Source organism: Nitrosopumilaceae archaeon (assembly GCA_035631875.1).
GTDB lineage: Archaea > Thermoproteota > Nitrososphaeria > Nitrososphaerales > Nitrosopumilaceae > TA-20.
Genome location: DASQHX010000001.1, coordinates 1 through 42,164, shown reverse-complemented (window position 1 = coordinate 42,164; position 42,164 = coordinate 1). Strand labels below are relative to the sequence as shown.

Annotated in this window: 41 protein-coding genes, 1 tRNA gene, 1 other RNA gene and 1 riboswitch; of the genes, 23 read left to right on the top strand and 20 right to left on the bottom strand. The window is 35.1% G+C overall.

The annotated features are described in order from the left end of the window. The coding region (locus tag VEU72_00215) for an immunoglobulin-like domain-containing protein (protein HYL65557.1) at nucleotides 1-1,890 on the top strand (1,890 nt) is incomplete at its 5' end. Nucleotides 1,891-1,941: 51 nt separating this feature from the next. Here the strand turns inward: VEU72_00215 and VEU72_00210 are convergent. The 5 genes from VEU72_00210 to VEU72_00190 form a co-directional block, all read right to left on the bottom strand. After that, complete coding sequence (locus tag VEU72_00210; GenBank protein HYL65556.1) at nucleotides 1,942-2,709, bottom strand: hypothetical protein; 768 nt, start codon at nucleotides 2,707-2,709, stop codon at nucleotides 1,942-1,944. Nucleotides 2,710-2,751: 42 nt separating this feature from the next. Next, a complete protein-coding gene (locus tag VEU72_00205) occupies nucleotides 2,752-3,000 on the bottom strand; it encodes a hypothetical protein (GenBank protein HYL65555.1) in 249 nt (82 codons plus the stop codon). Nucleotides 3,001-3,102: 102 nt separating this feature from the next. Beyond that, entirely contained in the window at nucleotides 3,103-3,963 is an 861-nt protein-coding gene (locus VEU72_00200; protein HYL65554.1) for a helix-turn-helix domain-containing protein, read from the bottom strand. A gap of 200 nt (nucleotides 3,964-4,163) precedes the next feature. Next, nucleotides 4,164-5,669: a glycosyltransferase family 39 protein gene (locus VEU72_00195; protein HYL65553.1), complete on the bottom strand. Its 1,506-nt coding sequence runs from the start codon at nucleotides 5,667-5,669 to the stop codon at nucleotides 4,164-4,166. Nucleotides 5,670-5,693: 24 nt separating this feature from the next. Continuing rightward, nucleotides 5,694-6,872, bottom strand: a complete 1,179-nt coding sequence (locus VEU72_00190; GenBank protein HYL65552.1) for a glycosyltransferase family 2 protein — start codon at nucleotides 6,870-6,872, stop codon at nucleotides 5,694-5,696. Between the two features lie 160 nt (nucleotides 6,873-7,032). On the opposite strand from VEU72_00190, the gene VEU72_00185 reads away from it, so the two are divergent. Next, nucleotides 7,033-7,359, top strand: a complete 327-nt coding sequence (locus VEU72_00185; GenBank protein ID HYL65551.1) for a tRNA-binding protein — start codon at nucleotides 7,033-7,035, stop codon at nucleotides 7,357-7,359. 8 nt (nucleotides 7,360-7,367) lie between these two features. On the opposite strand, the gene VEU72_00180 is transcribed toward VEU72_00185, so the two are convergent. Then, the gene (locus VEU72_00180) at nucleotides 7,368-8,813 is read right to left on the bottom strand and encodes an FAD-binding oxidoreductase (GenBank protein ID HYL65550.1); all 1,446 of its coding nucleotides are present in this window, start codon (nucleotides 8,811-8,813) and stop codon (nucleotides 7,368-7,370) included. 82 nt (nucleotides 8,814-8,895) lie between these two features. Between VEU72_00180 and VEU72_00175 the strand changes: the two genes are divergently transcribed. Beyond that, a complete protein-coding gene (locus VEU72_00175; GenBank protein ID HYL65549.1) occupies nucleotides 8,896-10,017 on the top strand; it encodes a DUF1512 domain-containing protein in 1,122 nt (373 codons plus the stop codon). Next, nucleotides 10,014-10,199, top strand: coding sequence for a hypothetical protein (locus VEU72_00170; GenBank protein HYL65548.1), 186 nt, complete (start codon nucleotides 10,014-10,016; stop codon nucleotides 10,197-10,199). The genes VEU72_00175 and VEU72_00170 overlap by 4 nt, the downstream gene beginning before the upstream one ends. On the opposite strand, the gene map is transcribed toward VEU72_00170, so the two are convergent. Beyond that, nucleotides 10,196-11,086 carry a type II methionyl aminopeptidase gene (gene map / locus VEU72_00165; protein ID HYL65547.1) on the bottom strand — a complete coding sequence of 297 codons (891 nt, stop codon included), beginning with the start codon at nucleotides 11,084-11,086 and terminating at the stop codon, nucleotides 10,196-10,198. The genes VEU72_00170 and map overlap by 4 nt on opposite strands. A gap of 81 nt (nucleotides 11,087-11,167) precedes the next feature. Between map and VEU72_00160 the strand changes: the two genes are divergently transcribed. From VEU72_00160 to VEU72_00150, 3 genes are all read left to right on the top strand, one after another. Further along, nucleotides 11,168-11,241 (top strand) — tRNA-Pro (locus VEU72_00160). A gap of 99 nt (nucleotides 11,242-11,340) precedes the next feature. Further along, a riboswitch (Fluoride riboswitch) is annotated at nucleotides 11,341-11,415 on the top strand. Nucleotides 11,416-11,488: 73 nt separating this feature from the next. Further along, on the top strand, nucleotides 11,489-11,875 hold the full coding sequence (gene crcB / locus VEU72_00155) for a fluoride efflux transporter CrcB (GenBank protein HYL65546.1): 387 nt from the start codon (nucleotides 11,489-11,491) through the stop codon (nucleotides 11,873-11,875). 1 nt (nucleotide 11,876) lies between these two features. Then, on the top strand, nucleotides 11,877-12,191 hold the full coding sequence (locus tag VEU72_00150) for a DUF190 domain-containing protein (protein HYL65545.1): 315 nt from the start codon (nucleotides 11,877-11,879) through the stop codon (nucleotides 12,189-12,191). Nucleotides 12,192-12,247: 56 nt separating this feature from the next. Here VEU72_00150 and VEU72_00145 read toward each other — a convergent pair whose 3' ends face one another. Beyond that, entirely contained in the window at nucleotides 12,248-12,547 is a 300-nt protein-coding gene (locus tag VEU72_00145; GenBank protein HYL65544.1) for a hypothetical protein, read from the bottom strand. A 277-nt stretch (nucleotides 12,548-12,824) separates the two neighbouring features. Between VEU72_00145 and VEU72_00140 the strand changes: the two genes are divergently transcribed. The 5 genes from VEU72_00140 to rnpB all read left to right on the top strand — a co-directional run bounded on the left by VEU72_00140 (nucleotide 12,825) and on the right by rnpB (nucleotide 20,084). Then, nucleotides 12,825-13,073 (top strand): hypothetical protein, encoded by a 249-nt coding sequence (locus tag VEU72_00140; protein HYL65543.1) that lies wholly within the window; start codon nucleotides 12,825-12,827, stop codon nucleotides 13,071-13,073. 204 nt (nucleotides 13,074-13,277) lie between these two features. Then, nucleotides 13,278-16,742, top strand: a complete 3,465-nt coding sequence (locus VEU72_00135; GenBank protein ID HYL65542.1) for a lamin tail domain-containing protein — start codon at nucleotides 13,278-13,280, stop codon at nucleotides 16,740-16,742. Between the two features lie 66 nt (nucleotides 16,743-16,808). Continuing rightward, a complete protein-coding gene (locus tag VEU72_00130; GenBank protein HYL65541.1) occupies nucleotides 16,809-17,321 on the top strand; it encodes a DUF367 family protein in 513 nt (170 codons plus the stop codon). Nucleotides 17,322-17,390: 69 nt separating this feature from the next. Further along, nucleotides 17,391-19,739, top strand: coding sequence for an amino acid permease (locus tag VEU72_00125; protein HYL65540.1), 2,349 nt, complete (start codon nucleotides 17,391-17,393; stop codon nucleotides 19,737-19,739). Nucleotides 19,740-19,807: 68 nt separating this feature from the next. Next, nucleotides 19,808-20,084, top strand: an RNA gene (rnpB, locus tag VEU72_00120) — RNase P RNA component. 42 nt (nucleotides 20,085-20,126) lie between these two features. Here rnpB and VEU72_00115 read toward each other — a convergent pair. Further along, nucleotides 20,127-21,275 (bottom strand): hypothetical protein, encoded by a 1,149-nt coding sequence (locus VEU72_00115; GenBank protein ID HYL65539.1) that lies wholly within the window; start codon nucleotides 21,273-21,275, stop codon nucleotides 20,127-20,129. A gap of 130 nt (nucleotides 21,276-21,405) precedes the next feature. On the opposite strand from VEU72_00115, the gene cofD reads away from it, so the two are divergent. Together cofD and cofC are read left to right on the top strand one after the other, a co-directional pair. Then, on the top strand, nucleotides 21,406-22,326 hold the full coding sequence (gene cofD / locus VEU72_00110) for a 2-phospho-L-lactate transferase (GenBank protein HYL65538.1): 921 nt from the start codon (nucleotides 21,406-21,408) through the stop codon (nucleotides 22,324-22,326). Next, nucleotides 22,319-22,957, top strand: a complete 639-nt coding sequence (gene cofC, locus VEU72_00105; GenBank protein ID HYL65537.1) for a 2-phospho-L-lactate guanylyltransferase — start codon at nucleotides 22,319-22,321, stop codon at nucleotides 22,955-22,957. Before cofD ends, cofC begins: the two co-directional genes overlap by 8 nt. A 50-nt stretch (nucleotides 22,958-23,007) precedes the next feature. Here the strand turns inward: cofC and VEU72_00100 are convergent, their stop codons facing one another. Together VEU72_00100 and yciH are read right to left on the bottom strand one after the other, a co-directional pair. Continuing rightward, a complete protein-coding gene (locus VEU72_00100; protein ID HYL65536.1) occupies nucleotides 23,008-24,003 on the bottom strand; it encodes a CPBP family intramembrane glutamic endopeptidase in 996 nt (331 codons plus the stop codon). Nucleotides 24,004-24,010: 7 nt separating this feature from the next. Next, the gene (gene yciH, locus VEU72_00095) at nucleotides 24,011-24,319 is read right to left on the bottom strand and encodes a stress response translation initiation inhibitor YciH (GenBank protein HYL65535.1); all 309 of its coding nucleotides are present in this window, start codon (nucleotides 24,317-24,319) and stop codon (nucleotides 24,011-24,013) included. 77 nt (nucleotides 24,320-24,396) lie between these two features. Between yciH and VEU72_00090 the strand changes: the two genes are divergently transcribed. Genes VEU72_00090 through VEU72_00080 form a run of 3 tightly spaced genes read left to right on the top strand, consistent with a single transcriptional unit; the run spans nucleotide 24,397 to nucleotide 26,665 of the window. After that, nucleotides 24,397-24,726, top strand: a complete 330-nt coding sequence (locus tag VEU72_00090; GenBank protein HYL65534.1) for an autoantigen p27 domain-containing protein — start codon at nucleotides 24,397-24,399, stop codon at nucleotides 24,724-24,726. A gap of 41 nt (nucleotides 24,727-24,767) precedes the next feature. Further along, nucleotides 24,768-24,932 (top strand): preprotein translocase subunit Sec61beta, encoded by a 165-nt coding sequence (locus tag VEU72_00085; protein HYL65533.1) that lies wholly within the window; start codon nucleotides 24,768-24,770, stop codon nucleotides 24,930-24,932. A gap of 17 nt (nucleotides 24,933-24,949) precedes the next feature. Then, nucleotides 24,950-26,665, top strand: coding sequence for a DUF2070 family protein (locus tag VEU72_00080; protein ID HYL65532.1), 1,716 nt, complete (start codon nucleotides 24,950-24,952; stop codon nucleotides 26,663-26,665). Here VEU72_00080 and VEU72_00075 read toward each other — a convergent pair. Further along, on the bottom strand, nucleotides 26,648-27,280 hold the full coding sequence (locus VEU72_00075) for a restriction endonuclease (protein ID HYL65531.1): 633 nt from the start codon (nucleotides 27,278-27,280) through the stop codon (nucleotides 26,648-26,650). The two genes, VEU72_00080 and VEU72_00075, sit on opposite strands and share 18 nt — an antisense overlap. 167 nt (nucleotides 27,281-27,447) lie before the next feature. Here VEU72_00075 and VEU72_00070 point away from each other — a divergent pair, with 167 nt between their 5' ends. From VEU72_00070 to VEU72_00060, 3 genes are read left to right on the top strand one after another with little or no spacing between them, the layout of a single operon-like run. Then, entirely contained in the window at nucleotides 27,448-29,910 is a 2,463-nt protein-coding gene (locus VEU72_00070) for an ABC transporter substrate-binding protein (GenBank protein HYL65530.1), read from the top strand. 28 nt (nucleotides 29,911-29,938) lie between these two features. After that, nucleotides 29,939-30,997 (top strand): ABC transporter permease, encoded by a 1,059-nt coding sequence (locus VEU72_00065; GenBank protein HYL65529.1) that lies wholly within the window; start codon nucleotides 29,939-29,941, stop codon nucleotides 30,995-30,997. After that, complete coding sequence (locus VEU72_00060; protein HYL65528.1) at nucleotides 30,994-32,358, top strand: ABC transporter permease; 1,365 nt, start codon at nucleotides 30,994-30,996, stop codon at nucleotides 32,356-32,358. Before VEU72_00065 ends, VEU72_00060 begins: the two co-directional genes overlap by 4 nt. On the opposite strand, the gene VEU72_00055 is transcribed toward VEU72_00060, so the two are convergent. From VEU72_00055 to VEU72_00040, 4 genes are all read right to left on the bottom strand, one after another. Continuing rightward, entirely contained in the window at nucleotides 32,342-32,671 is a 330-nt protein-coding gene (locus tag VEU72_00055) for a hypothetical protein (GenBank protein ID HYL65527.1), read from the bottom strand. The genes VEU72_00060 and VEU72_00055 overlap by 17 nt on opposite strands. Before the next feature lie 12 nt (nucleotides 32,672-32,683). Beyond that, nucleotides 32,684-32,944 carry a hypothetical protein gene (locus VEU72_00050; GenBank protein HYL65526.1) on the bottom strand — a complete coding sequence of 87 codons (261 nt, stop codon included), beginning with the start codon at nucleotides 32,942-32,944 and terminating at the stop codon, nucleotides 32,684-32,686. Between the two features lie 84 nt (nucleotides 32,945-33,028). Continuing rightward, the gene (locus VEU72_00045; GenBank protein ID HYL65525.1) at nucleotides 33,029-33,439 is read right to left on the bottom strand and encodes a Mov34/MPN/PAD-1 family protein; all 411 of its coding nucleotides are present in this window, start codon (nucleotides 33,437-33,439) and stop codon (nucleotides 33,029-33,031) included. 57 nt (nucleotides 33,440-33,496) lie between these two features. Then, on the bottom strand, nucleotides 33,497-34,777 hold the full coding sequence (locus VEU72_00040; protein ID HYL65524.1) for a hypothetical protein: 1,281 nt from the start codon (nucleotides 34,775-34,777) through the stop codon (nucleotides 33,497-33,499). A 63-nt stretch (nucleotides 34,778-34,840) separates the two neighbouring features. On the opposite strand from VEU72_00040, the gene VEU72_00035 reads away from it, so the two are divergent. Then, nucleotides 34,841-35,149: a hypothetical protein gene (locus VEU72_00035; protein HYL65523.1), complete on the top strand. Its 309-nt coding sequence runs from the start codon at nucleotides 34,841-34,843 to the stop codon at nucleotides 35,147-35,149. Nucleotides 35,150-35,159: 10 nt separating this feature from the next. Here the strand turns inward: VEU72_00035 and VEU72_00030 are convergent, their stop codons facing one another. Next, the gene (locus tag VEU72_00030) at nucleotides 35,160-37,196 is read right to left on the bottom strand and encodes a polysaccharide deacetylase family protein (GenBank protein ID HYL65522.1); all 2,037 of its coding nucleotides are present in this window, start codon (nucleotides 37,194-37,196) and stop codon (nucleotides 35,160-35,162) included. Between the two features lie 4 nt (nucleotides 37,197-37,200). Beyond that, the gene (locus VEU72_00025; protein ID HYL65521.1) at nucleotides 37,201-38,664 is read right to left on the bottom strand and encodes a glycosyltransferase family 2 protein; all 1,464 of its coding nucleotides are present in this window, start codon (nucleotides 38,662-38,664) and stop codon (nucleotides 37,201-37,203) included. A gap of 92 nt (nucleotides 38,665-38,756) precedes the next feature. Between VEU72_00025 and VEU72_00020 the strand changes: the two genes are divergently transcribed. Together VEU72_00020 and VEU72_00015 are read left to right on the top strand one after the other, a co-directional pair. After that, a complete protein-coding gene (locus tag VEU72_00020) occupies nucleotides 38,757-40,286 on the top strand; it encodes a polysaccharide deacetylase family protein (protein ID HYL65520.1) in 1,530 nt (509 codons plus the stop codon). Nucleotides 40,287-40,432: 146 nt separating this feature from the next. Further along, on the top strand, nucleotides 40,433-40,708 hold the full coding sequence (locus tag VEU72_00015) for a hypothetical protein (GenBank protein HYL65519.1): 276 nt from the start codon (nucleotides 40,433-40,435) through the stop codon (nucleotides 40,706-40,708). A 14-nt stretch (nucleotides 40,709-40,722) separates the two neighbouring features. Here the strand turns inward: VEU72_00015 and VEU72_00010 are convergent, their stop codons facing one another. Together VEU72_00010 and VEU72_00005 are read right to left on the bottom strand one after the other, a co-directional pair. Continuing rightward, on the bottom strand, nucleotides 40,723-40,980 hold the full coding sequence (locus VEU72_00010) for a hypothetical protein (GenBank protein ID HYL65518.1): 258 nt from the start codon (nucleotides 40,978-40,980) through the stop codon (nucleotides 40,723-40,725). A gap of 122 nt (nucleotides 40,981-41,102) precedes the next feature. After that, nucleotides 41,103-42,164: hypothetical protein (locus tag VEU72_00005; GenBank protein HYL65517.1), on the bottom strand; the 1,062-nt coding region annotated here is incomplete at its 5' end.

The following is a 42,164-nucleotide window of genomic DNA, read 5'->3' as shown; positions in this document are numbered from 1 at the left end:
GGTTCAAAATATGTAGAGCTTGGTGCAACAGTATCTGATCCAAACGATCCAAAACTGAAAGTATCAATTGACTCATCTGCTGTCAAGACAAATGTAACAGGTTCCTATTCTGTAGAGTATAATGCAGTAGACCCAGCAGGAAACCACGCAGTCCAAGTTATCAGAACAGTTGATGTAGTTGATACATCAATTAGTAACGCAAAAATCACAATAACTATCAAAACATTATCTGTTTCGCCGGTTTCTGGTGCAACTTATACCATATCGCCAAATCCAAAAACTGGTTTCGGAAGCCTTACTATTACTGATGGAGGTGCTGATGATGAAGATGGCTTGGCAAATGGCGCAATAGAAATCTCGCATGTTCATAAAGGTAAATATGTAATAACTCAGATGAATATTCCACCAGGATTTCGTTCTTTATTAAAATCCACAATCACAAACGTTCACTCATCTAGTTTGAACAAGATCGTGAACTTTCACGTATTACCAACAAGTACTGATCTCACCCAGCTTCCATCACAGTCCATCCAATCTCCATCACTAAACAATAAGACATTTAATAGTTGGACATCATCGTCATTTTCTGCTAAACTCATAGATAACGATAATTCTAGCGTTATTATAAACAATGTAGAACAGACACCGCAGCTAATTATAGCAGGTTCAGGTAATTCCTCTGCAATTAATTCGTCATTAATTTCGGAACAATCAGTATTATTGAATGCCTCTTTTGCTCCTTTGACAAGTGGTTCTAAAATAGTAAATACAATTGGTCTCGAAAATTATTCCTTGCCTAACTCAACTAATGTCGTAGCCATAATTCCAACCATTGTAACACATGTGAATACAACATCAGGTTACATCGCAGCTACTCCTCCTATATCTGGAGTAATTCCTGGTCAAGAAATGATCATTCCAGTGGCAGATCCATTGATTCCAAGTTTTGGTGGTCTAAAGGAGATTACAGTACAATCCTCTACTGTTCAACAACCAGTAGAAGTAAATAATACAAATTGGTTTGTTGCTGAAGTAGAAAATGCAATTCCTTTTGCCTTAACCTCGAATGGAATTAATAGTGCACCAGTACTTTTTATCAATATACAACATCCTTTTGAAGAAAATCAAACAGCATTTAATTGGTCAAATGCATCTAACCTTGCTGTACCACCTACTCTTACAATAATAGTAAGTAAGACTAACTCAAGCTCTGTTTTAAATGACGCTCAAGATTGTCCTATAATCATTCCTTATACACTGGTTTCGAATTCATGGACTACTTTTGGTGTTAATGAGACATCATCTAAATCAATTAGTGTATCACAGTGTGAAATAACAATAGAGTCACAGCACTTGTCCAAATTTGCATTTTCCCTCCAACATTTGAGTTCATTAACTTCAAGTGTAGGTCTGTCTGGAACAGGTGCAGCTTCATCTGGAAGTGATAATCATCCTAGTACTAGTAATTTTGCATCCGCTATTAGCTCACCCAATAACACTACTCCATCTATACCAACAGGGGTAACAACTACTGCAATATCATCAAATCAGATTAGAGTATCATGGACTGCCTCACCTGGTGCAACAACATACAACATTTACCGCGCGACATCACAAACTGGTCCATTTACCATGATTGGGTCAACAGCTGCAACATCATATACTAATGGAGGTCTATCTGCAGGTACAACATACTATTACAAGATCAGCACAGCAAACAATACCGATACACCTACACAAAGCTCACTAGCATCTGCAACTAGTACATATACTGTCAAACCTGTTACTCCAAGCACTAGCACATCTGTCACCAAACCTGTTACTCCAAGCACTAGCACATCTGTCACCAAATCTACTAGCAAATCCAGCACAAATACGCTAAGAAAATAATAGACTAGTTTCTATTTCTTACATAACATAATACAAAAATGAAATGAAGAATCATTTGAGTTCATCTAACTTATCATAAGATTTCATCTTTGGTTTTTTGAACAGTTTTATGTGACTGTAAAGACCAAACGAGAACAACACATAAGACCACAAGTAAAGAATGTCTATTGGATTTCCAGAGTAATATGATTTGTTCACATCCAAAAAGAGAAAACCCGAATCAGCAACAACATTAAGTAAGATGGCAAAAAACATGAGGGACCATAACAAACTCACATCTCCTTTGAAGAAAAGTATCATTCCTATAACTGTAGGAAATAATACGATTGCATCTGCAATAGGATAAATTCCTGCCCACACCATATCCTCCCAACTGGCATTTGGATTGTAAGAATATGTAGTGTAAAATGTTGGAACTAGAAATATGGCTGTTGATAAAAATGCACAAGCCAACATTTTTTTTGAGATTGCTGCTTCTACTGGCTTTAGATAATAGATTGAAAATAATAATAAAAAAGGATATCCGAGAAGATAAAGAAAGTCGTTTACGTACGGGAAGGGATTTAATTTATTAAAAATCTCAGAAATAAACCAGAACAATTCTGCAATAAACCAAGCAGCAGCAAAACCGGCAAAAAAGAGATAAGATCTTCCAAGGTCACCCTTTCCACCAAATCTGACAGAGATGATGATTGATAGGATTAAGAGAGTGCCTGATACAGGTAAATAAAGAAAGTCAGACGTTGCTGTCGCAATATTCTTACCAAGAAAATTTGCTATCAGAATAGTAAAACCGATGCAAATTAGAGAAAAAATCAAGAATCTATGGATTCTTATTCTCAGCAGATTGGCTTCCAATTTTTACCTAGACAATACCTTGATGAATTCTTCTACAGGTTTTTCTGATGCAAATTCGCCCATATTTTTCTTGATTTTCTGTACTATGGCAATGTGTGCAAGACCAAATGTTTGTTTCAAGACATTAGCGAGGTAATCTGGGTGTTCTACACAGTCTAACAACGAACAATGGTATTCTTGAAAGAGCCTCTTATTTATTATCTCAAGCGTAGGCTCACCCATTCCATTTAACACATCTTCTACGGCCATCATCAGAAGTTCCCTATTTGATAGAATGTCTTTATTTTCAACCAAATTACATTCCCCTCATCTTGTTATCAGACATAGAATCATTTTTGGATTTATTATAGCGCATCAATGACATATCTCTGCATTCTCCCAAGAATACCCAAATAACATATGCATAGAATCCACAAATGATCTAGAATCCGCCCAAACTGCAAAAGGATTGTGCGAGGGATGAACCGCATTTCTTAGAAATATTATAACCTCGCTATGATCTTTGATCACAAAACATTGATTTTCAGAATTAATACTTGGCATTAGTTTAATTGCTTTTTTATTTATTCCATCCAGAAAAGAAGGAATTCTTTGCGCTGGAGAAACAATGATCCTAAAATCGATAAGTGAGTCTGATAACATATCTGTGATATCAGCATGATAAAATCTAGAAAGATCTTTCTCACTACAAAACATTAGAATTTCTTCTCTCGCACTTTTAATCATGTTTTTTATTTTTATTTGTATAAGTTCACTTCCTTGCACCATTTGTAATTTTTCACTTTTTGTTTCGTCCGTCTCAATAATATATGACGGAACTTGATCCCAAAGTTGAACCAGATCGCTTTTTTGTTGCGTTAACGTATCTAATTTCTCTTTTTCTGTATTTACTAACGTTGATAACGTTTGCTCTAATGGAAGCGCAGAATATTTTGTGGGTGATGAACATTCTGCATTTACAATTCCTCTGCCTTGTAATGCGTTAAGAATGAAATAAGTTTCAGTTCTTGGTAGCTGTAATGCTTTGAACACTTGTGGTGCCGTTTTTGGACCGTATTTTCCCAAATAGATGTATATTTTTGTTTGATTTGGACTAAGCCCAAATTTTAAAAGTTGTTCTGTAATCTTCTGTAGATTTAACTTGTGTTCGTATGACGCCGTTCCAGGTTCTGCATCAAACAGATTTAACTGAAGATTAGTGTCATTATCTTTCAAGGACTATAATTAAAAGTAAGATCCATATAACGTTTCTCGGTTTCATATCTTGAACAAATTTCAGACCAGTTAAAATAATTACATTTACTGAACCTTAACTATCTCATTACCAAAAGTGGTAACTGATTTATTTGTTGATTACACATAATTTTACTTTTACAAATATTTTCTTTTTTGCTTACATAATATATTGATCATGATTATTTGTTTTCCCGTATTTCTATCTCGCTTCCTTCATAATTTGGAACCATGTTGGTAAACGGATATTCCCCTATATCGTATTTTAGAACTCCACCGTAAAACTTCTTGATTGGGAAGGTACGGTTGTATACATCCTGAAGTTGTTTTCCAGCATTGATGTTTCCTTTGAAGTGAGTGTCTGATATTAGAAGAATCTTTTGAGTATAGAGGGGATGAAACAATATGTATCTGTAATCAGGGTCTACATCAGGAATTTTGTAAACATATGTAAACAACCACGAGTACACTGGGCTTGAAATAATTGTTGTATTATTACTATCCTTAGGAATATTACTGTTGTGAACATTTTGAATAACGTATGCTGCAGCTTCAAATTGGCCTGAAATATTTGTAGTAATTAATAACGTTGACATAGTAAATCCAAAAATGCATATGCTAGCTATTATGGAAAATGTAACAATTTGTTGATTGTTTTTCTTTACGGTCTCTAATTTGTCTATTATGAATTTGGATGACGCAATACAAAATGCAGGTAATATGAGAATCCAATAAAAATATTGGACATAGCCTATTGAAACAAGGAATATCACAAATGGAATTATCCACAACAAAATCATGGAATCTCTTTTTATGGCAGCATAAACAGTTCCAGTTATACCTAATATTAGCAAGACTGGATCATAACCAGCAAAATTTCCTACAATATTTACAAAGTTGTTATTTTGCCTGTGGACTTGAAACAAGACATCAGCAACGAATTTGTGGAATTGATTATCGGCGATGCTCTGAGCGGGCCATAATAATGGTATCAAAATTACTGGTATGAACCACAACACAAGAGTTTTTCTACTCTTTGTGTTCTGATACAGCAGAATTGCCACTACTGGAATCATGACAAATGCGGTTTCTTTTGTAAAAATAGCAATTCCAAGTAAAATCCCAGAAATCACGGTAAACAATTTACTATGTTGAGAATTTTTTGTATAAACTGCAAAAAGTATGGATGTCAACAGAAATGGGAGTAATATGGAATCTAACAATATTCTTCTCACAAGCCAAGTTATTGGCATGACAGCAAACAAGATTGAAGCTAAAAAAGCAACTTTTGTTGAATAACAACGCTCTGAGATCTTGAATATCAGAAAAGTATCCAATACTGCTAGTAAACCCATCAATATTCGTGGAACTAGATAGAGCATTTCTATAGAATGCGCATCAGGTTTGGGATGAAGCGAATCTGGATAACCTGTTAAAGATAATGCACCTGCCAAGAAAAACTGTCCAAAAAACGGATGATCATGGAAGGTATTAGTTTGCGGTCCTAGACCTGCTAAAACATTCATCGCTCTGTACATGTATACTCCTTCGTCATAGAAAATATCTGGGAAGCCTACTGGATTCCACAAATGTGTAAATGCAGATAGCGTTAACGGAATTAGAAGAAAAATAATTGAGACGCGACTAATTCTTCTAAAAAGTAGACTTGATATTTTTAATGTAGGCATATTTGGTTGTTTACCATTGCAGGATTAACTCCAAACTTTTTCTTCGAAAGTCCATCTTTTGTTTAAGATGAAATTTCCAACAGATGCAATAACTACTGCTACAAACAATGCAATAGAATAATTCAAGTGTCTTGATTCTACTAGAACGTAAATCATGAAAATCTGAAATATTGCACCTATTCCACTAAAGCCCAAAAATAATCCGTATTGCTTTAGAGTTTTTTTAAGATCAAAGTCTCTATCCTCAAAAGTCCACACTTTATTTAGAATAAAGTTTGATGTCATAGAAAATACAATTCCTATCATGGTTGCATAGATGTACCATAAGTTAGATAGAACTACTCCAAAAAGAAATGAAACTAAATAGTTTACCAGTAAACCTGAGGCACCTACTGTATAGAATCTTCCAGCTTTTGAGAGAAAACGTACAGAAATTCTTTTTTCTTTTTCACGGATGGTTTTACCATAACGGTATAGACTCCATAATGATTTGACATAATCAATAGTTACAGCTGTATCTAGTTTGCTTGAACCTTCTTTACGATTAATGAATTCATATGGGATCTCTTTTACTTTTACTCCTCGTGTTTTTACAAGTATTTCTAAAAGTATTTTGTATCCCATGGCATCAAACTTGATATTATTAATAATACTGCGTTTGAATGCAAAAAAACCCGACATTGGATCTTTGATTTTTATTCCTAATCCATGTTGAGCAATTTTGGTCGCTCCTTTGCTTATTATTTTTCTTTTAAACGGCCATCCTTTTACAGAACCACCATCGACATATCTCGATGCTACTACTATATCGCATTCGGATTTGTGAAGCTCCTCTATCATTTTTGGAATTGTTTGTGGAGGATGTGAGAAATCGCTATCCATTACAACAACTGATTCACCTTTGGCACAGCTGATGCCAGCAAGAATTGCAGAACTCAATCCACGTTCAGTTTTTCTATGTATGACTTGAACAGATTGGGTATTTTCCCTTTTAGAATTTTTTGCATATTCTTCAACTATATTTCCAGTACCATCTGGTGAATTGTCATCAACTACTATGATCTCAGTATCTGTATCAATAGGTAGATGTTTACATAAAGAATCTAGTATGCCCACAATATTTTTAGATTCATTATAAGTGGGTACAACAACTGAAAGAGATTTTGAATGTCTAGTTACAATCTCTTTTTGTACACTACTCATATTACGTCCTACCTATTTTTGATTTTGATAGTTATTAAATTAACTTATTATTCTCACGTTTAACTGGAACTTTTAACGGGTCAATCCTTAATTTTGAGGTTATTAGAAAATTGTTTCATAATTTCGAAATCAATTTTAATGTGATAAAATTATCCTTGGTGTGCCAAATATTACATATGATGATTTTGCTAAACTCGATATTCGTATAGCCAAAATACTTGGCACCGAAAAAATACTTGGAAAATCGAAGATTATTAAAGGAATCATAGATTTAGGAGAAGAAAAGCGTGAAGTAATAATTGGCGGTGCAGAATATTATCAACCAGAAGATCTAGTTGGTAAGACGGTGGTTGTTATTGCAAATCTAGAACCACGAAAGATTGCGGGATTTGAATCAAATGCAATGCTTTTGGCCGCAGATGTAAACGATAAACCGTTCTGGCTAACAGTAAATGAAGAAGTACCACTTGGAACAAAAATAAAATAATACACTAATCAAATTTTTATCATACTGCTTTTTGTGGTGATTATCTTATCTGGATTTAAAATATTTTTTGGATCAAACTCTTGTTTTATTTTCTTAAAAACAGAATAGATATAATTTCCATATTGTAATTTTACAAATTCTGATCTAGCAAGACCATCTCCATGTTCGCCTGTTATGCTCCCGCCTGTCGCTATTACTTTGGAAAAAAATTCAGCAGCTATTTTTTTCATCAATTTTTTGTTTTTGTTTCTAATCACAGGTCTAATATGCAGGTTGCCGTTTCCAGCATGACCGTATGTGATTATGTCTAACTTGTATTTTTCTGAAATCTTTTTGATTATATCAACAAGCACAACAAGTTTCTCAACAGAAACTGTAGCATCCTCAATTAACGTTGGTAAACTTTGATCTGGAGTAATCCCTCTCAGACTTAATCCTAGTGCTGAATTTCTAAGACTCCACCACTTTTTTACTTCGTCTTTTTTTGTCAAAATTTTGATGATTCTTTCAGATTTGATTATCTCTCCAAGATTAGCCTTGCTTTTCTCAATGTTACTGTCAAACTCTACAAATAACAGACATCCTGTATCTATAGGAAAATCAAATTTAATGTGTTTAATTATTTTCTTATCTATTAACTCCAGTGCAGAAGGTGCAAGTTTTACTATTTTTGCAGAATCAATTACAGCTTGTTCTAAATTTCTATATGATAATATGATTAGAATTTTCTTTTTTGGTAGTGGTAAAATCTTTATCTTTGCAGAAATGATAATGCACAAAGTACCTTCAGAACCTGCAACGATTTTTTGCAAGTCTGTTTTTTTTGTGATTTTGTCTAGTCTATAACCACAAGAATTTTTTGATACACGAGGAAATTTTTTTTGAATATTGTGATTTATAATTTTTAGTATCTTGTTACCAAACCGTGATTTTGATGGAAAATTAATTGCTTTGCCATTTGAAGTTATTATCCTTACTCCAATCAAGTTGTCTATAACACTACCATACTTGAGTGAATGAATACCACTTGCGTTTGTGGCAATCATCCCACCAATTGTACAGTATGGACCAACTGACGGATCCGGCCCAAAAAACTTGTTATTTTTTTCTAAATTTTTATCAAGAGTTCCCTTAAGGAGACCTGAACCCACATGCACATAATTTGGATATGTTTTGATTTTATCAAAATATTTCAAATCAAGAATTATTCCCTTGCCTAGTGCACTTCCGACAAGACCTGTTCCAGCACCACGAGGTGTGACTGGAATGTTCTTTTTTGAGGCAAATCCTAGAATCTTAATAATATCATTTTCATTTCTTGGGAAAACAATGACCAGTGGTTTTACAATATATGAGCTGGCGTCAACAGAATAAAAATCACGACTATGTTTATCCCAAAGTACCCTGCATTGTACAATTCGCTGAATTTCAGCACCTATATTTTCCGCTTTCATTATAATTCATTGTTTTTATAAGTTAAAAATGATCATGGTTTTTAACAAAGATTTAATTTGGTAAAAACAAGCTTTTCTATCATTGGATTTTCTAGGAATTAACGTAGACAAACTCCTCAACTTTAATGATAATTCTAATCCTCTGATGTTGCTTGTGTGGATTGTACCGATAGTAATCTTCATGTTTTATGGTCAAAGGATTCAGTTACAAATAACATCATCTGAAATCAACAAATCGCTTGAAAAACTAAAGACGTTCAAAGAAGATACAAGAAAAGAATTACTAGATTACATAAAAACTACAATAAAACCAACAACAGATCCATCTGCAAAAATCGACAGGTATCTTGAATATTTTACAATAATGCCAGTTGATATGGATCCCAATGGAATTATTCAGAAAATCAGACACATCATGCGTTCACGTGAGGATTATACTAGATTGCAAGTAAAAACAATTTCATCAGAAATGAACTCGATGGACGCAAGTAAAATAGAAAACATTCTGGAAGCGGTTACTACTTTGCACTTGTTTTACAAAATGGTAAGACACCTTTATCTTACAGCAAAAAAACAAAATAATTTTCCGCTCATTTTGCCATTACAAATGATGATGCCATTTATCATGGAAGAAGCAGAGGCGCTAAAGGGTGCTGTTTCTGCCTTTAAACAAGGTCAACCAATAGGTGATGGGATAGGACCAATGATTGTTGGAAAGATGATGATTGGAACAGAAAAGAAAACTGCTGCATTTGAAACAGTGTGGAGCGAAAAAGAATTCGAGGGAAGAAAACTCTATCTGATGAAGGCCGAAGGACCATCTGCAACAGTTGGAAGACCAGGTGATGCATTAGAGAGAATTATATCTGAAAGTAAACCTGATGTAATAGTAATGGTTGATGCAGCATTAAAACTAGAAGGAGAAGATTCTGGTACTGTAACACAAGGATTTGGTGCGGCAATTGGGGGAATTGGTACTGATAGATATCAAATTGAAGAGGTTGCAACAAAATACAAAATTCCTATTTATGCTATTGTAATAAAACAATCAATCAAAGAAGCCATCACGCTTATGAAAAAAGAAATTGCGGACTCTGCAGAAAAGGTAACGTCACAAATACATGAAATGATTAAAGATAATGCAAAACCAGGTCAATCTGTCCTAGTAATTGGAGTGGGAAACACTCTTGGAGTTTCGCAATGAAATTTAAAAGAAAAAAAGAAGAGATCATTGCACCATATACTATAGAGCAATGCAATTCATGTAACACAATTTTAAAACGAAAATTCAGAGATGGTGATTACGTATTTAAAAAAACTGATACATGTTCATCATGTAAAGGTCAGATGTCAATTACCAAAATTTTTGGCGAAGTTAGTGCCTAGAGTGTAGTAACTGTTATTCCATTTTCTTGAGGTATGAATGTGTGCTCTGCCTGTGCTACTCTTTCACCATTTGCCTCAGTTAATACAGGATATGATCTTACTACCTTGTTTTTAACAAGTTTCTCTAACAAAATTCTAGCATTTTTCTCTTCCCAAGTTGGAATAAGCCATCTTAATGCAAATGGCAACATGTTAAATTTTTCCCATATGTGATCAGCAAGCTTATCAGCTTCTGCATCCTTTGTTCTTTTTCTAGTGATAAGTGAAAAGATGTTTCTTGTTTTACCCTCGCGTACAAATCCTAACCCTTCTTTTGTTGTAACAAATGGCTCACACGCGTAAGCTTCGGTAGGCGAAAACGAAAAAGATCCTATGGACCAAATATTTGGTATTGATTTTCCAGCATGAATAGTGTATTGTTCTAAGGAATGACCGCTGAGATTTGCTATTGGTTGACAGCCCATCTGTTTTACTGTGTTTTCTATTGTTTTTCCAACATCGCTTGATTTTGTACCTGTTTTTATGATTGATATTGCATCCTTTAGTGCAGCTTCTGCTGCTTGTATTAGAAAATCAAACTTGGGATCATAGCATACAGTTACTGCAGTATCTGCTATGTATCCGTTAATCTGTACTCCAAGATCAATTTTTAACAAATCTGTTTCACTGATTGCTCTCTGGTCATTTGGCTCTGCGGTATAGTGAGCTGCTATCTCATTTAGACTGGTATTAACTGGAAAGGCACACTTGCCACCCTTTTGAATAATTTCTTTTTCTATTGACTCGCAAATCTCAAATAACGTAGACCCGACATGATCTTTTTTTCTTGCATTTTCTCTTACTTGCGATGCAATCTTTCCAGCACTGATGTAATCTTGGATTTGCATAAAATAGTCTTGATTTTGTATGTTATTTAAAATCATCATCTGTGAAGCTTAAATTGGGGAGCTCCAAGCTGCATTTACATCGGGATCGTGGTCTAGCATGGTATGATTCGGGTTTTGGGTACCTGAGGTCGTCGGTTCAAATCCGGCCGATCCCATTATTTTGTATTCAATACATCTTAGGTTTGATTTGTTCACATTGTAACCAAAATAATAATGAAACTTGTAACAAAGGCTTAAAAATATGATAAAATTATGTGATTGCAGGCTATGACATTAGCCTTGGGAAATCCTAAACCGCATCAGAAGATGCTGATAATGTCTACCTAATGAAAATTAAACAGGTAGACAAATGACAAACAAAAATCAAAAAGAAAATCAATTTCACCAGAAAAGTGATTCTATATGAAGGGAATTGAAATAATGTTTCTAGCAATAGGTGGATTGGCTGGAACTTTTCTACGATATGGGATAACAAAATCTCCATTATTTCTTGGGGTATTGCCTGTAAACGTATTAATCGTGAATATAGTGGGAAGTTTTATTCTTGGAGGCTTCGCAGTTCTTTCACAACAATGGAATCTTGATGACAAGTATATGTTGCTAGTTGCAATAGGGTTCTGTGGCGGACTAACTACAATGTCCTCATTTGCGTTGGAAACATCTGACTTGATTGATAATAAACAATATTCTTTAATGGCAATTAATATAATCACAAATGTAGGTTTGTCATTAGGTTCTATATTTGGAGGTAGAGCTTTTTTAAGTGTAATAGTTGGAGCATTAAGATAAAATGAGAATCATAAAAATGTGGTCATTTGTTATCAGAATTAAAAAAAATGACACTGTGAAGGGAAAACGTGTTCATATACTAATACTTGACATTTTGAAAAAGAGGAAAATTTCTGGTGCTACAATCTGGACTGGTACAGGTGGATATGGAAAACGAGGAGAATCTAACATACGTGTAGAAGGAATATCAGTTAACATGCCACTTGTTATCGAAGTAATTGACGAGTTATCGAAACTTGAAAAGATACTGCCAGAGATAAAAGAAATAGTTGGCGATAACGGTCTGATTACTATGCATGAAGTTGGTATAATCTGAATTTACAAATTTAGACAGAATCAACAGTTAGGACATTATCAAAAACTCAGTTAGTTTTACGCTATTATCCTTTGGTCTGGAATCTCAGTTAACGTAAAGACAAATCTAGAGCCCTCAAATTCTGTTGTGCCCTCTCTTTCCCAGTTTACTTGGTAGGATTTTGTTAAATGTCCTCCTATTATGGATATTATCTTTGGGACGCTCTCATACAGTCGTTCAACTTTCTCCTTGTCGCGAGTCATAATAAGTGACCTGCGTCTTTTCATGAGATATTTGATGGCTACATTTTTGTGCATATGTCCTTCTACCTCTATCTTTTCATTGCCAAGATCAATGGTGAATTTTCGTTTTCCCATTGGATAAAACTAGGCGAAATTCTACAAAAGGATGAAGAGTAACAGAAAGATAGTAAAAAGAGCACAAATTATGACAATTATATGAGTAAAGATAATTTTTACAATGATTGTGAGATGGAAATTACATTTTTCTTCAATTAGTTCTTATCTTACTTTTACCATTCTAAAAAAGCCAGACGATGAAGAGGAGTTAGAGACATGATACAATATGAGTGCAAATTCAGTGACTCTGAGTCCTGGCATAGATTTTTATTAAAATTTCTAAATGTTAACATAATTGGGTTTTGAAAAACGTGAGATAGTTCTGATTATAGGTATTTTGTTTTTAATGATAGGTATGTTGCCATTTATCGCTCCTGTTTATGCAATTATAATATCTATTGCAATTTATTTTGGGGTGCGAGTATTTGTTGGAAGAAGAAAAAAACAAATGCAAAAAGCTATGGGAGAAGGAATGTGTGTAGTTTGTGGACAAAGAATTGTAAACAACAAATGTCCGCAATGTGATACTAAAAACCAAGCTTAGGATACGTTATTACTATTACATTTAACTCATTGAAGCAAAAGATTAATTCCTTCTCAATATAGAACAAGTTCTACGTACGACTTATAATGGATAACGCAGCACATTATTCATGCCTGCTTGTGCATATTGGGCATTAACAACTAGCTCAACTTTTACTCTATCAATACCTAAAATTGTAATATTTGTGATGAAATGATAGTGCAGATGAGAGACCCTAGATTATATCTTGTAATTGGATTTTTGGCAGTAGTCATGCTGTGTGTTCAAGTAAATCCTGTAATGGGCCAACTAAGTTCTATTGCTAATCATGTTGTGATAAATGAAGTTGAAACAGATCCTCCAGGTGATGATTCTAAATCAATATCACAATGGGTAGAGCTGTATAATCCAACATCCGAACCAGTTAACATTGGTGGTTGGACAATTGGAGCTACAACTGGATTACGAAATACATACACAATTTCTGCTGGTACAAATATTCAAAGCGGACAATTTTTGACATATACGTATGGACCATCATGGTTTCCACATATTGGTGCAGTTATTCAACTAAAAGATGCAAATGGTATGGTCGTAGACCAAACTCCACCACTAGATGATCAGAAAAATGACTTTAACACTTGGCAGAGAATTGCAGATGGATTTAATACAAACTCTACTAGCGACTGGGTATTCAAAATAGCAACTACAGGTAGTTCAAATGGAAAACTAGTTTCAGCTGGAACTTCTTCCGTACTTAGTATTACAGTTACAACTGATAAAACAAGCTATGTTTTTGGTGATATAGTAAAAATAAGCGGTCAAGTTTCAAAACAAGTTAACATACCAAATCTAAGTTATATTCCAGAACAAATTCGCATACTTGTTACAGGCCCTGGATTTCAAAAAACAATTACAGCATATCCTAACAATAACCTTCAATTTGAAACAGATTTGAAAACTGATCCGCTATTGGGATTTCAAGAAGGAGACTATAATGTTTCTGTGATTTATTCAGATGCATCAGCAGCTACACAATTTGTCTTAAATGCACAAGCATATGTTCCTCCACCACAACAAGCACAAACTAAACTTACATTTGGCACTGATAAACCATCTTACATTTTGGGAGATCCGATAACTATTATAGGAAACGTCTCAAAAATTATTCCGCTTACTGCTGTAACGTACACAGTATATGATCCTAATAATGTCAAAGTTTACGATGGAAACTTGTATCCTGATTCGCAAGGAAGAATTACTTCTTATAATTATTTTCATCATACATCTACTTCATCAGGTGTTGTTTTAAATTCAGTAAATCCTGTTTATGGAACATATGATATTGTTGCAAAATATGATACAGCTACAACAACTACTTGGTTTAATCTAATACCGCAGCCAACTCTGAGTGCTCCAATAGTAGTAACTACAGACAAACAAGCATATGGATTAGGTGACACTGTAACAATTTCAGGCCGTACAAATTTGATTGGAGTGAATGACTTTCAAATCGAGATAGTACAATCCTATACATCAGGTGTTGTTAGACAAACATATGACGTAAAAAGTTCATTAAATGTTTCATCAGATGGTACATTTACATATACATTACCAATTCCAAGTGTGACAGATAGATTTGGAAGCTACAGAGCAATAATATCTGAAAAATCCTATAAAACAGAAGCAGACTTTCATGTAGTACAAAATCCAAGTATTTTTGTAGCAACAAATTCAGGACCTTTATCCATTACAACAGATCAATCCTCTTATGCAATAGGAGACTCCGTTGCTATTTCAGGTAACATTGCATCAAATCAAGTCACAACCGCCACTAGTCTTGTTATTACAGTATTGAATGGAAATGGTACAGCTTTAATATCAAAAGCTAATACTGGTCCAAATCTTTCAGGAGGAATAGGATCAGGTGTGGTAAATACCCCTCTGACATTTTACGCATATCCTGATAGCAATGGTAACTACAAAATTCAAGAAACATTATACCGTAGTGTCTTTGAACCAGGTACGTATACTCTAAAAGCCACATATAATAAACTGACAACTACTGCATCGTTTTCAGTTTATGATCCGTTAGTAACAGGAAATCAAGCTGTAGTAGCAAGTACTGATAAACAAGTCTATGGCGTTGGAGAAACAGTGCATCTGACTGGTAAACTATCTAGTTTTGTAGATACGTCATCATACACAATTACATTAACACTGCCTGATGGCAGTATAATCACAAACCCCTTAACAATAACCAATGGATTCTTCTCTTGGGATTGGACAATACCTAATTCTTCTACTACTGGAGGAACTCTTGCAACTATAATCAACTCTGGCAGACAAAATGTTGTAACCATAAATAATTATCCAAACACATTTGGAATCTATAGAATATCCATTGGCTCAAATCATGCTAAAACTGACTTGTTCTTCGGCGTTTCTAAAAATCCACAATCAGAAACCAAATTGTCACCATTTTTCCTAGAGACAGACAAGACAGATTATACAACTACTCAAACAGTGCGAGTCTTTGGTCAAGTAATACCGCAAGTTAATGCTGCTGCACTTGAACAAAATACTCTGATTAACATTGTTGTATATACTGGTACTGGACAGGAGGCCTCCAGAGCAACAGTACAAGTAAACCCAGGAGGTCAATTTCAAACTTCAATAGAATTGCGTCCAGGAATATTTCAAACTGGAACATACAAGATATACGGAAACTATCTTGGAGTAGCCTCACAGGCAAGCTTTAACGTAACTGATCCGTTTACTACTTCATCAAGTAAACTTTCATTGTTGTTGACAACTGATAATGACAAGTATCTTCCAGGTCAGACTGTTTTAATTACTGGAAGAACAAGTTTCATAATATCAATTAACTCTGTTGATATTTCTGTTGGTCTTGCAAATGATACCATCATAAGTGAAGGACAAGTGGTATCAAAGGCAGGTAATGTATTACCAAAAGCTACGGTGCCTTTTGATCAAACAAGTTCTTTTAGTTATAATTATAAAATTCCTGATAATGCAAAACTTGGAAACTATGTTGTAATGGCCAAAGCTCCCTTTGGTGTGTTTAGTGCTCCATTCCAAGTTGTAAATCAATTACCAAATGTAGTGACACCTCCTCAAGTAAATGCAACTCAAGGAAATACTACGCAAGGAAACACAACACAAGGAATACCGCAAGTAACTACTCCATCGATAAAACCAAGTACCATTGGACCTACTCAGAAAACAATTCTTTCCAATACTATAACAGTTGACAAGGTAAATAGAATAACAGATTCATTTATACCAATAACCATTAAGGAAAAAACTGTCGGAAATAGTACATTCTATCCAAGAATGATTGATGGTTTATTACGTGTAAATTCTGGTGATGAATCAAATGTTAGCCTTAAGGTGACTTTTGAAGATGGAACCTGCTTGATTGGTCAGGATCCTAATTGTAAGATTACAGGCTCTACACAAAACTCTGGCTCACTATATCAAACAATCCAAATCGGTAACCAAAACTTTTTGGTCGGATATACTGGTTCTGGGGCTAGACTGGAGAAATTTACAATCTTACCTGCAGATGAAAACGGTGTAATTCAAGATGGACAATTTAATGTACAAATTATTAAGAAAGACCAACCCTCTAGGTTCTACTACCAGATTACTTACGTGTCTAAATAGGCATTATTACAAACGTCAACACTGATGTTAGTTTATTATACATCTTATACAAGATAAAAAACAATAATGCAAATTCAGGTTTTAATGCTCAAACAAGATGATCCAAAAAAATGCAGTGCTGCAAAGCTTGTTAAATTTGGGATTGCAAAAAATGTAAGAAGCACTTTGTCAAACACATTGATCTTAGATCCTTTTGCAGATAGAATGATTTTAAAAAATGATAAACATATTGCTAATTCTATAACTGGAATTGATTGCTCATGGGAATTTGCAGAGGAAACATTTGTAAAAAAATTCCCTGGCATACACAGAAAACTTCCACCACTTTTTGCTGGTAATCCAGTTAATTATTCAAAATTAAATAAGCTTACAACTGTAGAAGCAATATCTGGTGCTTTGTTTATTATGGAATTCGATGTTCTTGCACATGAAATGATAAACAAATTCAAATGGGGCCATACTTTTTATGATCTTAACAAAAATCTTCTTGAAGATTATTCAAAAGCACATTCAGAAGAAGATATTATTCATATCCTAAAAGAGTATGATATTTACGATATTGCTGTAGAGCACCACTAGGATGTCTATTAATGTATACAGAGACAAGTAGAGATTTATTCAACCATTTTTTCCAAACCGTTAGATAATATGACTACTGAAAAGTCGTCTCCCGGTCTTGTACGTAGTCTATCGCTACTTGACATAACGATGGTTGGAATTGCTGCAATGATAGGTGGATCCATATTCAATCTGGTAGGACCTGCCATACATGAAGCTGGTCCAGCATTAATTGTAGCTTTTGTATTTAGTGGAGTTATCAGCTTCTTTACCGCCCTGACATATGCTGAACTTGGTTCTGCTTTTCCAGAAGCAGGAGGTGGTTATAGATGGGTAAAAGAAGGACTGCCAAGACCAAATGCGTTTATCAGCGGATGGACAGCGTGGTTTGCCCATATGATTGCGGGAAGCTTGTATGCGGTCTCCTTTGGATCATTTTTTGGAAGTTTGCTTACAAACATAGGGGTTTCATCTGAGTATGGCGGAATATCACTTGAGAAAATTATTGCCACTATATCTATAATTATTTTTACATATGTAAATTACAGAGGGGCCTCTCTTACAGGCAAAGTTGGAAATGGACTAACAATTATGCAACTTGCAATAATTGTGGTTCTGATCATTGCAGGTATCTATGCATTGAGTTTTACCAACCCTCACTGGACAGCAAACTTTCAGAACTTTTTACCAAAGGGAATGGTAGGATTGGTTTTAGGAATGGGAATTACATACATTGCTTTTGAAGGGTATGAAATAATTGTACAAACTGGTGAAGAAGTTAAAAATCCAAAAAAGAATATTCCAAAGGCAGTATTCATTACACTTGGAGTTGTTACGGTTCTTTACATTGTTTTTACTTTTGCTTTCTTAGGTGGACTGGATCCGTCCAAAACTGGCAAAGATGCATGGAATTTCATAGGTGATTATCAAGAGTTGGGAATAGCACAAGCAGCAAAATTTCTAATACCTTATGGAATGATAGCAGTATTAGTTGGTGGTCTGGTATCAACTATTGCGGCACTAAGTGCAACTACATTTTCTTCAAGTAGAGTATCATTTGCTATGGGAAGACAGTACAATCTACCTTCCATCTTTAGCTCAATTCATCCCAAATATCATACTCCTCACTTTGCAATAATCGCATCAGGATTCATCATGCTTGTGATGGCTGTATGGCTCCCAATTGAACAACTAGCACTTGCAGCTGGTGTGATGTTCTTATTTTTGTTTACACAGGTAAATTGGGCAGGAATTCAAATCAGAAGACTTTATGGTCATAAGCTTGATTATGGATTCAAAATCCCATTCTTTCCACTCATGCCAATTATAGGCATATGTTGTAAAATAGGACTTGCTGTCTTTCTTTTAATTTACAATCCACTGAGCTGGGCAATTGCTATTGTCTGGATATTGATTGGATTCTCGATTTACAAATTATATATTTCAAAAAAAGAGATTGAACATTACGCACCATTAGTTGCAAATGAAGGCCCATCTCATCGAAAAGATTATCGCATAATGGTAGTATCCAACAAGAAAACTGTCGAGAAACTAGTAAAAATAGCATCAGCAATTGCAAAAAATAAAGACGGTGAAATTTCACTTCTAAGTGTAGCGACAATACCAATTCAGATACCTCTTTTTATGGGGCAAGGATTTGCGGAGCCTACCATGCGCTCAGTTGGAGACATGAAAAGATCTTTGCCTAACTCTTCAGATTACAGATATCTGGTAAGATTAACACATGATACAACAGAAGCCATTTTAGCTACAGTTGAAGAGCAAGGAATTAACTTGCTTGTGATGGATTTCTATGATCTTCGCAACAACAGAAAATTACTGTCACTTACTACATGCGATATACTCGGAGTGCATATCAAAAAAGAATTTGAAAAGGAACTCTCACATATTGTGGTATCATACGATAAAGGGAGACATTCTGACTTGGGAATTGAAATTGCGAGCGCTTTTTCTAATACTTTGGGAAGTAGCATACGAATTGTTAGAGGTGTAGTTGAATCACCTGAAGAAGAGCGTGACATATTGGGAAAAATTAATGAAAAGATGTTTGATCTAGATCTTAAGAAAATTCCTGTTGAAAGAATCTACCCGACAACAGAAGACGTTACTAAAGACCTGCTGCAAAACCTAAACAAAGATCCAGAGATTGTCATAGTGGGAGCAGGAAATCAATCGGATCAAGCTTTCAGCCCAAAGACACTGGCGATTATAGAAAAATCTTCTTACAGTGTATTTGTTGTGCGTGACTCTAGGTTCTCAAACATAAGAGCTAGATACTTTTGGCATATGATTGCACCTAGACTTAAAGAAAATAAATTCATCTACAACATGTATATCGAGACCATGAAATTGATGACTTTTATTAGAGCAAAGAAGAAACCTCTCTCCGACGAGGATTATTTTGCACCAAAAATGTAATCCTTTGTATCTTTCTCTTATGTTCTAACAATGTTAAAATAGAAATTTCTAATTATGATTGTCAAGGTGCGAGCTGGTGAACGAGCTACTGCTAAGGCAGAGGAAACTCCTCCCTCCATGCAGTAAATGTGATCCAGAGATGGATAGTCAGAGATGGCTGGCTACAGAACAGAAAAAAATCCGACCCGGCGTACTGTGATGGCAAAACCTGAGGTTTCCGGTAAGGAGTGAAAAAGCTGACCCACAGGGAGCAAGGCCAAACAAAACTAAAAGCGCTGCACTTGGTTTAGGTAGGCCGCATAGCTGAATCTCGTGAAAACAGAAGGAGGGTTACGTCTAGCACGCACCATTTTATTTTTATTATAATAGAAATGATTGATTTGGTTATTACACTGCAGATTTTTTATCGAACTTGTCAGCCCAGTGTTTTCTATCCTCATACTCTAGTGTTCTAGCTGGACCTGAATCTCTTGGTCTATTGGCACTGTCCTTTAGCTTTTTGTTACTCCAGAATAAAACTCCGCCTGCTACAACAGCACCAAAGATTGCCATTCCGTAAATTATTCCTACTGGGAATCCTCCACTTGATGTGTCACCACCTGTAGATTGTGGTGTAGTACCAAATGCGGGTGTACCACCAACACTGGTTGTAATTGCATGGCCCTCTATGTTAACTGAAGCCGAACTTGCATGTTGAACTGTCGTAAGTTGATAACTAGTATCTGTGGAAAAATCAATCGTATTTTGTGTTGGTTTTTGAGTTCCTTCGCCAAGGCTACTTTGTCCCATGGTATAAGTTGTTATTGCTACTTTTTGTCCTTTGTATCCAAAACCACTAGTCTCAGATATTATGAATGCTGGATCAAAAAGATGATTCCATTGATCGAGTGGTTCTTGTAATATGCTACTTGCATCAATCAAATTATTTTTCAAAGCATCTTCTGCAGGCGTTCCTTTAATATTAGAATAAACATCTGGTATGATTTTTTTTACAAAGCTAATTGGAGTATTAATTTCTACGTCACCATATTGTGCTGTTTTTATGATAACAGGATCTTTTAGTGCAAATCCCATCCATGCTGCATCAATTATTGTTGGGTCAGTATCACTGGCTCCCTTCTTGATGACATAGCTTGTCAAAGTTGGAATTAATTGAAGATTGTAATCAATTGATGTTGATTTGTCATCTCCTGCAAGAGTTGCAGTATACTGTACGGTTAGGTCTGTGATGATTACCGGGCTTTTCTGATCACGTACTAGCACTGTATTTAGTTGATGCATCAAATCTTGAACACTGGTATTGTTAGAGTTTTCAGTAAAACTTATGGTGTAATTCTTGCCTGCCAAGAGATCCTTTAGTTTACCGCCATTTGGATATTCGATAAATGCAGATTCCAAAAACTTGAAGCTTGCTTGTGCGGGAGTACCAGATGCGCTGAGATTTACAGAAAGATCAGATGTTGCCCAAATTGGAGAAATGCTGCCAAAAATTAATAAACCAATTAACCCTAATGCAAAATACCTATCCATAGTCACGTTCAGACTACTTTTAGGGTCGGTAATAAATCTTATCGTAAATACTATCAATAAAATTGAAAATCTGTTTTTGTGGCAAAAGTAATATTGTGCATACTAACATTACCAATCTTCGTAGGAAATTGAAAAAATGATAACAATACTTGCAGGTGGCACTGGATCCGTTAAACTTGTTAGAGGAATATCCTCACAAACAAGAGATATCAATGTGATATCAAATGTTGGCGATAACTACTGGCTTTATGGTCTGTATATTTGTCCTGACATTGACACAATTCTTTATGGACTTGCTGACTTGCTTGATGGGGAAAAAGGCTGGGGAATAAAAAAAGACACCTATAATTTCTTACGTCAAATGGAAATGTTAGGAGAAGAAACTTGGTTTAAGATTGGAGACAGAGATGCAGCAATCCATCTTTTACGAACAAACATGCTCAAAAACGGTAAGAATCTATCTGATATTACCACATGGTTGTGTCAAAAATTTGCTATTGATATAAAAATAATTCCCGTTACAGATAACACTGTAGAGACAAGAATTGTGACAAACAAAGGTGATCTTCATCTTCAAGAATTCTGGGTAAAACACAAGGGGCAAGATAACGTTGAAGGGATAAAATATCTTGGAGCAGACAAAGCTAGAGCGAATCCTGCAGCAGTAAATGCAATACATGATTCTAAACTGGTTATAATTGCACCAGGAAATCCGCTAACAAGCATAGGACCTATTCTTTCAATTAAAGGGATAAAAAAAGAATTATCTAAATCAAAAAAGAAAGTTGTTGTAGTAAGTCCACTGATTGGAAACACCTCTATTAGTGGACCTGCTGCTAAATACATGGAAGCAGCTGGCATGGAGGTATCAGTGTATGGACTTGCAAAAATGTATTCTGATGTGGCTTCTCATATAGTGATAGATTCCTCTGATAGGCTTTTAACAAGAAAGATAGAAAATTTGGACATGAAAGTATATGAAACTAAAATAAAAATGAAAGACAAAAAAGATGAGGATGCTCTTGCATCTTTTATTTTAAAACAAGTGCATGTCTAAATTACGTACAGGTGCAATTGTTCCGGTAAAAACTTTTTCAAAAGCTAAAACACGACTAAACTTGTCATGCGAAAAAACAGAAGATCTTTGTAAGATGATGCTAGAAGAGGTTTTACAAACAATTTCACAATCTGATGTTATAGAAAAAATTACAATTGTAAGTAAAGATGAATCTGCCTTTAAGATTGGAAAAAAATTTGATGTTGTTGAAATCTATGATGAAAAAGAACAAGGTGTAAACAATGCAGTTGCAATGGCAGACAAGTATTTTTTAGATGAGGGATTTGGCGCTACAATCGTATTTCCTCAAGATGTTCCTCTCATGCAAACCGAGGATATACGGACTCTGTATGATTTTCAAATGATTGACAAGTGTGTACTTGTGGTGCCCTCTAGAAGATTTGATGGGACAAATGCACTATTTAGAAGCCCGGTAGACGTAATGGAAACTCATTATGATGAAGACAGCTATAAAATACATCTAACTACTGCAAATAATAAATCTGTAAAATCTGCACTGGTTTTGATTAGAAGAATAATGCTTGATGTAGATGAACCAGAAGATCTTCAAACTATTTTAAAATATTCAAAGCCGTCAATTTCAAAAATGCTTGAGGATTTGTTAATCTGATATTATAATTTTCAAAACTAAATTCTGGAATATAATTTATGTCAATATATTCAAACTTGCGTTATGGTTGATTCCTTTTTTGATTTTATGTAGTTTAATGTAATGCTAACAATAGCAATTCCACCAGAAATCAAAAGTAACATCTCTAATGTATTTGAAAATGGATCTGAAAACTCGCCTGTAATTGGAGACTGGGTCATTTCAGATATAAAATAAGTATATGAAAATATGAAGTAGTTTGTTGCCCAGTGAATCAAGATGGCAGGTGCAAAACCATATCTAAAGTAAACCCAACCAATTATTATTCCTGCCACAGTTGCTTGAGCAAACTTACCTGTACTCCATGGAGTACCAGAAATAATGTGGGCTACTCCAAAGAATATGGCAACTGTTATAATCAATGCTATGACTTTTTTGTAATTTGTAATTTCCAAATTTTTTGATGGGTGCCAAAGTGATTTGAAAAAATGTTTTAATGATGTTTTATGGGAAAAAATGGCATAAAGTGGAAGACCAATAAGTAGAATTCTAAAACCTACTTCTTCACTTAATGGTGATGTTGAGATTTGAAAGAATTGTATTAATCTATTTTGAGATGCTGGGGGCTCTATGTTGATGCCAAAATTGTGTTGAATAAAATCAATAATTAGAGAAAAGACAATTAGAATGGAAAACCAGGTTATCATGCTCAAAAGTGCGTTGTTTTTGATATTATGCCAGCCTTCTATCATTACCAAAGAAAGTGTTTTCATCAAGCTTCGCTGAGGGCCAGCCAGTGAAATAGTGAACAAAACAAGATAGATACACCACATAAAAATAAAACCGTCACCAATCTCAAAATGGATTGGCAGCTTGAATCCTATCCCACCAAGAAAAATATCTACACCATCAAGTGGATACTGAAAGTTAATCTCTTTTCCTAAATTAGAATTAAAAACCACATATGCTCCTATGGGAAAAGAAATGATCATCATACCAAAGATAACTGATGCCAGTGCAGAATATGGAATGGCTAAAACGTGTAGGAGTTTATCTATTTTTAACAAGTCTCATTTAATGAACTTCAATGCTTGCTTCTGGAAATCCAAGTTTTACTAAAGTAGTTTTGATTGTATCTCTGTGGTCACCTTGAAGTAGAATGTATCCCTCTTTTACTGTGCCACCACATGCATATTTTGCTTTTAATTCTCTGACAACTTTAGCTAGATCATTCATCTTTGGATTAATTCCTTCAATCATTGTCCCTTTTTTCTTAAAACGTCTCTCTTCAAGACGAACTACAATTTGAGTAGCATCTTTTTCAAGTTCTCCGCAGGCACATAAATCGTCAGGAAGTCCGCATGTATTGCAGATTACTGCCATTCAAAATAAAAACTTGGTTTCCTACTATTAAGCCTTGTTCGACTACATTTTTTACTTGGAAATTCCCAAATCAGTTTGTGTCTGCAGATCTTACTAAAAAAGCGATTGAAATGCTTCTAAAAGGTGCAACTCTTGTAAGTGATCCTTGTCCATATTGTAAGGGAGTACGTATCATGAAAAACGGTAGCGCATTTTGTGTAAACTGTGGAAGAGAAGATAATGAAGAAAAAATACCAGAAAAAATAGAAGAAAAACCTAGTGACGATCCATTGTTTGCAGGCCTTGAGCAAAAACTAAAGGAATTAACAAAAGAGCTTGAACATGAAAAAGATCATCAAAAACAGCAACAGATCCTAAAATCAATCAATGATATCATAAATATTAAAGAGAGGATCAAAAAGATCTAGCACAAAAGTATTTATGTAAAAATCTTGCGAGATACAGTAACATGAGTAGTAAGAAATCGGCACCGCTTCCAGCATCTAGTGCGGGTCTGTTAAGATTCTTTGAGGACGAGACAAAAGGATATAAACTAAGGCCAGAAGTCGTTGTAGCTATCCCAAGCGCACTGATTTCCATCTCGTGGATACTAAAAATATTTTTCCTACCATGACAGAAAATGCTGATAATGTGTCGCGTATACACAAGCGATATACATTAACAACTCTAACCCCATCTTCACACTATCTTTCTCTTTTGATTTCTATAATGGTGACATCTGCAACTGTAGCACTTGCGTTGTTTGTATATTTTAAAACAAGTGACAAAATATTTTTCAGTTTGCCATTGTCAATTGCAGTACTTTATGGAACACAGCTTCTAGACGCACGCTTGCTAAAAACAGAATTTTCCAAAATTGTGCATCTATCTGCATTTGGAAATCTCCTGTGGTTTGTAACTCTACTTGGAGGGTTTGTATCAGCACACGTTTTTTCAAAACCTGAACTATTGCCAATTTATATCACAGAAGGAATGTTTTTGTTTGCAAGCTTTAGAATTGGACTTTTTACATCTGTCATGGGAGCAAAATTAAAAACTGCATGGGCAGTTTGTCTTATTCAACCACTAGCAATGTTTTTTGCATTTGTACCACCGGAATCTTGGATTCCTATGCTTTCAGATTTAAAAGTCATAGGATACGGTCTTGTATTTTTGTTTCTTGCAACAGCATGGACACTATTGTCAGATAGAGCAGCAGGTATCAAAGTTCCAAGAACACACAAAGTATTGCAAGCTTACGTGGCAGCTTGGACAAGAAACGATCCTTCTGAAATGGAAACTTTGATGGAAGAACGCTCACAACCCACAAGAGTATCTACATTTCAAATTTTATTTAAAACAAAAAATAATGAATGCCGACTAGTTGTGCCAGACGTCCATCCAGGACCATTTCATCCAATTGGGGGAAGCAACATTCCGTATTTGATATACAAAAATCTGAATTACTCTGCAATGGTTATGCATAGCGTCTCTGATCATTCTCTTAATTTGCCATCAAAATCTCAAGTTGATGCGTATCTTTCTAGTCTCACCAAGAGTTCTATAATTCACAAAGGTTTTGATTGTACAAAACCTGTTACAGTTCAGGTAAACAAAGCCCGTGCAGTTGGAATGCTTTTTGGTAAAACCGCCGTCTTGATTTTATCATTATCACCACATGGAATGGAGGACGTGCCACTCTATGTTAAAAGTGAACTTGAACAATATGGAAAAAATCGTGGATTTGAAAAAATCTTAATCGTTGATAGCCATAATGCAATGGGAGAAGAAATTCTAAAACAAGACTCGGATGACCTCCTAAAAGCAGCAAAATCAAACCTTGATACATTGATAACAAAAGAAGCATATCCATTAGAAATTGGATATGCAAACTCGGAAAATTTGAAAATTCAGGCAGACGATCTAGGTCCTGGCAAAGTAGGAATGATGTGTCTGAAAATTAACAATGAAAAATTTTTCCTTGGTTGGGCAGACTCTAACAACATGAGAAATGGATTACGCGAGGAAATCGTATCGTCTCTTTCAAAAGCTGGATATGATTTACTTGATATCTGTACCTCCGACTCTCACTACAAGGCAAGAGAGGCAAGAAACAAGTATGGTTATTTCTATTTTGGAAGCCTATCTGAATCGCAAGAAGTTGCCTCTTGGTATTTAAATTTGGCAAAAAAGGCAGAACAGAATCTTTCTCCAGCAATGTTTGAAACTCTAAAGCAGGAAACAGATGTCAAAGTAATGGGACCAAAACAGCTTGAGAACTATTCAAAATCACTTGACAGGGCAATGAGAATTACACAAGGCTTTTTGATAGGAACTACTGCTTTCTTCTTATTCACTTTGCTCTAAATCCATTTCTTCTAAATTACCATAAAATTCATCGCAAAAAGAATCTAGTTGGAATATGGGTATTATAGGGACCTTGTTGATGAATTTGACCTCTTCTTGGTATAGTGTTACGATAGCAGGTAGTGCTGCACGTACCTTTTCTTTAATAACATAATGTTTTGTTCTCTCAATTTGTTTGTTGACTGCAGTCTCTAATGCAGAGTAACTTAGCCTCTTCCAATGTTTGCAGTCTATGAGAATTGCCACTCCTGCTTTTGTGCCAATAACATCTATCTGCATTCTTGGTTTTGTTAAAGTTAGATTTCTTGTGACATCAAATTCTCTTAACTCTAAAATTTCTGAAACAAGTGCCTCAAAATCCTTCCAGTCTAAAATCTGTGAAATCTCATCAATTGGAGCACCCATTCTTAATGCAAGTAAGCTGGTTTTCAGTTTGTCATTATCTTGAAAATGTATTTGATTATCTTGAAAAGTTCCTATGCCATTTTGCATAAAGTTGTCCAGTATCTGTCTTGCAGTCTCATCGCTAGTTTGCGTTACAACACTAAAATCTTTTACAGATAGCCCCCCTGGAATTATTCCCTTGATGCCCTTGACTAGAGTCTGAATATTCAACAATCGTGGTTTATTTTGCGTTTATAAAATATTATTCATAAAACTTGATTAGAAGATAACCTGCAAATATTATACTAGGAATAATTTTGAACCTATTTATAAAATGACATTGGCGTTTTTTAACCAGTTCTCTTATTCTTATATACAGTTTTAAGCAAAACAGTGCATTGAATCCACTTTTAATACTGTGTGGTGTTGTTTTTGTTTTTGGTTCCAGTCTTGTTTTTGCTGACAAGGGAACTTACGTAGACAAGATACAATTTATCCAATATTCTGATGAAAATACTGCACTTGAGGAAGTAAAAAATGGAAATTTGGACATTTATTATTCTCCGATCCCTTTTGACAGAATTTCTGATCCTCAATCACAAGAGGGTTTGAAAATATTTCAATCAACAGGTCAATCGTATAGTCTTCTTGTAAACCCTGCTCCGTCTACAAAATTCAATCCTTTTTCAATAAAAGATGTTAGATTTGCACTAAATTATTTGGTTGATAGGGATCTAATTGTTAATGAACTTCTTGGCGGTTATGGAGTGTCAATGATTTCAGCATACAAACCATTTGATCCCGATTATCTTTTGATTTTAGGTGAGCTTGAATCATTTAACTTTAGATATAATCCTTCATTTGCAGAGCAAATGATTTCAGACTCTCTAACAAAGGCTGGGGCACAAAAAATTGACAACAAATGGTACTATGATTCAAAACCAGTAGAGATTACAATTTTTATTAGAAGTGATGATCAAATACGAAAGTCAATTGGTGAGATAATTTCCTCACAACTAGAAAAAATTGGATTTTCTGTAAAAAGGGATTATGGTGATTTAAACAAGGCATATACAATCGTGTATGGTTCAAACCCATCTGATCTAAAATGGAATATCTATACTGAGGGTTGGGCATCAAGTGGATTTGTACGATATGATTCTGTTGTGACTGCACAAATGTATTCGCCGTGGTTTTCTAACATGCCTGGATTTAACAATCCCTCCTATTGGAATTACAAAGATGATTACATGGATTCTCTTTCACAAAGTATTTTCATAGGGAATTTTACATCAGCAGAACAAAGAACTGATTTACTCAAAAAGGCAGTTAATGAAGGTCTTAAAGAATCTGTCCGAATTTTTCTTGTAAGTAAAATCGATCAGTTTGTATCAAACAAAAAAGTAGATGGTGTAGTAAATGATTTTGGTGCTGGAATTACAAGTAGATTTACCCCAATTAATGCAAGAGATAATTCTACCTCTCTGACAATTGGGGTAAACAAGATTTACCAGGGTGCTTGGAATCCTATTGCAGGTTTTAGTGATTCTACTAGTCAACAAATTTTGGGAGCAATAACTGATCCAGGAAGTTTCAAGAATCCATATACTGGAGTAACTATTCCTGTTCGCTCTAGTTGGAAAGTGGAAACAGCAGGGCCAAATGGCAAGCTGGACGTACCATCTGATGCGATAAAATGGGATCCTATTCAGCAAAAATGGCTTCAAGTTGGTAATGGTATAAAATCTACAAGCAAGGTAACATTTCATCTAACATTTGGAAACTGGCATAATGGTCAACCAATGGACATGAATGATGTATTGTATTCGATTTATTTCCTATATCAATGGGGAGCGGAACATTCTGAAAATAACAAGACATTTGATTCAGAATATTCACCAAAGGCAAATCAAGCGGCAAAGACGTTAATTGGAATTAGGGTTATTGATAAAAACACAATTGAAGTTTATCAGGACTATTGGCACTTTGATGAAGGAGAGATTGCTGATTCTGCAGGTGTATTTCCTTCCATGCCTTGGGAGATATTTTATGCCATGGAAAAATCTGTGACCGATGGTAAGGTTGCATTTTCAAGATCAGAGTCTGTTAGTAAAAATGTTGACTGGTTCTCATTACTTGTACCAAATGATGCAAATATGATAAAATCAAATCTAGAAGATTTTTCAAAATCAAATTCTATTCCTGTTGCATTAGTAGGGTTTACACAAAATTCACAACAATACTATTCTGATAGATATTCTTCATCTATATCATGGATTGAAAAACATAATCATGCAGTAATAAGTAATGGTCCATTTTATCTTGATAGTTATTCTCCAGAGGCTAGAATCATAACTATAAAGGCATTTGATGATCCTACATATCCATTTGGAGCAGGTTACTGGAAAAAATTTGAGAACGTTGATGTTGCCAAGATAAACAGCATTGATGTTCCTACAACTGTTTCATTGGGTAAAGAACTGACAATTCCCGTTTCTGTCACGCCCAACTCTACTGTCTACTATTATTTTCTAAATGCTGATGGTAGTATGGTGGATTCAGGTACATTACAATCAAAGACTGGCAACATGAATATCACACTATCAAGAGAAAAAACATTGCTTTTGAGTATGGGTGCAAATGACTTGAGAATATTTGCAGTATCAGAATCTGCCCTCAAACCTGACATGTTTTATACTAGCTTTTTAGGAATTCAGGGTGAAAATCTAATAATTCCTGAAAATGTTGTATCTGCCTCTGGAATCTCAATTGCTGGTTCTGGCTATATTGCAATTGGTATTGCCATTGTAGTAATTGCTACTGGAATCATAATAACATTAAAGAAAAGAAAAAAATCCTAGATGTTATTAACTCTGGAATAGTTATCAGATGAAGATGAGCTTCAAACGATTCGTCATAAAACGAGCTGTAACAATGTTTGGAGTGCTCATGGCTACACTGTTGATTACTATCGCACTTGTCGGCTCTAACATGGATGCAATTTTAAAACAAAGCGTCGCACTTGAGATAAGGCAGCAAGTTACTGATAACAAACATCTTGTTACAAGTTTTAAAAATCCACAAGAACTTGATGCGTTTGTAGAAAATCAAATAAAACAAAGAACAGATGCATTAGGACTTGACAAGCCTTGGTATTATCCACCAAGACTAGGACTCTCAATGTATAAAATCCTAACACTTGATTTTGGACATGCAAAATTTCTTACTAGCGATACTGGTTCGTCTGATGTAAAAGATATAATACTTGAGAAGATGCCTAGAACAATTTTACTTTTTACAACTGCTACTTTGATAATTTCATTAATTGGAATATTTCTTGGCGCACTCTCCGGAAGCAAGATAAACTCAAAACTAGACAAGATAACCTCAACTTTTGCTATCATTAGCAGTAGCTTTCCAGTCTGGTGGATAGGTATGCTTATGATCTTTGTATTTGCGTTTGTGTACCAGATCTTTCCAGCAAGGGCAACGCCATTAATTCCTGTGACAGACCCTGGATACATTGCCTCACTCTTGTATCACATGGCACTTCCGCTAATCACATTGGTGCTAATTGGGTTTGGTTCATGGGCATATCTAGTAAGAAATTTCATTGTTGGAATTATGCAAGAAGATTTTGTGACAGCAAAAAGAGCAGCTGGCATTAGTGAAAAAAAGATAATCTATACTCATGCACTCAAAAATGCAGCACCGCCAATTATTACTGTTCTAGCATTGAGTCTCTCTGGGTCGCTTGGTGGTGCTATAATCACAGAGGCTGTATTTGATTGGCCAGGAATGGGAAGGCTATACTATGAGGCAATCAACGTACTTGATTTGCCTGTGATAATTGGTGAAACATATGTCTTGACTGCATTTTTCCTTGTTAGTATATTCTTGGCAGATGTTTTGTATGGTTACTTTGATCCAAGGGTGAGAAAAGGATGATTTTTTCTTCAAAAGAGGTCTGGCATGAATTTTCAAAAAATAAAATCGGTCTAGCAGGAATAGGAATACTAGTAATCCTTTTTGCAATGTCGGCAGCAGCTGTTCTTACCATTCCAATAGAGAGTTTTAAGGAATGGAATGATCCATCAAGCTGGTTAACTTTTCCAAAGTCTGCTCTTCCTGCATGGGTGAATTATTTTCTTTCAGAAAAAATGCCAGAGCATATGATTTTACAAAATCCTCAAGTTGCATCACAAAATGTTGGGGACATATTTCTGACTAGTAATATTTTTGTTGTTGATTATAACTATGATAAATTTCCAAGTGATTTTATCTACGAATATGCTGCAAAATATACCGGATCCCCATTGCTGCAAATTTGGGTTACAAGACCGGATGGAAAGGAATTCCAATTGATATCAACCTCGCTTCCTCAATCAAAAATTGAAACATCATATCACGGGTTTATTTTTTCAACAGATGATTCTATGATGAAAAATATTAGAAAAAATAAAGACAATTTCGTATTTCCAATTGATTCTCTACTTGCACAAGATATTGTTTTTTCTAAGACTGGACAGAATAATGTGTTAAATGGGCATTATTTTTTCAAAGTGAATCTGTATAGCATTAATTTAAAATCAAACCTTGAGACTTCTAAATTTATCTTGGGAGGAAAAGTATATGGTTTGATGGGAACTGATGAGCTTAGGCGGAACTTGACTGTTGGATTGTTGTGGGGTACTCCGCTTGCATTGTTTATTGGCATAACTGTAGCAATTGGTTCTGTGGTTATTGGATTGGTATATGGTGTATTTGCAGGTTACAAGGGGAAAAAGACAGACGAATCATTAATGCGCTTTAATGATATTATTTATGCAATGCCTGCTCTGCCCCTTTTGATAATTTTAGCAGTAACAATTGGTAACAGCATTTTCTTAATTGTAGGGTTTTTGGTTCTCTTTGGGTGGGTTGGAATTGCAAAAGTTTCGCGAAGCATGGCTTTACAGATTAAAACCTTACAATATGTAGAAGCTTCAAAGATAATGGGACAAAAAGACTACAAAATTATATTCAAACACATAATTCCTCAGCTTTTACCATATGCATTTGCTAGTATTGCTATATCAGTACCAGCTGCAATCACTACTGAGGCAGGTCTTAGCTTTTTGGGACTGGGTGATCCCACATTTCCAACATGGGGACAAATTTTACATGATGCTAATACTTATGGTGCTGCAGCAAGAGGTCTTTGGTGGTGGATTCTGCCGCCAGGAATTATGATTGCAATGACAGGCCTGGCATTTGTCTTTATTGGACACGCAATGGACGTAATAGTTAATCCTAGGCTAAAGCGGTAGGATTGAACTGCCTGATTATTTTTATTATTTCATCATTTAGCTTTATTGTATAGGCAGCTGCATTAGGATCTGTTTCCTGAGCAAGAGATTCTGCAAATTGGGTCTTGTCTTTACCTCGTTGATACATGCCACCTGTTTCTTTTATGCAAAGAGGAAATTTTTGCATCTTCAAACCGCTTTTTGTAAGATGCGCAATGAATTTTTTGTAATTTTCTGGCAAGTACCAATCTGATCTGGTTTCCTCACATAGCATTATCCATGTGTCTATTGTATTTTGGAATAATGCTTTTTTTCGAAGTTCTTCAAGTGTCATGATGTGATGCTTTTAAAAGTCTGCTCTTTTCATCTTAGAACCACATCTTGGACAAGCGCCTCCTTTGTACCTGTTGTTACATGTAAGGCAAATGTACTTTACACCTTGACTCTGTCCAAAGAATCCGCCACCGCCACCAGGGTCACCACCAAATCCGCCACCCATCCTCTTCAATGCTCTGTTTCTTAAGAACAATGGAAATACGATGAAGATAGCTAGGGCTGCCATTAATCCAAATGGCCATGGCAAGATCATTTGTAGTCCTATACTCACAGCCAAAGAACCGAAAAGGAAAATTAAATATGATTTGTAATTAATCAACACATCATCTTGTCGCAAAAAGCTTATAAGTTTTTGTCATGATTGGTCCGGACTTAATGTGATTTCGAGTAGATTTCCATCTCTATCATATGCAAAAATGTCATCGTCTTCATATGGTGATTGGACAATTAATGAAACAAATCCAAAGAAATTATGTAGATCTGTAACTGATGGTCTTGCTGCACCTGATGGATGGGAATGAACAGTACCTACATAGCTTGGATCAAATGGTAAAAACGAGTGTGGAAATCCTGCAAAAGTAGGTCCGTGATGCGAAAAAGGCGGAATTACCAAACCATCTATGGATATGATTCCTTTTTTGGACTTGCCACGTAAGATAAGAATTCCCTCATTGGGATGATTGAGCTTGCAATAAGTTAGTATGCCATCACGAGTATCTTTTGTTATGGTGATTGTCCGTTGCAGTTTTTCTTTTTTAAAGAAGATCATATGGTTTTCTTGGTATCCAAATTAATTAATCTTTGAAGAATAGTGTTCCATAACTTAAATTTTCAAAGTTATTTTGGTTTGAGAAATTTCGTTTATCTTTGTTTCAATATCATGAGCAATCTGTGGTGGGCGTTTTGCTTCTTCAGAAAACTCTTTTTCTAGAGTTTTTAGAGATGACTCTGATTGTATGATATCCTCTTTGATTCGTGTCACTTTTTTTTCCTTCTCCTCTAAATCTCTAATATTGAAAATAACAAACCTACTTTCAAACTCATTCATTTTTTTTGCTAGATTGTGTTTTAGATTGATAAATTCATCCAGTCTGTTTATGGTTTCCTCGATTTGTTCCGCTGCCTTTTGTGAATCTTTGACAGAGACATTACCTGCTACAACTGATTTTACAGTTGCCTGTAATATTTCTATGATAGAATTCTTGTTTTCAGTTGTGATTACTTCAGATGGGTCTGCAACCAATCTATCCATGATGATTTTGAGAGGCTTTTCAAGCGAGGAAATATAGCTATATTTTCCAAGAGGTCTTGATATTTTCGAAAATTGCACGTCAATTTCATTTTTAATAGACTTTTTTTCTGGCATTAGAGATTCCATGTCTTTTTTTACATTTAGGAATTCTTGATATTCTTTTGTTGATTTGAGGTTTCGTATATCATTTTCCAAATTATTAATTGTATTTTTATGATCCTCAATTTCTTTTTGTAATTCGATTAATCTGTGATTTTTATCTTCAATTTCTTTTTTTGATTTTTTAATTTCTTCTATTGATTCTAAAATGTTTTTAGATGTTGCCTCAAAATTAGCGTATTCGTCAACTAGTGCCTGTAGGTATCTTTTGTTTTTGGCCATCTCTGCAAGGTCTTCTTTGAGTTTGTCTGCATACTTTCTAGCAAAAACATGCATTACCCGGGAATTTATACCCAAAACATCTCCAATTCTTTTTAGCATCTGACCTGTTTGCAAATTTAAATTTGCTAAATTTGGAAAAGTTTCTAGATTTGATAGATTCACTGCAGTTTCACGTTTTAGTCCTAAAACTACGGCTTTTTTTCCACGCTCTATTAGCACTTTGAGTGATCTGTCAACATCTTCTGCATCAAGATCATCATTTTCAAATAACGACATTGTTTGTATGATGTTTTTTCGCTCTGTGTCTATTTGCTCCCTTATTGATTTTGCCTGCTCAAGAATTTTTTCAAGTAGATGTGTTTCACTTTCCTTTAAAATTGGATTGATATCAGAAAAGGAAATTTGTCTTTCATGTCTTGTTGATTCCACTGCTTCGTTTGTTGATTTTTTCTTTCCCCATCCAAAAACCATAGAAATATCTCTATTACATTAAATGCTTACAACATTAAATATTACACGATGCAAATTACCCATGTGAGCGATACTAGGCTTGTAATATTAGGCTCTGTTCTTGCGTTTGCTGGTTTTCTTTTAGGGGGTATAACCGGTGCACAATATCAACAGTATGTGATTCAATCTAGACAGTTTGATGTTTGTTATGATTACACGCCAGACGGTAATTCTGTAGCAGTAAAATGCGACGAAAAAATGCAAGACATGTTTTTCTTTCTTGTTTCATCTCTAGGCCTGATTGGAGTAGGCGTGTTTGTACTGGTAAAAGGAATTCGTGGAAAATGGGATCAGAATGTCAAAAGTGATGAAATGGTTGGACCAAACAAATAGAACTTACATGTCAAGTTTTGATTGTTCCTTGCTGTATTAGAAATTCTATTCCCTTGAGAAAATCATTATCTGAAATTTTATTTTCTGCCCACAATCCTGCGTTATTTTTAATCCATGGTGGAATGATTTGGCTGCTTGATTCCCCTGATTGTGGAAGATTTTGAATAATTATTATATTGTTTTGTATCATATATTGAATGCCGCTGATAAAATCAGAATCAGATATCTTTCCATTTGCCCACCATCCTGCATCATTTTTAATCCATGGTGGAATTTGATTTGATACTTGTCCATTGTTGATCTTACTTATATTTACAATCTTTATGCCGTCATTTCTAACTTTGTCAATTAATGATCCAAGTTGCTGAATTTGTTGCATGTCTGGCTCATTTTGTGTTGCAGTTCCATTGTTTATTGCATAATCTTGGAAAGATATAGTGACTACTGCAAAACCGTAATTGCGTAAGCTATTTTGGATATTAGTAAATATCTCATCATTAGTTAATTTGTGTAATGTGCCATTACCAGAACTGACATAACCAGTTGAGACAGTTGCTGGAAATAGATGAATTGTATTGGATGTGGAATAAACTGTGTGATAGGTTAGTGTATTTGCACTAAGAAATGTAATGTTATTTTCATGCATTGCACCAAATGTATCGTTATTAATTTTCCCATAAGGTGGAATAAAGACAGATGGTGTGATTCCTAACAAGGAAAATATCTTGTCATTTGATTGTTTGATAAGTAAAGACTGTTCGCTCTGCTTAGATGCAGTAAAATCTTCAAACTTCCAGCCACTATTTGCTATTTCTATTGATGGACTGGTTTTGATCTTTTTTTGTAGATATCCTGTCAGTTTAACATCGCCACCAAAAGAATTGCCAATCACACCTATGGTTAGACTGGCATTTTTCTGCTGGAATGTATCCATGATTGCAGTTTGAACGTTGTTTAACCAATAATCCTGAATGTCATCTAATCGAAATGCAACACAATGACAGTTTGGGATATTATATGATGTGGTATTTTTTGCTGTGCTAGATGCTTGGGGGATTTGATTACTTGAGACATTAGATAACTGTGGAATCTGGTTTTTAGTAGTGTTTGTCTGCCCATTGATCTCTATTGCAGGTTGATTTTTGAAAATTTGTACTAGGCTTTGGTTTCCATCTATTGTTATTTCAGAGTTACCCCATTCACTATTATCCTTCAAGTTTATTGCATGAAACACATAATCACCAACTTTTAGATTAGTAAAGTAAGCTTGTCCCTTTGAATTTACTACTGACTCTGTAATTTTATTTCCCTTGTCATCGTATATTTCTACCACAAAGCTTCCATCTGAAGATGTGACTGTTTTGGATAGATCCTTGAAAACTTTGGCTGTTAATAGAGTATGTATCATGGTGGGCCATGGTGTGACTAATCTTAATTCCTGTGAGATGCCAGATTTGAGTTCTACAGGCGAAAATGAATAAACAAGATTCTTTCCTATTAAAACATCTGCAATGTAATAGTTATCGTTTATTATTGGAGGCTGGATCCAAAAACGAATTGTTTGACCAAAGTTGTCAGTAAGACTTTGAGTCCATTGCTTTCCATCTTGAGATTTTACTAAAACAACAGCATTCTCTATTGGCGTTGAACCGTCATTATATAATACACTAAAACGTATTCCTCCAGGAAGTGGTATTGTAGTATCAAGCACCTCATGATTGGTTTGTAAATCTACATAGTCTGTACTTGAATACATTCCATTTGCATATACCTCTACTTTGTACTTGTGCCCAATTGGAAGAGAAACAATGTTGTAGGGATTGGCAGAAAGTGATGAAATCTCTTTGTAGGGTATGGTGTTCAAATCCTGATACACCTTTAGTGTCATGGAAGAATAATCAGCTCTGTCATTGTTTGTGTATTTTACATTAATTTCAATAGAACCTGTACTCTGATCCGCATAAACAAGAATGGGTTGTAGTATCATCAATACAAGAAAAAATGATGCGATGTATTTTGTAATTTGTTTTTTCAATATATCATTCATTTTATCAAACTCCTATTCTTTTAGCACTAGTCCACTTTGTCTTTGTTTTAAACAATGCTTCTAATGCAGCCTTTATTAGAAGAACATCTACTAGTTGCTTGTATCCTAGTACTAGAAATGGAGAAAATAGAATCAGCCTTGGGTCATCTCTATCAATTCGTACTGCTAATGCAGACATGAAACATTGCAATATGACAAATAATATGAACATTTGAAGTACAAAAAAACCATCACCATTGATAATTTCAATGATTGAGGTAACAATTACAGAAAGCCCTGCAAATGGTAGTACTATCATTGAAATTATCATAAAAGGAAATGCCACTCTGTACAAGAATGCATAGCGTGGATTTACTATTGTCTCAAAATGTCTTGATAGTACCTGCACATTTCCCCTGTACCATCTCTTTCTTTGTTTGTAAAAATCATGTAAACTCTGAGGAGCTTCAGTATATGCTGTTGCCTGGGTGGTTCCTTGAATTACAAATCCAGATTTTAAGACCTTAATCGTTGCATCAAAATCCTCCACCAGAGTATCCTTATGATAAGAGCCTACTCCTTCAAGTACAGATTTTCTAAATGCGCCCAAGGCACCAGGAACGATAGTAATTGAGCCAAAATAATCAAAAGCTCTCCTAATTATCTCAATTCCTGCCACATATTCTAGTGCCTGTGTCCAGGTAAGCCAGTTCATTCTGTTTCTAACTTTGACATTTCCTGCAACTGCTGCAACATCCTTATTATTTCCAAATCCTTTTACCATCTGTTTTAATGCCTGTCTGCCAATTATGGTATCTGCATCAACTATAATGATTATTTCTCCCTTTGCATATGCCAAACCATAATTCATGGCAGAGGCCTTGCCGCCATTTTCCTTGTGTAATATTTTTGCCTTGGTCTTGTATCTGCTTGCAACTTCCAAAGTTTTATCTTTACTGCCATCATCAATAACTATAATCTCCTTGTTTGGATAATCTGATTCTAGCAAACCTTCTATTGTACGCGCAATGACTTTGTCCTCATTATATGCTGGAACTAGAACACTAACTGATGGATATATGGCAGGATCTGGCATGATGTCTTCTTTGTATTTGCTGTATACTGCTAGTGGAACAAACATCATTGTACTCCAAAATGTAATTGTCATTCCCCATAAAATTATAATTCTGTTAGGAGATTGCCAAATTGAATAACTTTCGTATGCCGCAACTGATGCTAGAATTATTGGAAGTATGATCATAATTATGGCAAATGGAGACGGCATCTTTTTTGCATACTTGAATTTTGATGAGAGCTTTCCTCTAGCGCTAAAGAGTTGATAAAACATCACAAAGGCCGCAAAAGCAAGTGATACCATAGTCAAGTTTGTGTTCATTAGATATACCGTATAAAACAGCACGGAAAATATGGCGCAAACAAGCAGTATCTGTATGTGATCTAGTTTTGGCGTTTTAACTTCAGACATCATTACCAGTATGTCAATTGGGTAGTAAAATAATCTCTTGTCAGAAAACCCACACCATACAAGTAATATGCTAGCATTTCATAATTTTCAAGTAAATGAAAATAGTTTTTCTGACCTTGATGTTTTTAATATCAATAGCAGTAATTCCATCATATGCTGCAACTGAATCCTGTCATTGTGTTGCATTTCGATTAGATGACATTCAGGATTATTGGTTAAACAACGTTCAAACTGCAATCATGGATACATTCCAGCAGAAAAATGCCAGTCTAACCATAGGTGTGATTGGCAATCACATAGGTCAGGATCCAAAAATAACCGATTATATAAAATCTAGACTAGCAGAAAATCCCAAAATAGAAATAGCAAATCACGGCTGGAATCATGAGGATTTTACTAAATTTAGCAGAGAACAGCAATCAATACTAATGAAAAACACCAATGACAAGATATCTGGTCTTTTTGGAGTCATTCCCTCTGTCTTTATTCCTCCATTTAATACAATTAATTCTGATACAGTGGCTGCATTTCTTGAAAATAACTTTCAATACATTTCTGCAAACACAACACAGGATACCCCATCATCATTTACCAAAAATGTTGCCATATATCATCTTCCAGGAACGGCAAAAACTGGAAATCTAAATGACAAAAACACATACTGGTATAGTGAAAATTACACACAAACTTTTCTAGAAATCACAGATAGCTTGCAAAAATACGGGTATGCAATAATTGTAATGCATCCACAAGAATATTCAGTTAGACAGGCATTGAATTATTCTAATACCGTAGATGAAAATCAAATTAGGCAACTTGGATCACTAATTGACGAAGTTAGAATTGATGGCATAAATATTGTAACTGTAACCGAGATTCCAAGACACACCAGTAACCAAGCAATGCCTAGCTGGACTGGTAATCTATTTACTTGGTATGATAAGGGAAAGTTATCTGAAAGTGAGGTGTATGGTGCTATTAAATTCTTGATGGCAAATAAAATAATAAATTTTAATCCTGTTTCTAATGTATATCCTTTACACCAAAATATTACCGCGACATTTTTCTGGGTTGGTGAGCCTGCCAGCCAGGACAATCAGTTCATAGATAATCTATCCAGTATTTGGGATGACAAATGGCTAGTACACTTTGGAGGAATAGATGATCCTAAATCAAGAAATGGATACTTTCCTGCAAAATTTACTCCACTTGAAAACCCATTTTACTTTGCATTGCCATATAGCGATTATATCAACGGGACTAGAGTACCAAATGCTTACAATGTTGTACCTTGGGCTGGTGAAAAAAATTGGACTGGTTCAGAATCAATGCTAAAAAATAGATGGATAATGATCACAAAAGGAGACAAAACGGCGTATGCACAATGGGAGGATGCCGGTCCATCTGTATATGATGATTCAAGCTATGTTTTTGGAAACAGTCCTCCAAAAAATAATTCCATAAATCATTCTGGACTAGATCTATCCCCAGCAGTTAGTGATTACATTGGTCTATACTCTGACAATAATAACGTGGTTAGCTGGAAGTTTATTGATGACAATCAAGTTCCAGATGGACCTTGGAAAAAAATTATTACCACATCACAAATATATCAACAGCCCTGATATCAAATAATTCATATCACAAATAATTTTTTATCTAAAAAACAAAAGAAAACATGGATTAATTTTCTGAATGGTTTTTCTGAAATTATATTGAATAGTAGAAAAGCTACGCAACCCTTTAAATATATGATATCGAAATTTGCGTAATGAGTCTTACAGCAAAGGAAACAAAAAAACCATACATGTACCTGGGCGCAATATCCATAATGTTGCTCTTAAGTGCAGCCATCATTACTCCTTCTCTGAGTGCATATGCAGAAAAGAGTGATAACAAAACTAAATCAAAGGATAATGAAAATCACAAATCTAAAGATCACAAGAGCCATCAAAAAGATAGAAAAGATAAGGATAAAGGTCATAAAGGACCAGAGCGATGTGAAAATGGATCTTCTGCCAAGTATAACAAGCACTGTGACGAATAAATTTTTTTAAATTATTATTCCAAAACAGGCTTTTCCAATTCTTTGCATAGTTTTTTATAATTTTCTATAATTTCTTTAAAGCCCAGAAATGTTGCATTGATGTTTTTTTGTGCCAACTCAAAGCGCATTGTCTTTTCAACAAGATATGATTCCTCCTTTGGGTCAAGACCAGTGTCTTCCCAAATTTTATCAGTATCATCCATCAATTTTTGTAATTTTATTTCCTCTTTGAGTATTTTTTCTCTTAATTCCCTAACTAAACTAGATTCCATTTGTGATTTTTTATACTGATAATATGATATAAGAAAACTGATCTTAAAGTTTGTTTTGGTTGTAAATTATGAAAACCACAGGCGCAAATTTTATCCAAATTTTGTCTTTTGATGTTTTAAGATCAGTGTGTCTGGGTATGATCAAAATATTGGATGTATCCCATGTTGTGTAGTGATGTAGCAACCCTGTCCTCTTCAGATTTTTTTACTTTGTCAAGTTGAACAGAATCTGCTCTACTTAGCTGACCATAGTTGCCCCACGAATACATGCAAGTTTTACCACCTGTACATTTTGAATAGATGCCATCTGTCTTTTTGAGGGATTCTGTCTTCTCTGAGATTATACCTCCATTATTATCATAAATCACAACTGATGCAGTTTCTTTGTTGTCATCTAGTAACCATTTGATAGAACCAGCATCACTGCCTTTCCAGATCTGATCTGAGCTTGACATGTGACTAAATATTGATGGCTTTTGATATCCAGCATTTTCTATTGCAAAATCAGCATCATGTAGATTGGTGTATTCATGTACCCAGTCAGGCAAGTGGTATGACACTACTGTGGCATTTTGTCCAAACTGGATGGCACCTCCAACGTAGACGTTGTTGACTCTGTTGTGACCATCCCATGCAGTAACTATCATGCTAGAGTCAGGCATTGCCTTTGCTGCAGTAAAGCTAAATGTTGTGTATGCGTATGTAGAGTCAAGACTAGTTGTAGCCTTGAAATCCTTGACGTAACCTTTGTTGTCCACAAGTTTTTGTCCCTCATTTTTGTCATCACTTAGAACCAAATTTGCATTGTATGTTTCTGGATCTTTATCTCCAAAGTTCATGTATAGTGCAACATACTTCCAGTCTGTTGGACCATGACTTAGCTGCTCTTTTATTTTGATTGTAATTGGTTGGCCAATATCTGCAATAGTCTGTGGAATATTTACCTTGAAATTATTAAGATCATAAACCTTGCCACCAAGTGTTAGTCCATCTGCAAATACCATGTTTCCAACTCCTCCAAATGATGGCTTTATCCTGCTAGGTGGTGGGTCATCGCTTGTATGAACAAGCGTAGTGGATGCACAAGGAGCATTAGATACACCCAATCCTGAATATATCTGGACTCGGAAATTAAATGAATCACCAACATAGATGTTACCTGACGAATCAACTGCAACACCAGA

Coding starts and splice junctions, on each gene's coding strand:
- VEU72_00205 (HYL65555.1), bottom strand. CDS start 3,000: ATGATGGCCGTAGAAGATGTGTTAAATGGAATGGGTGAGCCTACGCTT.
- cofD (HYL65538.1), top strand. CDS start 21,406: ATGATAACAATACTTGCAGGTGGCACTGGATCCGTTAAACTTGTTAGA.
- VEU72_00125 (HYL65540.1), top strand. CDS start 17,391: ATGACTACTGAAAAGTCGTCTCCCGGTCTTGTACGTAGTCTATCGCTA.
- yciH (HYL65535.1), bottom strand. CDS start 24,319: ATGGCAGTAATCTGCAATACATGCGGACTTCCTGACGATTTATGTGCC.
- VEU72_00170 (HYL65548.1), top strand. CDS start 10,014: ATGAAATTTAAAAGAAAAAAAGAAGAGATCATTGCACCATATACTATA.
- VEU72_00030 (HYL65522.1), bottom strand. CDS start 37,196: ATGAATGATATATTGAAAAAACAAATTACAAAATACATCGCATCATTT.
- VEU72_00010 (HYL65518.1), bottom strand. CDS start 40,980: ATGGAATCTAGTTTAGTTAGGGAATTAAGAGAAAAAATACTCAAAGAG.
- VEU72_00020 (HYL65520.1), top strand. CDS start 38,757: ATGAAAATAGTTTTTCTGACCTTGATGTTTTTAATATCAATAGCAGTA.
- VEU72_00060 (HYL65528.1), top strand. CDS start 30,994: ATGATTTTTTCTTCAAAAGAGGTCTGGCATGAATTTTCAAAAAATAAA.
- VEU72_00055 (HYL65527.1), bottom strand. CDS start 32,671: ATGACACTTGAAGAACTTCGAAAAAAAGCATTATTCCAAAATACAATA.
- crcB (HYL65546.1), top strand. CDS start 11,489: ATGAAGGGAATTGAAATAATGTTTCTAGCAATAGGTGGATTGGCTGGA.
- VEU72_00015 (HYL65519.1), top strand. CDS start 40,433: ATGAGTCTTACAGCAAAGGAAACAAAAAAACCATACATGTACCTGGGC.
- VEU72_00040 (HYL65524.1), bottom strand. CDS start 34,777: ATGGTTTTTGGATGGGGAAAGAAAAAATCAACAAACGAAGCAGTGGAA.
- VEU72_00195 (HYL65553.1), bottom strand. CDS start 5,669: ATGCCTACATTAAAAATATCAAGTCTACTTTTTAGAAGAATTAGTCGC.
- VEU72_00145 (HYL65544.1), bottom strand. CDS start 12,547: ATGGGAAAACGAAAATTCACCATTGATCTTGGCAATGAAAAGATAGAG.
- VEU72_00065 (HYL65529.1), top strand. CDS start 29,939: ATGAAGATGAGCTTCAAACGATTCGTCATAAAACGAGCTGTAACAATG.
- VEU72_00025 (HYL65521.1), bottom strand. CDS start 38,664: ATGATGTCTGAAGTTAAAACGCCAAAACTAGATCACATACAGATACTG.
- VEU72_00190 (HYL65552.1), bottom strand. CDS start 6,872: ATGAGTAGTGTACAAAAAGAGATTGTAACTAGACATTCAAAATCTCTT.
- cofC (HYL65537.1), top strand. CDS start 22,319: ATGTCTAAATTACGTACAGGTGCAATTGTTCCGGTAAAAACTTTTTCA.
- VEU72_00085 (HYL65533.1), top strand. CDS start 24,768: ATGAGTAGTAAGAAATCGGCACCGCTTCCAGCATCTAGTGCGGGTCTG.
- map (HYL65547.1), bottom strand. CDS start 11,086: ATGCAAATCCAAGATTACATCAGTGCTGGAAAGATTGCATCGCAAGTA.
- VEU72_00180 (HYL65550.1), bottom strand. CDS start 8,813: ATGAAAGCGGAAAATATAGGTGCTGAAATTCAGCGAATTGTACAATGC.
- VEU72_00135 (HYL65542.1), top strand. CDS start 13,278: ATGAGAGACCCTAGATTATATCTTGTAATTGGATTTTTGGCAGTAGTC.
- VEU72_00150 (HYL65545.1), top strand. CDS start 11,877: ATGAGAATCATAAAAATGTGGTCATTTGTTATCAGAATTAAAAAAAAT.
- VEU72_00130 (HYL65541.1), top strand. CDS start 16,809: ATGCAAATTCAGGTTTTAATGCTCAAACAAGATGATCCAAAAAAATGC.